Below are 42,268 nucleotides of genomic sequence, written 5' to 3' on the forward strand. Positions count from 1 at the left end.
GCCGCCGCGGGCGGCGCGGGCGGGACGGCAGCGGTGGATGCAGCCGCGGCGGCGGCCGGGCCCGCGGATGCTGTGGCTGCCGTCTACGACGAGAACGGCGCCCTGGTCTCTGGCGGCCCCGCCGGAGGCGCCGGGTCCGGTCTCGTGGGCACTGCCGTGGCGTCGCCGTTCACCCTGGCCGACACCGGTTGGGGCGTCCAACAGTCCATCATGCTCGTCGCTGGAATCCTCCTCATCGGGGCGGCCGTGCTGCCGCCGGTGCTCTGGCGGCGGCTGAAACCCCTCGCCGCGAAAGTAGGACTGAAATGACGCGCCGGTTTTTTAGCACCGATTCGATCTGGGCGCGGGCAGGTGCCAGCGGAATCGTCGTCGGGTTGGTCGTGGGGATCGGGGTGTCCGTGCTTGGCGCGTTCGCGCCGTCGCCGGCGTCCGCCGACACCTCGAGCGGGGTCACGGTCGCGTCCAAGGATTACGACCTCGACATTACGACTGCGCCGTTCCCGGATCTCAAGGTGACTGTCTCGCAGACCAGGAATCTGGTCTCCCAAGGGATCGTGGTCAGCTGGACCGGGGGAAAGGAGTCGACGAAGCCGATCTCGGGCTCGATCGGTGGAGAGAATTTCTTGCAGATCGCGCAGTGCTGGGGAGAAGACCCTGCCCATCCAGGCCACCCTGACCGAACGACCTGCCAGTACGGTGCCTCCCGCTCCGAGGGAACGACTCGAAACTCTTCCGGGGAGGATGCGGACGTTGCTTCGCAAGACGCCGAGTACACCGTGCCTCGAAGGGGTGTCTTCACCCCGGCATACACGTCGATTCCGTTCAAGGGAGTCGACGGAACTCTGATCACTGACATTGTGAAGAACGCGTCGGGCGCCACCACACGCACGCCTGAGATCGATGTGAACACCAACCAGTTCTTCACCCAGCTCACAACGAATGAGACCAAGTGGGCAGGGTCCGGACCTGCAGGAACGGGGTCCGTGCCGTTCGAGATCCAAACGGCCATGCAGTCGCCTGGCCTGGGTTGCGGTTCACCGAACACTCTGGTTACTCCGGTTGTCGGGCAGTCCTGCTGGCTGGTGGTCATTCCTCGTGGCACGGGCGACTCAGGATCATCGACAATCACCCAATCGGGACTGCTCTGGGACTCGTGGCAGCACCACGTAGCCATCAAGCTCGATTTTGAGCCCATCGGGATACGGTGTGCGATCGGGGCCGCGGAACGACAGCTGTCCGGCAGCGAATTGGTGAGCGGGGCCATCTCGTCCTGGCAGCCCAAGTTGTGCACCGGCCCGACAGGGTCGGCTTTCGTCCTGAGCACCGGGAATGAGGCGGAGGCCGTCACCGGTGCGTCTCGGACGGAACCGAGCCCGCTCGCATTCACTTCACGGCCGCTTGAGACCGACGAACAGGATCCGCTCCAGTACGCCCCGGTTGCCATCGCAGGCCTCGCAGTCTCATTCGCAATCGATCGCAAGGTTTCGCCGGTCGGCGTGGTCCCTGACGAGTTCAGGGCGAGTAATGGGTTACCTTTCGGCTCTCTCAACCTCACGCCGCGACTCATCGCGAAATTGCTCACCCAGTCGTACTTCGAGGCGCTTCCGCCTGGAGACAGATCTCATGTTGGATTCGTCAGCTTCGACAGCCCGGGAAAAAATGCTCGCACCCTCGTGCAGGATCCGGACTTCCTCGACGTCAACGATGAGGAGTGGGCCTACCAACTCATGGTGTCACCGTCATTGGGAGACCTGTTGCTGCCGTCGGGACGTTCCGATCTCGCAGTCCAATTATGGCGCTATGTCCTGTCGGACGCCGATGCGCGGGCCTTTCTGGATGGACAGGCAGACCCTTGGGGGATGGTCGTCAACCCGTGGTATTCAACAAATGCGTCGGTGAACCCGACCGGAACAGGCCTCGCCGTGCCGCGCGAGTCACTCCCCAAGGCTGATCCGATTGAGAAACCTGATACGACGGTGACCGATCCGGCGAACGGCACAGGTGCCGTCAATCTCGTCACCTGGCGGCCCTATACGGCGGATTTCGAAAGCGGCGCCTACCAGACGTTGCGAGGTGACGGCCTCCTGCTGGGAACCTGGGACAAATTCTCGACCCCTCCGAAATACGGCAAGACAGCGCGAGAACTCATCGGCAGTCGAGGAGTTCTGGCCCTCACCACGACTCCTGCGGCGAATCGCTACCAGGCCATAACCGCGTCGTTGCGTAATCCAGCCGGCAAGTTCGTGGCACCGAACGAAACAAGCCTTCTCGCCGCCGCCGCCGCCATGACGCCGGCTGGAACGCAGTCTCGGGTGCTCGAGTTCGATCCCGCCGGCCCGACCGCCGCTGCGGCTCCGACCGCATACGCCCTGACAATGCCCGTCTACGCCGCCATCAATCCACTCCAAACCGACTCGACGCAGCGCGCCGTCTATGCCAACCTGATCCGGTTTGCAGTCCAAGACGGGCAGACCCCCGGCACCGACGTCGGTCAGTTGCCGCCGGGATACGCGCCGCTGCCGCCGAGTTGGGTTGACCAAGCGCTGGCAGCGGCCGCTGCGATAGAAAGCGGGATCAGCCCTCGTGCGCAAACCATCCCAGCACCCTCCACGTCGAAACTGACTCCACCATCCGCCCCCGCCTCGAGGGTTCAGTCGTACGCAAAGCCGACATCGCCCGAACCGGGTTCGGCACCGACAGCGACTGGCACGCCAGCGGACCCTCTGGCCACCGGGATTTCTGCTGCCCCGCTCCTGGGCAGGCCGACTCCGGCAGATCCAGATGTGGGCCCGCTGGCGGCCGCCGTCCCCGCCGGACTGCTGTCAGGTCTCTTAGCGGCCGGGATGGTTCCCCTTTACTCGCGCGCCAGACGCAAGGCCTGACGCGCTACGGCTTGGCGAGGTTTCGGGGGCACTCCGGGACCGCGCCGGGAAAGTCGAGTCCACCTGGGCTCGCCTCTTGTGCAGTACACCGAAAGGCATCACATGATCTCGAAAAAGGCAATTGCGATCTGCGCAATCGTCGGTGTTTCCGTTTCCGGCATCGTCATGGCGGCGCCGGCGAACGCTGAACCTGTGTCCAACAGCTACGCAATCGTGGGTTCAGATACGCTCCAGGACGTCGTGAACGCGGCCGTCAACGGCACGACGGTCAGCGGTTCGAACGTCCGGTCGCTGGCCAATGGGACGGCAGTCGGCTCCTTCGACGCGACGGGCGGAGTGCTGATCCAGACCAAGCCTGCTGGCGCTCGTTTCGGGCGTCCCAACGGCTCGGGCGACGGGGTCAAGGCACTTAGCCGGTCGCTTGATGGTGCCGCTTACACGTCCGCGACACCCGGATCGCCTGCAGCGATCATCACCGGTCAGGTCGACATCGCGCGAAGCTCCTCTGGCCCGGGCAGCTCCGCGAACACGAACGGGCTGCTCGCCTACGTGCCGTTCGGTCGCGACGCGCTCACGTACGCCCACAGCGGCACAAACACGGGATTCGACAACCTCGACCTTGCCACGCTGACCGGCATCTTCAACTGCTCCATCACAGCCGTCAATGGCGTTTCGGTGACGGCTGTCATTCCTCAGGCTGGTTCCGGGACGCGTGAGTCTTGGCTGTCCAAGCTCTCCCTGACGAGCGCGTACTCGACTGCCAACCCCAGCTGTGTCAAGGTCGGTCAGGAACACGACACCATAGCCCTTGCCGATGGCTCACCCTTCCCGGACAACGCGATCACTGCGATGTCCGCCGCCCAGTGGGTCGCCCAGAACACCGGCGCCGGCATCAACCGGATCGGAACGGCAACCAACAGGGTCGGGATGCTCAACCCGGCCAAGGTCGGCACGCCCATCGCCGGCACGAACGCCGTGACCGGAGCCGGTGCCGCAATGACTCCAAACTCGGCCTTCTACAGCAACGCCACCTGGGGAAGGGACACCTATCTCGTCGTCGAGTACGCGCGCATTGAGGCGGGTAACCCGAAGTTCGACGCCACCCTGGCGAACCTGCTCGACCCGAGCAAGGCCAGCAGCCTTACCAACACCGGCACATTCGCCTCCACCACGGGAGCAGCGAAGAAGAAGTTCGGCTTCCTCGCCCCGAGCAGCACCACCCCCCTCCGCTCGAACCTGCGCTAATTCCGCTTCGTCGCATCTCAATCGGTCCTTCACGTCACCCTAAACGCGTCAAGAAAAGGATTAACTCATGAAGCTCAACACGAAGACCCGCACTCTCGCGGTCGGGGCGCTGTCCATCGCCCTGCTGGCTGGCACGGGAGTGGCCGCGGCCTCCGCCGTGGTCCAGACCAACGGATCGGCTGGGGCTGTCTACATGTACGACGCCGCAGACGGAAGCGCCTTGGACGCTCCCGGATACTCCTACGGGTGGGACGACCAGGTCGTCGGCTCGCCCGATGGGGTAGACCCGATGGTCGACTTTTCCTGCCCCGCGGGCACCACGAACGTCTACACCTTCGCCACCACACCGGGAACGGAGCTCGGGGGAACGAACGGCTGGAAGGCATTCTCGCCCAATTCCCTGACCGCAACGGGTGGGGTTCTTCTGCCGAACACCACTCCGTCCGGCCAGATCAACGGGACAGGTCCTGCGATCAAGGCTGCCGGAGGCACCTACTCGCTCGGGTTCGCCTGCACCATTAATAACGGTGTGACTACTGTGGCCGCGTATTACCGTACCGCGACCATCACCGCGGGGACGGGTGCGTACACGCTCAGTCGCAATGACACCACCGTCGTTGTCCCGCCCGTCGTACCTGGCCCGCAGAACGGCACCGTCGCTCTCGCTCCCACCACGACTGGCGCCGTCAACGGCGTGCTCGCGCTGACGGTCCCGGCCGGCGCCGCGGCGTCGTTCGGCACCCCGTCACTCGTGAACAACAAGTCGACCACGACCGGCACCCTCGGCAACATCACGGTCAACGATGGCCGGGTACTCACGCGCGAAGGCTGGAACCTCAGCGCGACCGTCGCGGACTTCAAGAACAGTACGGATGCGACGAACATCATCAGCAAGTCCCAGCTCGGCGTCGCCCCGAAGCTGGTCGTTGCCGGCACGTCCGCGACCGGCGTCACCGCCGCCGCGGTCCAGGTGGCCGGTGCGGCATCCGGGACGTACAACTTTGCCTCCGGCTCGGCAGCGAACACGGTCGGCGACAGCGTTCTCAACGCAGACCTGACCTTCGTCGCTCCTCAGGACAAGGCCGCCGGCACCTACACCTCGACGATGACCCTCACGGTCGTCTCGAAGTAGGAGCAGGCACCAGCTGAACAACGGGGGAGGAACGGCGTTCGCGCCGGTCCTCCCCTTCCTCTCACACTGTTTTCCGCCAACGCAGCATCCGCAGAAAGACCGCAGAAATGAGTACGCCGATCGTGACCCTCCGCACCATCGCCCCCCGACTCCTGTCCGTCACCGCCGGCGTGTTGGTCACCCTGGGATTGACCGTCAGCCTCGGCGTCTCAGGGGCCTCCGGCGCCTGGGCGGCCGACGCCGACGGCATCGCCGGCGCACCCTCCGCCGGCGGCGGCGTCGACCAGTCCCGGTCCCGGTTCAGCTACCAAGTCGAACCCGGCCAGACGCTCCAGGACGAATACCTGGTCGAGAACACCGGCACCACCGTGCAGGCCGTCACCGTCTACGCCACCGACGCCTTCAACGCCGACGACGGCAGCTTCGCGCTCCTCGAGGGAGCCGCGACCCCCGCGGACGCCGGAACCTGGATCGCTTTCGACAACGGCACCAACAGGATCCAGGTCACGCTCGACCCCGGCGCCCGGCAGGTGCTGCCGTTCACCGTGACGGTCCCGGCCGATGCCACGCCCGGGGACCACGCCGGCGGCGTCATCGTCTCGGCCCTCTCCCCGGCCGGACAGGTCACCGTCGACCGGCGCGTCGGCATCCGCCTGTATGTGCGCGTCAAGGGCCCGCTGCAGCCCGGCCTGACGATCAGCAGCATCGAATCGTCCTACCAGCCGAGTGTCAACCCGTTCTCGGGCGAGACCACCCTGAAAATGAGCCTGACCAACAACGGGAACGTGTCGCTCAGTGCCGACACCGTCTCGCAGGTGCGCGGCTTGTTCGGGATTCCGCTCTCCGGGCTGGTCGATCAGGAGATCTCCGAGATGCTGCCCGGCAGCTCCCGCACGGTCAGCATCGTGATTCCCGGCGTGGGCGCCTGGGTCTATCTGAACCCGCACGTGTCGCTGGCCGCGACCGTCGACGAGGACGCCCTCGCCGCGGGAGTGCTGCCGACCGGCGCGCGCAACAGCGACCTCTTCGTGGTGCCGTGGGCGTTTCTCCTTCTGGTGCTGGTCGGGGGAGGGACCTGGCTGATCGTGCGGTTCAGCCGCAAGCGCGACGCTACGAAGGCCGCCGCCTGGATCGAATACACGGAGGCCGAGGCGCGCCGCAAGGCGCGGGAAGAAGCCCCGGCCGAGTTTGCCTCTCGTTAGCTTTCCCGTCAGATCATCGAAACCTTGGACGTGCTAACTAAACCGGTGCTTACCTCCCCTGCCGTGCGCCGGCTTCCGATCGTGGCTCTCATCGCTCTCCTCGCGATGACGGGCATGGTCGGTGTCGCCCTGGGTGCCGCTGCCCCCAGTGCCGTCGCCCGAAGCGCGACTGCTCCCAGTGCCACGTCGGCGACGGATGATCCGCGCGGCGTCGATCTGTCCGTCACGGTGCTCGGACCGACCGGATCCTCGTCACCGGCGGCGCCGGCGGGGCCCGGCGCCACGCCCCGGGCGACGGCGCCGCAGCCGGCGAAACCAGCCTCGGTGCGCGGAGTCACCCAAACGACTGCAGCAGGGTCGGCCGCGGGGACCCACGCACTCGGAATCGACCCCACGGCGGTGGGCGGCGTCCTCTATGTCAGCGGCGTCACCGCGTTGCCGAAGCCGGACTTCGGCCCCGGCGGGGGCGACATCGTGCTGGCCTTCACCCTGAAGAATGTCACGACCACCCCGGTCACGTCGAGTCTCAAATTCTGGATCACGAACGCTGTCGGCATGCAGTTGGCCGCAGTCGACGCCGTCGAGGTCGCCGACCTTTCACCAGGGGAGACCCGCACGGTCACGGCCACCCTGCCCGACGTCGGCCAGTGGACTTTGTTCACCGGTCACGTCACCTTGACGCCACCGACCGAGGTTCTCGGAACGGCGCTGGGACCGGTGTCCCGGGAGTCCCTCGTCGTCATCCCGCCCTACTTCCTCCTGCTTGTGTTCACCGCCGCCGGCGCATTGACTCTGGGCTTGCGGAAGCTGCCCGTCGTGCGTCGTGCTCGTAACCCGGCAATCGGCGAGGGGATGGCGTCGTGACCATCGCAAAGCCGACGCGCCGGTTCAGGGCACCCGGTACGGTCCGCCCGCCCGGCCGTCCCGGCCGTGCGGAATCCAGTCGGCGGTCCGGACCGCCGCGGCCTCCGACGGAGCCCGGAGCACCCAAACCGCCGAAAATCCCCAGGCCGCCCCGACGGATGCCGATGCCCCCGCGACCGCCGGTCGACCTCAGCCCGCGTGATCAGGCCATCCGTTCGACCCTGACGATCCTGGCCGTGCTGATCCTCGGTCTGCTGGCCAACATCACGGTGCTCGGTCAGCTGCAACACGTCGTCAGCCAGCAACGGCTCACCAACACGTTCCGGTACGAACTCGCCGAGGGAACCGCTCCGGTCAGCGAGGGCACAGTCGACAAGGTCCTGCTCACGGCGGGAACACCCGTCGCACTGATCGACATTCCGTCCATCGATGTGCACGAGATCGTGGTCGAGGGCACCGACTCAGGCACCCTGCGGGCGGGGCCGGGCCACCGCCGCGACAGTGTTCTCCCGGGGCAGGCCGGGTACAGCGTCATCATGGGCCGGGCCGCAGCCTTCGGTGGACCGTTCAGCCGACTCCAGGAGTTGCGCCCCGGGCAGGAATTCACCGTCATTACCGGCCAGGGCGAACACACCTACTCCGTGCTCGGCGTTCGCTATGCCGGCGATCCGACGCCGCCCGCGCTCGGAGCCGGCAAGAGCCGCCTGGTGCTCGCGACCGCTCGCGGCCCGGCCTTCGTGCCCACCGGCGTCGCCAGAGTGGATGCGGAACTCGTCTCGGAGACGAAGCCCGCCGGTGCACGCCAGACCACCTATCTGACCCTGCCGCTTGCCGACAAGGAACTGGCCACGGACACATCGACCGTGTGGGCGCTCGTCTTCGCGCTGCAGTTCCTGCTCGTGATCGAGCTCGCCGCTGTCTGGGCATTCCGGCGGGTCGGCCCCCGCAAGACCTGGACCGTGTTCCTTCCCGTGGTCACGGTTGGTGGGGTCTTCGTGGCCGACCAGCTCGTGCGCCTGCTCCCGAATCTGCTCTAGCAACCCGAAACGAGTGGTTATGAACGAGAACGTGCACGACGACGAGTTGACGCAGGTGCTTCCGGCTGTGCCGCTCTTTACCGCAACGACGCCACCCCCTCGGTCGGGGCAGCGCGACCGGAAGCTGCGCCTGCCTGCCCGGTCGGTGTCGAACCGGCGCGGCCGTTTGGGCGCATCGGGCTCGCCGTGGGCACAACGCCCGGCTGGCCCGGATCTGGTCATCGACGCGCCCTCGCATCAACCGAGCGCGCGCGCACCTCTCGCCACGCTCGAGGGCCGCAACGTTTCGGCCTGGTTCGGCGAGCGTCAGGTTCTCGACCGGGTCAACCTCGTGATGCCCGCGGGCGTCATCACCTCGCTGATCGGGCCGTCGGGTTGCGGGAAGTCGACGTTCCTGCGCATCCTGAACCGGATGCACGAGCTTGTTCCCTCGGCGAGCCTCGCCGGCCAGGTATTGCTCGAGGGCGAAGACATCTACGACCCGGAACGCAAGCTCGTCGACGCTCGCAAACACATCGGGATGGTCTTCCAGAAGCCCAATCCCTTCCCCGCCATGTCGATCTACGACAACGTGATCGCGGGCCTCACTCTCACCGGCAAGCGTGCGTCGAACGACGAGAAGGACTACCTCGTCGAGAGCTGCCTGACCAAGGCAGGCCTGTGGAAGGAGGTCCGGGACCGTCTGCGCGCCCCGGGTGGCGGGCTGTCCGGCGGCCAGCAGCAGCGACTGTGCATCGCCCGATCCCTGGCGGTGACTCCACGCATCCTGCTGATGGACGAACCGTGCTCGGCCCTTGACCCCACATCGACGCGGGTGATCGAGGAGACCATGCTCGAACTCGCCCGAGAGGTGACCATCGTGATCGTGACCCACAACATGCAGCAGGCGCAGCGCGTCTCGCAGAACTGCGCCTTCTTCCTCGCAGCGCAGGGTGCGCCCGGCGGGATCGTGGAACACGGCCCGACTGACGCCATGTTCGGCAACCCGATCGACCCGCGCACGGCGGACTACGTCAACGGCCGGTTCGGGTAGCGGTCTGCGGTCCCGGCCATCTCTGCGCCGGCCGGGAAGGGGGGTGCGTCTTTCCCCTCCGGGTACCGGGGTCGAATTACACTGAAGCATGACTTCCGCTGGCTATGCAGAGATCGAGCGCACTTTCGACGTCAACCCCGCGACGGCACTGCCGCCCCTGCACGATTTGCCGGGCGTCACCCACGTGGAACCGCCGGTCGAGCACCACCTCGACGCCCTCTACTACGACACGGCCGACCTGGTCCTCGCCGGTCGGCGATTGACCCTGCGCCGCCGCACCGGGGGCGACGACGCCGGCTGGCACCTCAAGCTCCCGGTCGCCGTCGACGAGCGCCGGGAGATGCGGGAGCCACTCGGCGATGACCCGGAGCAGATCCCCGAGGGCATCCTCACCCTCGTGCGGGCCGTCCTCCGCGGTCGCACCCTCGTACCCGTCGTGCGGCTGCGCACCCGGCGCACCCTGCACCAGCTTGTCGGCGAGAATGACGTCGTGCTCGCCGAGGTCTGCGACGACGAGGTGCAGGCGGACCGATTCGCGCCGGAAGCGCTCAGCCAGACCTGGCGGGAATGGGAGGTCGAGCTCGTGCACGGCTCCCGAGACCTGCTCGACGCCGCCCAGGCGCGGCTCGCGTCGGTCGGCGTGGAGCCATCCGCGAACCCGTCCAAACTGGCTCGCGCCCTCGGCGACCAGCTGCCGGCCTTCGTCACCGTGCCGGCACCCCGGCCGACCCGCAAGAGCTCGGCCGGCACCGTGCTGATGGCCTACGTGCACGAACAGGTGCGGGCGATCGGCATCCAGGATGCGCGGGTACGGGAAAACGATGCCGACGGCGTGCACCGGATGCGCGTGGCCACGCGCCGCCTCCGCTCGGCCCTGTCCACCTACCGGGATCTCCTGGACAGGGCGGTCACCGATCCACTCCGCGATGAACTGCGCTGGCTGGCCGGCTCGCTCGGCGCCGCCCGGGACGCGGAGGTGATCCGGCAGCGCCTCGCGCACCGGCTCGCGCAGGAACCGGTCGAACTCGTGGTGGGCCCGCTGATGGAGCGCATCGACGGGCACTTCGCCGAGGTCATCCGGGCCGCCCGCAAGCAGGCGCTCGCCGCCCTCGACTCCAAACGGTACTTCCGCCTGCTCGACACGCTCGACGCCTTGCTGGCCATCCCACCGCTGCTCCCACGGGCGGACAAGCCCGCGAGCACCGTCATCCCCGAACTGATCCGCGCGGACTGGAAGCGCCTGCGCGCAGCCGTGTTCCTGGCCCAGGGCACCCCGTCGGGCACCGTGCGCGACGGGGCGCTGCACGAGGCGCGCAAGCGGGCCAAGCAACTGCGCTACGCGGCCGAGACGGCCATGCCGCTGCGGCGCACCCGCGCGGTGCGGCTCGTGGCCGCGGCCCGGCAGGTGCAGGACACCCTCGGCGACCATCAGGACAGCGTCGTCGCCCGGGACGAGCTGCTCCGGCTCGGCATGGCCGCGTACCTGCAGGGCGAGAACGCCTTCAGCTACGGCCGGCTGCACGCCGTGGAACGGAGTGGGGCCGCCGCCATGGAGACGCGCTTCTTTCGCACCTGGCGGGACTTTCCGAAGGCATCGATCTCGAAGTAACCCTCAGTCGAAACCGAGGCTCAGCTTGCGCAGCAGGGTCGCGAGGCCGGCCTGCTCACTCGGCGACAGCGTGGCGAGCAGCTCGGCCTCGGCGTCGACCAGCCGGGTGATGGCGGCGTCCACCCGGGTGAGGCCGGCCGGGTTCATCCCGACGAAGATGCCGCGGCCGTCGTTGGGGTCGGTGCGCCGGGTGACCAGCCCGCGCTCGACGAGCCGGTCGATCCGGTTGGTCATCGTGCCGCTGGAGACCAACGTCTGCTGCAGCAGGGCCTTCGGGCTCAATTCGTAGGGTGCCCCCGCGCGGCGCAGGGCCGAGAGCACGTCGAACTCCCAGGAGTCCAGCTCGGACCGGGAGAACGCGGTGCGCCGGGCACGGTCCAGGTGCTTGGACAGACGTGCCACGCGTGACAGGACCTGCAGCGGCGCGAAGTCGAGGTCGGGCCGCTCGCGCAGCCAGGCATCAACGATCCGGTCGACTTCGTCATGTGCGGGCATCCGTCCATTATCCCGCTCGGGCGCGCAAACCGGCGCGGGAACCGGCCCAGGTGCGCCGGGGCGCGCTATCGGCGCGATATCTGGCAGACTTGTCACCGTTGGTCGGCCCTCGGTCGGCGAATTCCGCCGTGGTGTAATGGCAGCACGACAGCCTTTGGAGCTGTTAGGTCTAGGTTCGAGTCCTGGCGGCGGAGCCCTGAATGGCGTCACCATCCGGCCTTCCCCGGGCGGCTCCACCGAAGCTAGAGGAAACCACGTGATTGATTCCCGACTCGCGATTGTTGTGCTGGCCGCCGGCCAGGGCACCCGCATGAAATCGAGCACTCCGAAGCTGCTGCATGAGCTGGCCGGATTGCCCATCCTCAGCCACGTGCTGGCAACATCCCGGGCCCTGGACGCGGCCCACGTCGTCACCGTGGTGCGCCACGAGCGCGACCAGTTGGCCGCCCTCGTCGGCAAGGATCTGCCCGAGAGCCTGATCGTCGACCAGGACGAGCTGCCCGGCACCGGCCGGGCCGTGGAGCAGGCCATCGCCGCGCTCCCCGACGACTTCGAGGGCGACGTGCTCGTGGTCAGCGGCGACGTGCCGCTGCTCAACGCGGCCACGCTGGCCAGTTTCGTCGCCGCGCACCGTGACCGTGACGTCTCCGCCACCGTGCTCTCCTCCTTCCCGGAAGACGCGACCGGCTATGGCCGCATCGTGCGCTCCGAGGAGGGTGCCTTCGACCGCATCGTCGAGCAGAAGGATGCGACGACGGAGGAACGCGCCATTACCGAGACGAACGCCGGGGTCTACGTCTTCCGTGTCGTCGAGCTGCGCGAGCAGCTGGCCAACGTCACCACCGAGAACGCCCAGGGCGAGAAGTACCTCACCGACGTGGTCGGGCTGCTGCGTCAGGCCGGGTCCGAAGTGCGGGCCGTGCCGGTCGCCGACGCCTGGCTGGTCGCCGGCATCAACGACCGCGCCCAGCTCAGCGAGACCGCGCGCCAGCTGAACGGCCTCATCGTCTACGGCTGGCAGCTGGCCGGCGTGACCGTGCAGGACCCGGCCACCACCTGGATCGACCTCAAGGCGAAGCTGGCATCGGATGTCACGATCCGGCCGGGCACGCAGATCCTCGGCTCGACCGTGATCGAGACCGGCGCCGTGATCGGCCCGGACACCACCCTCGTCGATTGTGAAGTCGGCGAGAACGCGGTGGTGAAGCGCACGGACGCGACCCTCGCGGTGATCGGCGCCGGCGCATCCGTCGGCCCGTTCTCCTACCTGCGACCGGGCACGAACCTGGGCGCCGACGGCAAGATCGGCACCTTCGTCGAGACCAAGAACGCGACCATCGGCGCGGGCAGCAAGGTGCCGCACCTCAGCTACGTCGGAGACGCGACGGTGGGCGTGGGGTCGAACATCGGGGCCGGCACGATCTTCGCGAACTACGACGGGGTGACCAAGAACCACACTGAGGTCGGGTCCCACGTGCGCACCGGGTCGCACAACGTGTTCGTCGCCCCGATTAGGATTGGGGACGGAGCGTACACGGGTGCCGGGACAATCGTCCGCAAGGACATACCGGCCGGGGCCCTGGGCCTCACCGTGGCTCCACAACGCAATATGGACGGCTGGGTACAGACCAACCGTGCAGGAACCGACGCGGCGGCGGCTGCGGCAAAGAGCGGAGACTAGGTGTCTGGAATCAAGACCAGCGGCGAGAAGCGACTTGTATTGGTTTCGGGGCGAGCACACCCACAACTGGCACTGGACATCGCCACGGAACTTGGTACCGAACTCGTCCACACCGACGCCCGCACCTTCGCGAACGGCGAGATCTACGCGCGCTTCGACGAGAGCGTGCGCGGCTCGGACACCTTCGTGATCCAGTCGCACACCAACCCGATCAACGAATGGGTGATGGAGTCGCTCATCATGGTCGACGCGCTCAAGCGTGCCTCCGCCAAGCGCATCACGGTCGTCGCTCCGTTCTACCCTTACGCCCGCCAGGACAAGAAGGGCCGCGGCCGCGAGCCGATCTCGGCCCGGCTGATCGCCGACCTGTTCAAGGTTGCCGGCGCCGACCGGATCATGGCCGTCGACCTGCACGCCGCCCAGATCCAGGGCTTCTTCGACGGCCCCGTCGACCACCTCTTCGCCATGCCCGTGCTGCTCGAGCACTTCCGCGAGAAGCTCGACCCGGCCACCCTGACGGTCGTCTCTCCCGACATGGGCCGCGTTCGCGTTGCCGACATCTGGAGTGACAAGCTCGGCGCCCCGCTGGCCATCATCCACAAGCGCCGCGACCCGAAGGTCGCCAACCAGGTGACCGTGCATGAGATCGTCGGCCAGGTCGAGGGTCGCGTCTGCCTGATCGTCGACGACATGATCGACACCGGCCGCACGATCGTCCTCGCGGCGGAGGCCCTGCGCGCCGCCGGCGCGATCGGCGTCGTCGTCGCCGCCACCCACGCCGTGTTCAGCCACCCGGCGCTGGAGCTGCTGCAGAACCCCGCGATCTCCGAGGTCGTCGTCACCGACACCCTGCCGATCCCCGAGGCGAAGCGCTTCCCCACGCTCACCGTGCTGCCGATCGCGCCGCTCCTGGCCCGCGCCATCCACGAGGTCTTCGACGAGGGTTCCGTCACCTCGATGTTCGAGGGCGCCGCGTAGCGTCTGCCGATTCGCTCAGCAAACCCTGGCCGGTCGTCGACGGATGTCGGTGACCGGCCATCGGTCTGTCCGGGCCCGGTCAGCGGCCTCGGCTCAGAGCAGGAGCTCCAGCACGATCGTGACCGGATCTCCGGCCCCCACCCCCTCGGCCAGACGGATCGCCTTTTTCACCGGAAGGATGAACGTGCCTACCTCGTTGCTGGGGAAGAGCGACGTCGACCAGCGTGAGAGGTTGAGTGCGGCCGTGACCTTCACCGAGCCGAAGCCGCGGCGTCGGCCGTCGATGAGTGAACGGATGTCCTCGGCCTGGTCGGCGGGCACCGAGACGAAGAACCACGCCCCGGTGCCCGAGTACTCCCACAGTTCTGCGGTGAAGGTGAACCTCGGTCCCATCGGCGCGCCCATCGAGAACCCTTCCGTGTGAGCCGGGTCTAGACCGGCATCTCGGTGCTGGGCGCCCGGGGCGCCGAGGGAATGATGCCGAGCGGGATGACGTAGATCTCGCGCTCGTTGATGTCGATCGCGTAGCACTGCCAGCCGAAGCCGCCCGGACCGCTCAGGTCGAAGCGGGCGTCGAAGTCGATGGCGCCCGGATAGTACCGGGCCGTGGCGACGCTGCACGCGTTGGCGGCCGTGGTCGACGCGATCTGCACGCTCGTGAGGATGCCCGGGACAATCAGGGCCACGAGCCCGAGCACGACGACGAGACGCATTATCAGCAGTGTGCGGGGACTGCGCAGGGGCCGGTCGGCATCCAGCGGCTCGTAGCCGGAGAGTTCGGGGTGGTCGTCGCTCGTCATCAGGCTCCCAGTATCGCAAATCTCGCGCCCGGAACGCACGCCTCTTGCTCACCCGCCCACGCGTCCCCACCCGCAGCCGCACCACCGTCCCGCCAACAGTTGCCGAATCGGACGATTGTTGCCCGCGCACGGGCAACAATCGTCCGATTCGGCAACAGTATTCCCGGCGGGAGCGACTCGGCCACCCCTCCCCAGGCTGCCACGATGGCCCAGGCCCCCCGAAGCGTCGGGGACCTGCTCCTGACTTTCCGCACACTGCCAACCTCGGCAGATGGCTGACGAGCGCATCGATAAGCAGACGGGTTTCTATCTCTCCGGCGGGGCCGAAGCCACCGAGTCGACCGACCGGCAGTTTCGGCGTGAGGCCCAGTTCGGGCGGAGCGCCCTGCGGTTGCGGCGCGGCGTCTTCACGACCACTGAGCATTGGGGTCTGCTCACACCCAGACAGAGGTACCTCGCGGAGATCCGCGCGGTCGTCGCCACTCGACTGAGCGACCCTGTGATCAGCCATCAATCGGCTGCGGCCGTGTGGGGGATTCCCCTGCCCGATGCCTGGCCAGGCACCGTGCACGTGTTGGCCTCACCGGACTCCCGGGCGCGAAGCAAGAACGGCGTCACGGTCCACCGCAGCCACGTCCCTGCCGGGGATGTCGTCGACATCGACGGGATGCTCGTGACCAGCCCCGCCCGCACCCTGCTCGACCTCGCGCGCACCATGAGTTTTGCCACTGCGGTCGTCGCGATCGACCATGCTCTCAATCCGCGGAGCGCATCCCCGGAGGTCTTCCTGACGGAGACGGTGCTGCGCGAGAAGCTCCAGGCGTCGATGTCGCCCCGGGGGTCGGCGAGGGCGCTGCGCGCCATCCGGTTCGGCCGTCCCAATGCGGACAATCCGGGTGAATCGCTCAGTCGCGTGGCGATCTTCGAGCTGGGATTCCCGGATCCCCTGCTGCAGACCTGCCACCGCAACCCTCGCGGCGGTTACTACTTCACCGACTTCGAGTGGCCGGCCTATCGCCTGATCGGGGAGTTCGACGGGCAGGGCAAGTATCTGAAGGACGAGTTTCTGCGGGGTCTCACGCCCGGTGAAGCGGTCACCCGGGAAAAGATTCGCGAGGATGACCTCCGTTCGGAGGGCAATGGCCTGGCCCGATGGGGCCCGGCCGATGTGCGCGATCGCCGGTCCCTGTTGCGCATCCTCACGACCGCGGGGCTCCCGATCCTGCGCTGATCGGCCGGCTGCCCGACACAAGTGTTGCCGGAGCGGACAACTGTTGCCGGTGTACGGGCAACACTCGTCCGCTCCGGCAACAGTTGCGCGCCGGAGCTGCGCGCCGCTAGTGCGAGGAGCCCTCGGTCGCGATCTCGCTGCGGTCGCCCGACCACAGCGTGTGGAAGGTGCCGGGCATGTCGACGCGCTTGTAGGTGTGCGCGCCGAAGAAGTCGCGCTGGCCCTGCACCAGTGCGGCGGGAAGCCGCTCACTCGCGAGCGAGTCGAAGTAGCTGAGCGCCGACGCGAAGCCGGGAACCGGGATGCCCGACAGTGCCGCCGTCGAGACCACGCGGCGCCACGCCGACTCGCCGTCGGCGACGGCCTGGGCGAAGTACGGGTCGACGAGCAGTGACGTGATCGACGGGTCGTTGGCGTAGGCGTCGACGATACGGTTCAGGAACTGGGCGCGGATGATGCAGCCGCCGCGCCAGATCGTGGCGATCGCGCCCTTGTCGACAGTCCAGCCGTACTTCTGGGCACCGGCGATGATCGCGTCGAAGCCCTGCGCGTAGGCGACGACCTTCGACGCGTAGAGCGCCTGGCGCACGTCGTCCTGGAAGGTGTGGCCGACGACGGCGATCTCCGGGCGGGCGGTGATGGCGGCGCGCACGGGGCCGCGCTGCTCCGGGTGGCTGGACACGGCGCGGGCGAAGACGGCCTCGGCGATGCCGCCGACGGGCACGCCCAGGTCGAGCGCGTTCTGCACGGTCCAAACGCCGGTGCCCTTGGAGCCGGCCTCGTCAAGCACGATGTCAATGAACGGCAGGCCGGTCTTGGCGTCGACCTGGCGCAGCACCTCGGCGGTGATCTCGATCAGGTAGCTCTCGAGGTCACCCTCGTTCCACTCGGTGAACACGTCGGCGATGGTAGCGGGGGAGTGCCCGGTCACTCTGCGAAGCAGGTCATAGGCCTCGGCGATGAGCTGCATGTCGGCGTACTCGATGCCGTTGTGGATCATTTTCACGAAGTGACCGGCGCCATCCGTGCCGATGTGGGTGACGCAGGGCACACCGTCGACGACGGCCGCGATCGATTCGAGGATCGGCCCGAGGGTCTTGTACGCCTCCACCGAGCCGCCGGGCATGATGCTGGGGCCCTTGAGGGCACCCTCTTCGCCGCCGGAAATGCCGGCGCCGACAAAGTTCACGCCCGTGGCGCGCACCTCCTTCTCGCGGCGGATGGTGTCCTGGAAGTCGGCGTTGCCGCCGTCGACGATGATGTCGCCGGGCTCGAACAGAGCGGTCAGTTGGCTGATCACGGCGTCCGTGCCCGTTCCGGCCTGCACCATGATGATCGCGGTGCGCGGCTTCTGCAGCGACGCCACGAATTCCTCTATGGTCTCCGAGGCGACGAAGCCGGCCTCGGGGTGCTCGGTGATGAGCAGGCGGGTGCGCTCGGGGGAGCGGTTGTACACCGCCACGGTGTTGCCCGCACGGCTGGCCAGGTTGCGGGCGAGGTTGGAGCCCATCACCGCCAGTCCCACTACGCCAATGTTTGCCTGTGCTGCGCCGGTTTCGGCCACGTTCGCTCCTTCAGCTATTGGTTCTCAAAACTCCTCCAAGGCTAGTCGCTCGGCCCATGGCCGTGACATGGAGTGACGCGGGCGCTGCCGGTCTCGAACGCCGGTGACGGATGCCCGAGCCCGCGTTCGCCGAGCGCCGTCGCCTCCGCTAGACTTACGAGTTGAACTTCGGCGAGGGCTGCCGCGTGCCGGGAAACCGAGCGTGCGGCATCCGTTATCGACGCGGCGGAATGCTTCACGGCCTTTCCTCACGCTGACACGCGTTCGAGTTGAATTGAACCAGTACCCACCTTCGCGGGCCGTCCGTCCGCGAACCAGATCTGGGCCGTAGCGGTCCGCAAGGAGATACACCATGGCTGACGCCACCAACAAAATTGTCGCCGACCTGCGCGTGAAGTTCGGCAAGGGCGCGGCCCGCAAGTTGCGCGTGCTGGGCAAGATCCCCGCCGTCATGTACGGCCACGGCACCACCCCGGTTCACGTTGCGCTCCCCGCGCACCAGATCGGCCTGCTGCTGCGTCGTGCGAACGCCGTCCTCGAGCTGGACATCGACGGCAAGACCCACCTGACCCTCGTCAAGGACGTCCAGAAGGACCCGTTCCTGCAGATCATCGAGCACCTCGACCTCATCGTCATCCGCAAGGGCGAAAAGGTCCAGGTCGAGGTTGCCGTGCACCTGACCGGTGAGTCGGCCTCCGGCACCATGGCTGACCTGGACTCCAAGACCCTCCTGCTCGAGGTCGAGGCCACCAGCATCCCGCAGAACGTCCAGGTCTCGATCGAAGGCCTCGAAGACGGCGACCAGATCCGCGCAAAGGACGTCGTGCTGCCCAAGGGCGCCACGCTCGTCTCCGACGAAGAAGCCGTCGTCGTGCTCGTGCACCTGCCGGCCGAGGAAGAGGAAGAGGAAACGGAAGAGGGCGAAGCCGTTGAGGGCGACGCCGAGGCTGCTCCCGCCGAGTAGTCATCCCCTTCTGGTTTCGCGTCAAGCGGAGGATTCCCCTGGACGACAATCTCTGGCTCGTAGTCGGGCTCGGTAACCCCGGGCCCGACTACGCCGGTAACCGACACAACGTCGGCCACATGGTGGCTGCCGTGCTCGCCGACCGTCTGTCGGCGAATTTCAAGAACCACAAGACGAATTCGTCGGTCGCGGAGGGGCGCAGCTTCCCCGGCGGTCCGAAACTGGTGCTGGCCAAGCCGAACACGTACATGAACGTGTCCGGCGGGCCGGTGGCCGCGCTGCTCCGCTTCTACTCGCTGGAGCCCGCGCGCCTGATCGTCATCCACGACGACCTCGATCTCCCGTTCGACACGATGAAGATCAAGGTCGGCGGCGGCCACGGCGGCCACAACGGCCTGCGCGACATCATCGCCGCCGCCGGCACGAACGAGTTCACCCGCATCCGCGTCGGCATCGGCCGCCCGCCCGGCCGCCAGCCCGCCGCGGATTTCGTGCTGCACGACTTCACGTCCACGCAGCGTTCGGCTCTGCCCAATCTGTTGACGGATGCCGCCGACGCGATCGAACTCATCGCCGCCGAGGGCGTCACCGCCGCACAGCAAAAGTTCCACGCCCCGTAACATCCCGCGACAGCGCCCGTGTCGGCCCGGAGTGACCCGCGCAACGGGCACTCCGGGCCGGAACCGGGCACCTGGACGCCCGGGTTGGCGCTCAGCCGGGTTGCATAGAATGCTCCGGTGACTCTCCAGGGCTTAATTGCCACACTTTCGCGCGCCTCCACCTTCGACAATGCCCTCGCCTTCGCGAACCGGGACGTCGACTTCTCCCTCACCGAGGGGCTCCGTGCCCCGCTGCTCGCAGCCCTGCTTGAACGGCGCGGCGAGCTGGGCAAGGCCCCGGCCCTGCTGCTGATCACCGCCACCGGGCGGGAGTCGGAGTCGCTGCACGAGAACCTCGCCTGCTTCGCCGCCGACGCCGAGATCATCGACTTCCCGGCCTGGGAGACACTGCCGCACGAACGGCTCAGTCCCAGCGCCGAAATCGTCGGCAAGCGCCTCTTCGCTCTGCGACGGATGCGCGAGTGGGAGGAGAGCGCCCCCGCCGCGCGCCGCCCGCTGATCGTCATCGCGTCCGTGCGCGCCGCGCTGCAGCCCGTGGCCGACAACCTCACCGACTACGAGCCGATCGACCTGGTCGCCGGCCAGCGCGGCCACGACCTCTCCGCCATCGCCCGCCAGCTCGTCAACGTGGCCTACGCCCGGGTGGACATGGTCACCCGGCGCGGCGAGTTCGCGGTGCGCGGTGGCATCCTCGACGTGTTCCCGTCGATCGCCCCGCACCCGTTCCGGGTCGAATTCTTCGGCGACGAGGTCGAGCAGATTCGTGCGTTCTCGGTCGCCGACCAGCGCTCCTTCCCTGACCCGGTCGATTCGGTGAGCCTGCCGCCGAGCCGCGAGCTGTTGCTCAGCCCCGCGGTGCGGCAGCGGGCGCGCGAGATGCAGCACGAGTTCCCGAGCCTGTCCGGCCTGCTCGCGAAGATCGCCGAGGGCATCCCGGTCGAGGGGATGGAGAGCCTCGCGCCCGCCCTCGTCGACCGGCTCGTGCCGATCACCCACTACCTGCCCGCCGAGGCGGCTGTCGCCGTCATCTCGCCCGAGCGCGTCGCGTCCCGCGCGATCAGCCTCGCCGAGACCAACCGGGAGTTCCTCGGCGCCGCGTGGAGCGCCGCGACCGCGGGCGCCGAGGCGCCGATCGACCTGGAGTCCGGCGATTTCCTCACCCTCGGGCGGCTGCGCGAGACCGTGCAGTTCAGTGCTCCCGGTGCCCCGGCGTCCGCGCACGTGTGGTGGACCCTGAGCTCCTTCCAGGCGGCGCCGACGGATGCCCCGGTGCTGCCGGAGCACCGCGAACTCGACGACCTGCTCACCGTGCGGGTCGAGGGCGACGCCGTGCCGAGCTTCCAGGGCAGCGTCGAAGGCGCCGTCGGTCACCTGGCTGAGCGGCTGAAGGCCGGCTGGACCGTCGGGATCGTCGCCCAGGGTGCCGGACTGGTCGAACGCGCCGCCGACGTCCTGGCCGAGCGGGAGCTGCCCGCCCGGATCGTGGCGGAATGGCCGAGCACACCCGAGGCCGGGATCGCCTACCTGCTTCAGGCATCCGTCGACCACGGTTTCGAACTGCCGGAGACGAAATTCTCCCTGGTCAGCGAGTCCGAGTTCTACGGCCGCACCGTCGGCTACGACGCCCGCCAGGTGAAGAAGCTGGCCAGCCGGCGCAAGAACGTCGTCGACCCGCTGCAATTGAAGGCCGGCGACCACGTCGTGCACCAGACGCACGGCATCGGCCGGTTCATCGAGCTCACCCAGCGCGAGGTCTCCAGCGGCGGGCGAAACCCGGTCAAGACCAAGCGCGAGTACCTCGTGTTGGAGTACGCGCCGTCCAAACGCGGGCACCCCGGCGACAAGCTCTACGTGCCCACCGACCAGCTCGACCTGGTCAGCCGCTACGTCGGCGGCGAGGCGCCGGCGCTGAGCAAGATGGGCGGCAGCGACTGGTCGGCCGCGAAGACGAAGGCGCGCCGGGCCGTGCGGGACATCGCCGTCGAGCTCGTCAAGCTCTACTCCGCACGGATGGCCAGCAAGGGCCACGCGTTCGGGCCGGACACCCCCTGGCAGCGTGAACTGGAGGAGGCGTTCCCGTTCGCGGAGACGCCCGACCAGCTCACCACCATCGACGAGGTCAAGGCCGACATGGAACGGCCCATCCCGATGGACCGGCTGCTCTCCGGCGACGTCGGCTTCGGCAAGACCGAGGTCGCCGTGCGCGCCGCGTTCAAGGCCATCCAAGACGGCAAGCAGGTCGTCATGCTCGTGCCGACCACCCTGCTCGTGCGCCAGCACATGGAGACGTTCCAGGAACGCTTCGCCGGGTTCCCGGTGCACCTGCGCGCCCTCAGCCGGTTCCAGACCGAGAAGGAATCCCGCGAGACCATCGCCGGGATGCTCGACGGCACCGTCGACCTCGTGATCGGCACGCACCGCCTGCTGTCCGACTCCATCGTCTTCAAAGACCTGGGCCTCGTCATCATCGACGAGGAACAGCGTTTCGGCGTGGAGCACAAGGACGCGCTGAAGAAGCTCAAGACCAACGTGGACATCCTCGCCATGAGCGCCACGCCCATCCCGCGCACCCTGGAGATGGCGGTCACCGGCATCCGGGAGATGTCGACCCTGGCCACCCCGCCGGAGGACCGGCACCCGATCCTCACCTTCGTCGGGCCGTACTCCGATCGCCAGGTGGCCGCGGCCATCCGGCGGGAGCTGCTGCGGGAGGGCCAGATCTTCGTCGTGCACAACCGGGTGTCCAGCATCAACCGGGTGGCCGCCGCGCTCGCCGAGCTCGTGCCCGAGGCCCGCATCGCCGTGGCGCACGGGCAACTTCCCGAGGCCCAGCTCGAGCAGGTCGTTGTGGACTTCTGGGAGCGCAAATTCGACGTGCTCGTCTCCACCACGATCATCGAGACGGGCCTCGACATCGCCAACGCGAACACGATCATCATCGACCGGGCCGACAAGTTCGGGCTCAGTCAGCTGCACCAGCTGCGCGGGCGGGTCGGCCGTGGCCGCGAACGGGCCTACGCCTACTTCCTCTACGACGAGAACAAGCCGTTGACCGAGATCGCGCACGATCGCCTCGCCACGATCGCGGCGAACAACGAGCTCGGCGCCGGTATGCAGGTCGCGCTGAAGGACCTCGAGATCCGCGGCGCCGGCAACCTGCTCGGCGGTGAGCAGGCCGGCCACATCGCCGGGGTCGGCTTCGACCTCTACCTGCGCATGATCGGCGAGGCCGTCAGCACGTTCCGCGGCGACGTCGCCGAGGGGCAGACCGAGTTACGGCTGGAGCTGCCCGTCGACGCGCACATCCCCGAGGACTACGTCGACAGCGAGCGGCTGCGGCTCGAGGCCTACCAGAAGCTCTCCGCGGCCAGCTCGCCGACGGCCGCGAAGGACCAGATCGACCTGGTGCTCGAGGAGCTCACCGACCGCTACGGTGAACCGCCACAGCCGGTGCAGAATCTGGTCCTGGTGTCGCGCCTGCGCTGGTTGGCCCAGCAGGCAAGCCTGAGCGAGGTCGTGGCGATGGGTTCGAACCTGAGGGTGTCGCCGGCGAACCTCGCCGACTCGATGCAAGTGCGCCTGCAGCGCATGTACCCGGGCTCGCGCTACTTCACCCAGAACGGTTCGCTGACGGTCCCCATGCCGCGCGTCAACGGGGAACCACTCGGCGACGCGGCGCTGATCGCCTGGGCCGGCACCCTGCTCGACGCGCTCTTCCCGCGCCCCGTCGCCGCGGTCGCCTGATGCCTGTGTCCCGTCCGTCGCGGCAGGGCCCGGCCGGGGCATCCGTCCGCACGTAATTGAGGAGAATTTCCCGAAACGCCGGCTATCTCGGCCGGATCAGCGGCGTGTTGCGAAAATGTCCGCAGGTGAGGTCGCGACCGCCATCGATCCCGGAGGCAACCTCCGCGGATGCCCGTGGCAGGCCCAGCCCGGCGGAGCAGACCTGAGGATCCCCGTCGATTCGGGGCGATTAGAGTTGACGCGTGACCTCTTCAGACCTTCCCACCGGAACTGCCTCCGCCTCCGGCCTCGACGAGCTCGTGCGTGTGGTGGCCCTGCTGCGAGCCCCGGGCGGATGCCCGTGGGATGCCGAGCAGACCCACGAGTCGCTGGTGCAGTACCTGACCGAGGAGACGCACGAACTGATCGAGGCGATCGAGTCGGGTAGCCGCGACGAGATGCTCGAGGAGCTCGGCGACGTGCTCTACCAGGTGATCTTCCACGCCGACCTGGCCGCGCACACCGACGGCGAGGGCTTCGACATCCACGATGTCGCCGCGCACATGACCGCGAAAATGGTCGGGCGGCATCCGCATGTCTTCGGCGACGTGAACCTGGAAACGGCCGACGACGTGGCCCGCGCCTGGGACGACTTCAAGGCCGCGGAGAAGCCCTCCCGCACGAGCGTGCTCGACGGGATCCCGCAGGGAATGCCGGCGCTCGCGCTCGCCGACAAGGTGCTCGGCCGGGCCCAGAAGATCGGGCTGCTCGGCGCCGAGGCCGCGTTCCCGCTGCCGATCGAGAGCGAGGACCAGCTCGGCCCGCTGCTGCTGGCCATCGTGTCCGCGGCCAAGAGCCGGGGGCTCGACTCCGAACGCGCCCTGCGCACCGCCCTCCGCGGGCTGCAGGACGAGATCCGCGAAGCCGAGACGACGGATGCCGACACCACGGTTGCCGTCGACCTCGCCGACGCCGGCATCATCGGCCTTCCCCGCTGACCGTCCCCGCTCACCTTTTCGGTCGCGGCATGGCGGTGCTGCCCACCGGTCGGTGGCGGTCCCGTGTCGCGCGGCCGGGCCACCCGGAATCGACGTGCCGACCCGAACTGACACAATTGGGGCTATGGCAACACCTGTGACCCCTCCCCGCGGCATGCGCGACTTCCTCCCCGCCGACAAGGCGTCCCGGGAGCATGCGCTGGCCGTGATCCGGCGGAGTTTCGCCGCCCACGGCTTCGACGAGATCGAGACCCCGGTCATGGAGGACGCGGCCCGGCTGCACTCCGGGCTCGGCGGCGACAACGAGAAACTCGCCTTCGCCGTGATGAAACGCGGGCTGAAACCGACGGATGCCGCGACCGCCGCCGAATCCGGCGACCTCCTCGCGCTGGCCGACCTCGGCCTGCGATTCGACCTGACCGTGCCGCTGGCCCGGTTCTACGCCACCCACCGGGCGGAACTGCCGACGGTGTTCCGGTCGATCCAGATCGCACCGGTGTGGCGGGCGGAACGCCCGCAGAAGGGCCGCTACCGCCAATTCGTGCAGTGCGACATCGACATCATCGGTGAGTCCGGACTGCTCGCCGAGATCGAGTTGATCACCGCGACCGCCGCCGCGCTCGACGCCCTCGGCCTGACCGGGTGCTCCATCCGCATCAACGACCGGCGCATCCTGACCGCCCTGCTCGCGCACTGGAATGTCGCGCCCGGGCTGAACGAACGCGCGCTGATCGTGATCGACAAACTCGACAAGGTCGGGGTCGACGGTGTCGTCACCGAGCTGGCCGGCCTGGGGATCCCCACCGAGGGCGTTGCCGAGACCCTGCGCAAGATCGCCGATGCCGGCTGGACGGCCGCCGAATCCACGCCGCCGGCCTGGCTCGACACGGATGCCTACGCCGACCTGCTCGCCCTGCGCGCCGCGATGCCCGACGTGCGGCTCGTGTTCGACCCCACGCTCGTGCGCGGGATGGGCTACTACACCGGCACCATCTTCGAGATCTCACACCCCGATCTCGGCTACTCCCTCGGCGGCGGCGGCCGGTACGACGGCATGATCGGCCGTTTCCTCGGCGCCGATGTGCCGGCCTGCGGATTCTCGATCGGGTTCGAACGCATCGTCGACCTGCTCGGAGTGGATGCAGCATCCGCCGAGAACGCCGTCGTGCTGGTGTACGAGCGGGGAACAGACCCCGCCCGGCTCGTGGCTCTCAAGAGAACACTGGTCGACCAGGGTCTCCGGGTGCGCCTCGAACAGCGCACCAAGAACGTCAAGGCGCTACTGGAACGCGCGGCCGGAGCCGGTTACGGGCGCTATGCATTCGTCGGTGCGGATGCCTCCAGCGCGGCCGACCTCGATTTCCGTTCTCTCGGCGGCTGAGGCCAGTCGCTAGACTGTTATGGGATTGGAACACGGCGCTGTCTTCCTCGATTCCTCCAAACCAACACCCCACCAATTAAGAAACACAAGGAAACAGGAGATAGCTGTGGCTCTCATTGAGGCAGTAGTAGCACGCGAGATTCTTGACTCCAGAGGCAACCCGACCGTCGAGGTCGAGGTATTGCTTGATGACGGTTCGGTCAGCCGTGCCGCCGTCCCGTCCGGCGCATCCACCGGTGCGTTCGAGGCTTATGAGCTGCACGACGGCGACAAGTCACGTTATTTGGGCAAGGGAGTCCGCAAGGCCGTTGACGCCGTCATCGACGAACTCGGACCGGCAGTCGAGGACCTCGACGCCGCAGACCAGCGCATCATCGACGCCGTCCTGAACGAGACCGACGGAACCGACAACAAGCACCGCGTCGGCGCCAACGCCATCCTCGGCGTCAGCCTGGCCGTTGCCAAGGCCGCCGCCACCTCGGCCGGCCTGCCCCTGTTCCGCTACCTCGGTGGCCCGAACGCGCACACGCTCCCGGTCCCGATGATGAACATCATCAACGGTGGATCGCACGCCGACAACGACGTGGACATCCAGGAATTCATGGTCGTCCCGCTCGGCGCTGAGTCCTTCGCCGAGGGCCTCCGCTGGGGCACCGAGACCTACCACGCCCTGAAGGCGCTGCTCAAGTCCAAGGGTCTCTCCACCGGCCTCGGCGACGAGGGTGGCTTCGCCCCCAACCTGCCGAGCAACCGCGCGGCTCTCGACCTCATCGTCGAAGCCATCCAGAACGCCGGCTACACACCCGGCAAGGACATCGGGCTTGCGCTCGACTGCGCCGCCTCCGAGTTCTACAAGGACGGCGTCTACCACTTCGAGGGCAAGGAACTCACCGCCTCGGAGCTGTCCGCCTACTACGTCGAGCTCGTTGCGGCCTACCCGCTCGTCTCGATCGAAGACCCGCTCGAGGAGGACGACTGGGATGGCTACGTCCACCTCACCGCCGAGCTCGGCGACAAGGTCCAGATCGTCGGCGACGACCTGTTCGTGACCAACCCGGTGCGTCTCGCCAAGGGCCTGGCCCTCGGCACCGCGAACTCCATCCTGGTCAAGGTCAACCAGATCGGCACCCTGACCGAGACGCTCGACGCAGTCTCCCTCGCGCAGCGTGCCGGTTACACCGCCGTCATCTCGCACCGCTCCGGTGAGACCGAAGACACCTTCATCGCCGACCTCGCGGTCGCGACGGATGCCGGCCAGATCAAGACCGGAGCGCCCGCCCGCAGCGAGCGCGTCGCGAAGTACAACCAGCTGCTCCGCATCGAGGAAGAGCTGGGCGAGGCCGCTGTGTACGCGGGCCGCGCCGCTTTCCCGCGCTTCACGGCGTAGTTCGACTGGAGCTCTCGGAGCGCGGGTTCATCCCCGTCGCTCCGGGAGCTCCATTTTTTTGTCCGATTGCGGTTAGGGTTCCAGTGCGGGACAACCGCGACCAGCGATTCACGAAGGGAGTTGCCGTGGCCAGGAAACGCGCCGAACGGCAGCCCGTTGCGCTCCCCGCAACCGAGACCGCGGCCGCCCGCTGGCTACGCGGCCTGCGCCTGTCCGGGTTCTCGCTGGTGATGATGGGCCTCCTGATCATGGCCGTCATCGTCCTGGCTCCCGGCATCCGCACCTACGCCGACCAGCGCCAGCAGATCGAATCGCTCACAGCGGAGGTCGAAGCCCAGCAGGGTGCCGTGGAGGAGCTCAAGAACGAGCGGGAACGCTGGAATGACCGCACCTACGTCACCACGCAGGCGAGGGACCGACTGTCCTATGTGCTCCCCGGCGACGTCAGCTTCCTCGTGATCAACGATCTGGCCCTGCCCGTCGCCGGCGGCACGGCCCCGCCGGTCGCCACGCCCACCATCCAAACCACCAACGTCGATTGGCTCTCCTCCATGTTCGCCTCCGTAATGACGGCCGGTCTGGCTCCCGAGGCCGTGAAATGACCCGGCCTCCCTTCGCTTCGGTCACCGAGGACGACATCACGATCGTGTCGGCCCAACTGGGACGCCCGGCTCGCAACGTCGTGGGCATCGCCGCGCGCTGCGTCTGCGGCGCCCCGACCGTGGTGGCGACGGCGCCGCGCCTCGCCGACGGCACCCCGTTCCCCACCCTCTACTACCTGACGCACCCCGCGGCCACCGCGGCGCTGTCGTTCCTCGAGGCCACCCAGGTGATGAACGAGTACAACCAGCTACTGGCCGACGACGAGCAGGTGCGGGCTCGCTACCGGCGTGCGCACGAGGGCTTCCTCACTGACCGGGAGACCCTGGGTACGGTCCCGGAAATCGCCGGCATCTCCTCCGGCGGCATGCCCGAACGCGTGAAATGCCTGCACGCCCTGGCCGCCCACGCCCTGGCTGCAGGTCCCGGCGTGAACCCGATCGGTGACCTGGCGCTGGCCCGGGCGGCGTGGACGCCCGCCGTCTGCGAATGCCTCGACTACACCACGGCCGACGAGTGACCCGTTCCGCCTGGCGTCGGATCGGCGCGGGCGTCGCCCTGGGCCTGACCGTGGCGCTCGGCGGGGCTTGCGTCGCAGCGCCCGCGCCCGCTTTCGCGGAGAACACGCAGGTCCGTGACCTGCAGTACTGGCTCAACGACTACGGATTCACCCAGGCCTGGAACACGACCCGTGGCGCCGGCGTCACGGTGGCCGTCATCGACACGGGCGTCGCGGCCGGCGTCGCCGACCTCACGGGTGCGGTCGTGGGCGGAACGGATGTCTCCGGACTCGGCTCCACCGACGGGCAGACGCCCGTTGGAGAAGGCAGCGAGCACGGGACCCTGGTCGCGTCCCTGCTGGCGGGCCGAGGCACGGGTGAGGGGTCGGGTGTGCTGGGAGTGGCCCCCGAGGCGTCGATCCTGGCCGTCTCGGTGGCCTTCGGCACCAGCGACGCCACCGTCAGCAATGACGACCAGATCGCCGAGGGCATCCGCTGGGCCGTAGACAACGGCGCCGACGTCATCAACATGTCCCTGACCCGCAACACGCTGGACTGGCCGCCGAGCTGGGACGACGCCTTTCTGTACGCCTTCGAGAACGATGTCGTCGTGGTGGCCGCCGCCGGAAACCGCGGCAGCGGCACCACCGAGGTCGGAGCCCCGGCCACCATCCCCGGGGTGCTCACCGTCGCCGGCGTCGACCGCAACAAGGGTGCCAGCTTCGACGCGTCCTCCCAGGGCATCACGATTTCGGTGGCCGCGCCCAGCGAGCAGCTCGTGGGCGTGGTTCCCGACGGCGGCTACGTGCAGTGGAACGGCACCAGCGCGGCCGCGCCGATCGTGTCGGGCCTGGTGGCCCTGGTGCGCGCCGCCTATCCCCGGCTCGACGCGGCGGAGGTGATGAACCGGGTCATCGAAACGGCCGACCCCAATGGCCGTGCCGTCCCCAGCCCCATCTACGGTAACGGCCTGATCGACGCCGCCGCCGCGGTGAGCGCATCCGTTGCGTCCTCGACGAGCCCGGAACCGGCCGCCCTGCTGGAGGAGTGGATCCGGGTGCACCGGCGCGCGGACACCGAGGTCGAGGCTGCTCCGCAGACCGCCACGCAGGTGCCGATCGCACCGCGGGAGGACCCGGCGCTGCCTGCCCCCAGCGTCGTTGCGGCGTGGCTGCCCAGCCCGCTCACGCTGACTTATATCACCGTACCGCTCCTGGTCTTGGTCGGGTTTGGTACTCTAGTAACGCTGCTCGGCATCGGAGCCTCTCGGCAGATCAAGCGAATCCGGTCAAAACGGTAAGTTTCGCGCAGCTAAATCATGTAGGAGGACTTTCATAGTGCCCAAAATTCTTATCGTCGGTGGCGGCTACGCCGGTTTCTATACTGCGTGGAAACTGGAGAAATGGCTGCGCGCCGGCGAGGCCGAGGTCACCATGGTTGACCCGCTGCCGTACATGACCTACCAGCCGTTCCTGCCGGAGGTTGCCGCCGGATCCATCGAGGGCCGCCACGCCGCTGTCGCGCACCGTCGTCACCTCAAGAAGACCACCGTCGTCACGGCAAAGGTCACGCACGTCGACCACGCCACGAAGACCGCGACCATCACCCCGCCCGTCGGCGAGCCCTACGACTTCGTCTATGACGTCGTCGTCGTGACGGCCGGCGCCGTGTCCCGTACGTTCCCGATCCCGGGCGTCGCGGACCAGGCCATCGGTCTCAAGACCATCGAGGAAGCCATCGCCATCCGCGACCGCATGCTCACGAACTTCGACAAGGCGGCACTGCTGCCGGCCGGTCCCGAGCGGGACCGCCTGCTCACCTTCGTCGTCATCGGCGGCGGCTTCGCCGGCATCGAGGTCTTCGCCGAGCTGCGTTCCTTCGCGTCATCGCTACTCAAGTCCTACCCGCAGATCGGGTTCGACGACACCCACTTCCACCTGATCGAGGCGATGGGGCGCATCATGCCCGAGGTCTCGCTGCCGACCAGCCTCTGGGTCATCAAGCACCTCGACGAACGCGGCGCTCAGATCCACCTCAACACGCAGCTGACCAGCGCGGTCGGCGGCAAGGTCGAGCTGTCCACCGGTGAGAGTTTCGAGACCGACCTGATCGTCTGGACCGCCGGAGTCATGGCGAACCCGGCCATCGTGCGCCACACCGACCTGCCGATCGAGGACCGCGGGCGGATCCAGGTGCGCCCCGACCTGCGCGTCGGAACCGACGACGAGATCATCGCCGACGCCTGGGGTGCCGGCGATATCACCGCCGTCCCCGACCTCAGCGGTGGGGGAGTGGGCGGCTTCTGCGTTCCCAACGCCCAGCACGCTGTGCGCCAGGGCAAGCTCCTCGCGAAGAACATCGTCGCGGTGCTGCGCGGCGAGGCTCCCAAGGACTACCTGCACAAGAACAAGGGCGCGGTTGCCGGCCTCGGCATCGGTTCCGGTGTCTTCCAGTCCGGCAAGGTCGCCTTCACGGGTCTGCCGGCCTGGTTCGCCCACCGCGGCTACCACGGCCTCGCCATGCCCAGCTGGGAGCGCAAGCTGCGCGTCATCTTGGGCTGGATGAACAACTTCTTCCTCGGTCGAGACATCGTCTCGCTCGCCGCGGTGGAGAACCCTCGGGCCACGTTCGTGGAGTTCGCCTCCCGCCCCAAGCCCGCCGCGGATGCTGCCGCGCCGGCCAAGGCGCCGGCGACCGCCGCCGCATCGGCCAAGGCCAAGGCCTCGGCCTCCGCCGCCCCTGGCACGGTTCCCGCCGTCAAGGCCGCCGTGCGGGCGCCCCGCGCTCCGCGCAAGAGCGCGGCCGACAGGGCTGTCGAGGCCGAGAAGATCGCCACGGCAGAGACGACCGAGAAGGCCACGGCGTCAGCAGCCGCCAAATAGCAGCGGCTGCGGGCGTCAACGGGAGAAACCGGTGACGCCCGCAGCACCTACGCTTGAGGCGTTCGGATTCACCGAGCGCGCCCCCGTAGCCCAATGGCAGAGGCAGACGACTTAAAATCGTCACAGTCTGGGTTCGACCCCCAGCGGGGGCACTGCACGGAACGACACAGCGAACCGGCCCGGCCCTGCTGCACGCTTTATCCGGGTGAGGCGGCCTTTCCGCCGTGGTTCCGTCGCGCTACCATCTGCGAGTGACACGGCCGTCGCCTCCCCGTGATGTGCCTTTTCCCGACGAAGGAGCAGCATCATGGACTTTCTGCAAGCCACGTGGGACATCATCTGGTTCTTCTTCTGGACATTCGCGTTCATCGCCTACCTGATGGTGCTCTTCTCGATCATCGGGGACATCTTCCGTGACCACACCCTCAGCGGATGGGGCAAGGCCGCCTGGATGCTGTTCCTCGTCTTCGTGCCGTTCCTGACCGCGCTGATCTACCTGATCGCCCGGGGTAAGGGAATGGCCGAGCGGCAGATGCGCGCGGCTCAGCAGAACCAGTCCGCCACGGAACAGTACGTGCGCTCGGTCGCCGGCACGGGCGGGGCTGCGGACGAGATCACCAAGGCGAAAGCGCTGCTCGACACCGGCACCATCACCGCCGAGGAGTACGCGGCGCTCAAAGCCAAGGCGCTGCGGTGACCTGAGCCGCGCCGCGGGCGGAACCAGTTCGACGGAGATTGTGGTCTGAGAGCCGGATAGGGGCCGGGTTGAGGCCATTTTCGGCAGAATCTCCGTCGAATTGGTGAGGGGTCGCTACTCCAGGTGGTCCAGGTACCTCAGGATGATGCCCTCGCGCAGCGCCCACGGCGACACTTCCAGCTCGGTCACGCGGAACGCGGCCATCGCGGCGCTGAGCACGATGCCGCCGGCCACGATCTGGAAGGTGCGGTCGGCGGTGATGCCGGGCAGCGCCGGGCGGGCCTCGGCCGGGATGCGGGCCAGCCGCGGCACCCAGTCGTCCAACTGGGAACGCGTCAGCTGCATCCGTTCGCCCGAGCCGAAACCCTCCGAGGTGGAACCGGCCAGCTTGGCCAGTGAGCGGATGGTTTTGGACGAACCGACGACGTGGTGCGCCGCGGGGAGACCCTCGAATGCGACCAGGGCGTCCTGGAGCACGGCGGCCGCATGGTCGCGGAGCGCGGCGACCTGCTTGGGCAGGGGCGGGTCGTCGTGCAGGAAGCCGATCGTGGACCGGCCGGCGCCCAGCGGCAACGACAGCGCCACCGCGGGCACCTCGTTCCCGCCCGCGGCGATCTCCAGGGAGCCGCCCCCGATGTCGAACAGCAGGATGTCCCGGGCCGACCAGCCGTACCAGCGCCGAACGGCCAGGAACGTCAGTCGGGCCTCGTCCTCACCGGACAGGACCTGCAGTGCGACGCCGGTCTCCCGCTCGACCCGGGCGAGCAGTTCGGGTCCGTTCACGGCCTCGCGGAGGGCGGAGGTGGCGAACGGCAAGAGGTCGTCGACCTGGTGGCGCCGTGCCACCTCGGCCGCATTCCGCACCGACTCGAGCACCGCGGTGCACCCCTCGTCGGTGATCGCGCCCTCGGGCGTGAGGTAGCGCATCAGGCGCAGCACAGCCTTGTCCGAGGCCATCGGCACCGGCTGGGCGCCCGCGTGCGCGTCGACAACCAGCAGGTGGACGGTGTTCGAACCGACATCAAGGACTCCGAGGCGCACGCTCTCGACGATAGCGTGCGGGGAGGCCGCCGCACCGCTACGCGGCCACGGCGTGCCGGGTCGTCGTCAGGGTGCCGTCGACCAGGGTGTGCACGGAGTCCGTCAGCGGCAGCAGCCGCCGAACATGGGTGACCAGCACCGTGGCGGTGTCGTGCTCGACGGTGAGCCGCAGGATCAGCTCCAGGATGCGGGAACCGCGCTCCTGGTCGAGTGCGCTCGTTGGCTCAGCGACGACCAGGACGGTCGGGTCGTTCATCAGCGCGCGGGCGATATTGACCCGCTGACGCTGACCGCCCGAGAGCGAACCCGGGCGATGCTCAGAGTCTGGCGGGGGTGACGAACCGCTGCCAGGCCCAGGCGCTCACGCTGACGACGGTGAAGAGGGCGCCCGCCACCCACCAGAGGTTGAGGCTGCCGCCGGCGTGCCAGAGATCCACCGCCGGGGACAGCACCCCGAACATGATTGTGAAGGCGAGCACCGTCAGGCACGCCCAGATCGGCGGTGACCAGGCGAGGATGCTCCGTCCACTGGTGCGTCCGATCGGGACCAGCACCAGTGCCGCCGAACCGATCGCGGCCAGCACCACGCTGGTGGCGATCTCGGCGGCGAGGGAACTGAGGAAGCCGTCCGCTGCCGGAAGAATTCCCAGCGTCAGCCAGCCGAGAACGGCCAGACCGATCAGGCTGCCGGCCCGAACGGCGGCGAGCGGGCCGCGCCGCGGCGCCAGCGCCTCGGGGGCCACGGTGACGCTGCCGAGAAGCCCGAAGACCAGGGCCGGATGAATGTCGAGGGCCCGGGAGGCCAGGGCGGTCAGGGCGACCAGCAGCAGGTAGCGAGGCAGGAATGTGACGGATGCCTTCACCCGCCACACGCGGGAGCTCCACCACAGCGGTACGAGGGCTCCGACCGCGTTGACGACGAGGAGCGCCAGCGTGACGGCCAGCAGCAGTCGGAGGTAGGCCGGCTGGCTGGTGACCGGGCCCGACAGCATGACGAGGGTGGCCGCGGCCAGCACGGCGGCACCGGCCACCAGCCACCGGTTCAGCGGGAGCTCGGGAACGGTCTCGAATTCCTCGCGGGCGCGGTTGCGGCCCGCGATCGGCATGCCCGGCCAGAGGGGGCGTCCGTCGCGGGCCCGGGACACGGTCCCGGCGAGGAGACGGGCCGGAACGCACAACAACAGGAGGGCGCCGAGCGCCAGCAGCGCCGCCTGGAACCAGGACAGGTCGGGCGTCGACCACGGCGGCAGCACGGCGGTCGCGAACCGGGTGGGGTCGCTCCAGCCGCCCGGCAGGGGGATGGCGAGGTCTACGGTCGGGCTGTCAGCCTGCGGTGTCGGCGACGCGGGTGCAGCGGCACCGGGTGAGGAGTGCTCCGGGACCGCGGCCGAGGAAGGCGGTGGGGCGGCCGGAGCGGCGGGCGCGGCAGTGGGAGGCACGGCCGTTCCCGGGGCGGCGGAGCCGGACGGGGCAGGGTCGCCGTAGAACACGTCCACGCCGGGGCTGCCCGGGCCGAGGTTGCCCGCCGGGTCGAGCTGCACGGCGATCACCCGGTAGGAACCGGCGGCGACCCCGCCGGCCGAGCAAATCCACGACCCGGACACGACAACGGTGCTGCAGAGCTCATATGGGCCGGCGAAGACTCGCACCGTCGCACCCTCCTCACCGGACCCCGCGTAGTCGGCACCGGTGAGCGGGAGCCGGGCGCCGGGCGCCGGCGTGCTCAGCGTCGGTGCCGCCGGCCGGTCGCGATCGAAGTCGAGAACGACCGGGGCGCTCCGGTTGGACCACGAGGGACTGCTATAGCTCGTCTGTTGGCTGGCCGTGACCTCGGCCTCCCCGCCGGCGAGCCCGTCGGCGAACGTGCACGACCAGGCGCCCGAGGCGTCGGCGGTGGCCGTGCAGCGGGGTCCGCCGGTCATTGTGACGATGACGGAGGCCCCCGGATAGCCGGTGCCGCGCACCGTGCCGTTGGTCAGGGTCCCGCCGGTCGGGCCGCCCGTCACCCGAGGGGCGGCCAGCACGGCGATGGTGTGCTCGGCGGCGAGGTCGGAGGCGCCGGTGACGACGACCCGGAGCGGAACGGATGGCCCGCTCGGCAGGGAGACCGCGGCGCAACTCCACTCGCCGGCGTCAACCACGTCGAAGCAGAGCGGGTCCTGGCCGGCGACGGGGGAGAGCAACTGGATCTCCTGGCCGGTTTCACCCGTTCCGGAGACGGTGGTGGTTCCGCTGCCCACAAAGGTCCCCGGCGGTGGGCTGACGATGGTCGGCGCGCTCGTCGGGGCCGCCCTGGGCTCCCGCTCGACGGTGGGGGCCGGTGTGGGAGTCGGTGTGGGACTCGGCTCCGCGAACGCCGGGGCCGCGGTGCCGAGCAGCAGCAAGCCGACCAGGGAGACGAACAGGGGCAGAGTGCGAGGCGTCGTTCGTCGGCGACGGCACCCGGGCGTTGTGCCCGAACCGGCCTCACCTGTCCCGAACATGAATCCCCCTGTGACCATTTCACGGGCCAGCGCCGGGAAAGTCAACGTGCGACACGCGGAATGAGGGCGATGTCACCCATTCGTGATCGGCGGAGCCATGGGGCATACTGTCGCTGGGCCATCCGAGCCGTTACTTTCCCCGGGAAGGCGACGGGCGGCCGTGGCCAGGTCACCGCACCGGGCGTCCTCGGTCCCGGCTAATGAAGGCGGCGCGCTGATGCTCGACCTCTCCCACCGTCCCTCGAGCCGTCCCTGGCAGAATCCCGGGCTGTTCTGGGCCGAACTGACGGCCGCGACGGCCCACCTGGACTCCCCGGTCGCCGCCCTGCACCTGGGGGCGCTGCGCCACAACGCGTACGACCTGCTGGATCGCGCCGCCGGCACCCCGCTCCGGGTCGCGTCGAAGTCGATCCGGGTGCGCGGCGTGGTCGAGGCAATCCTGGCCCTGCCCGGCTATCGGGGTGTGTTGGCCTACACCCTGGCCGAGGCGCTCTGGCTGGCGGAGACGGTGACGGATGTGCTCGTCGGCTACCCCACGGCCGACCGGTCCGCGATCCGGCGGCTGGGCCGTTCGCCGGAACTGGCCGCCACGGTCACCCTGATGGTCGACTCGATCGCCCACCTCGACTTCATCGACGCCGTGCTCCCGCCCGGCAGCCGGGTCCCGATCCGGGTCTGTCTAGAACTGGACGCAGCCTGGAACACCCCCGTGCTCGGACACCTGGGTGTCTGGCGTTCACCCGTGCACACTCCGGGCGAGGCCCGTCGGCTCGGGGCCGCCATCGCAGCCCGTCCCGGCTTCTCCCTCGTCGGCGTGATGAGCTACGAGGCGCAGGTGGCGGGCATCGGCGACAAACCGGCCGGGAAACCGCTCCGGGGTCTGGTCACCCGCTGGGTGCGGCGCCGGTCCGTCGGGGAACTGGCGGAGCGGCGCAGTGCGGCCGTCGCCGCGGTCCGGGAGGTCGCGCCCCTCGAGTTCGTGAACGGAGGCGGAACGGGCTCGGTCGAGAGCACGCGCGCTGACGCATCCATCACCGACATCGCCGTCGGCAGCGGCTTCTTCGGCGGCCACCTCTTCGACAACTACGCGAGTTTCCGTCCCGCGCCGGCGGCCGCGGTCGCCCTCTCCGTGGTGCGGAAGCCCAGCCCCGATACGGCCGTGCTGCTCGGTGGCGGCTGGATCGCGTCCGGGGTGCCCGGGGCCGACCGGATGCCGCGCCTGGTCTGGCCGGAGGGCCTCAGCCTGGTTCCGCGGGAGATGGCCGGCGAGGTGCAGACGCCGCTGACCGGGGCCGCAGCGGCCCGGCTCCGTGTGGGGGACCGCGTCTGGGCGCGGCACACCAAATCGGGGGAGCTGAGCGAGCACGTGAACGAATTCGCACTGGTCGAGAATGGGAGGGTGGTCGACATCCTGCCGACCTACCGGGGCGAGGGGAAGGCCTTTCTGTGACTGCGAGCGGAGCGGTATGGCGCAATTGGGCCCGGAACGAGGCCGTGACGCCGGTCCGGGTGGAACGGCCGTCGAGTGTCGCAGCAGTGCAGCGCGCCGTCGTGGCGGCCGGCAAGGTGGGCCTCCGGGTCAAGGCCGTGGGCTCCGGGCACAGCTTCTCCGGCATCGCGCTGGCACCGGGGGTGCAGCTCGACCTGCTGGACCTCGCCGGGCTGATCGGTGTGGACACCGTGGCCGGGCAGGTCACGCTGGCCGCGGGAACCCGCCTGTTCGAACTGCCCCGCCTGCTGCGGCCCTACGGTCTGGCCCTGCCGAATTTGGGCGACGTGGACCGGCAGACGATCTCCGGCGCCACGTCCACCGGGACCCACGGCACCGGCGGCCGGTTCGGCGGCCTGGCGACCCAGGTCGTGGCGCTGACCCTGGTGACCGGCGACGGCACCCTGCTACGCGTAAGCGCCACGGAGAACGCGGAGCTGCTGCCGGCGGCCCGCCTCGGGCTGGGCGCGCTCGGAATCATGGTGGATGTGACCCTGCAGTGCGTGCCTGCCTTCCTGCTGCACGCGGTGGAGGCCGCCGAGCCGCTGGAGGAGGTGCTCGAGGGCTACCTCGACCGGACCGAGCGCAGCGACCACTTCGAGTTCTTCTGGTTCCCGCACACCGAGACCGCCCTGACCAAGACCAACACCCGGCAGCCCCTGGAGTCCGGCCGGTCGCCGCTCGGACGGGTCTCCCGGTGGGTCGACGACGAACTGCTCGCGAACGGCGTCTACCGCGGGATCTGCGGCCTGGGTGCCGCGCTGCCGGCGACGGTGCCGGGATTCAACCGGCTGGCATCCCGGCGGAGCGGGAAACGCGAATTCACGGATGTCTCGCACCGCGTGTTCGTGACCAACCGCACGGTGCGTTTTCGAGAAATGGAATATGCCCTGCCGCGGGCCGTGGTGCCGGACGCGCTGCGCGAGGTGCGCGCGCTGATAGAGGCGCGTGGCTGGCGCATCTCGTTCCCGATCGAGGTGCGCTCGGCCGCGGCCGACGACGTCTGGCTGTCGACCGCCACGGGCCGGGACACCGGCTACATCGCCGTGCACCGGTACTACCGGGAGGACCCCGCCGCCTACTTCCAGGCGGTCGAGGCCATCATGCGCGCTCACGGCGGGCGTCCGCACTGGGGCAAGATGCACGACCGGGATGCGGCGTCCCTGCGCTCCGACTACCCGCACTTCGACGACTTCCTCTCGGTGCGTGACAGGCTTGACCCCGAGCGACGCTTCAACAACAGCTATCTGGAAAGAGTCCTGGGTCGATGAGCAACAGCAACACCCCCACCGCACGCGCCTGGGAACACCGGGCGGGGGAGCTGGGTGACCGGCTGCCCGACGGCTTCACCCTCGGTGTGGCCACCTCCGCGTTCCAGATCGAGGGCGGCGCTCGGGAGGGCGGTCGCGGCGAATCGAGCTGGGACCCGTTCACGGCCACCGCCGGGCGCATCAGGGACGGCTCCAACGCATCCGTGTCGACTGACCACTTCAACCGCCTCGACCAGGACATCACCCTGCTCCGCGAACTGGGCGCGGACGTCTACCGGTTCTCCCTGGCCTGGTCCCGGTTGCAGCCCGACGGCCGCGGCCCGCTCAGCCGGGCCGGCCTGGCCTTCTACGACCGGCTGCTCGACGGGCTCCTGGTCGCCGGGATCAGCCCGATGGCGACCCTGTTCCACTGGGACACGCCGCTCCGGTTGCGCGGCGGCTGGCTGAACCGGGACACCGCGCTGCGCTTCGGCGACTACGCGCACCAGGTCGGCGCGGTGTTCGGTGACCGGATCGACTCCTGGCTGACCCTGAACGATCCCGCGACGGTGACCCTGAACGGTTACGCCCTCGGCACCGACGCCCCGGGGGAGACCCGGCTCTTCGGCGCCCTGCCGGCGGCGCACCACCAGCTGCTGGGGCACGGCCTTGCCGTGCAGGGGTTGCGCGCCGCCGATGTGCGCGGCCGGATCGGGATCTCGACCGTGCACTCGCCCGTGCAGGCCGCCAGCGACCGTGAAGCCGACTCGCGCGCCGCCGAGCTCTTCGACGTGCTGCACAACCGCCTGTACGCCGACGCGGTGCTGCTCGGCCGCTACCCGGAACCGCCCGAGCCCTACCAGGTGCCCCTGCGGATGCTGCTGGAAACCGAGCCGGACGACCTGCGCACCATCCACCAGCCGCTGGACTTCTACGGGCTGGACTACTCCCAGCCGAGCCGGATCAAGGCCGGCCCCGCGGCCCCGAGAACCCCGAGCGGACCGCCCTTCGGGGAGCCGCCGGAGAAGGTGATCGCGTTCCCCTTCCACGTCACCCCGTTCCGCGAGTTCCCGGTGACCAATGCCGGCACCGCCATCGCCCCCGAATACCTCGGAGTGGCCCTCGGCGAACTGCGGGACCGCTACGCGGACAACTTGCCGCCGGTCTGCATCACGGCCGGGGGAGCAAGCTTCCCCGATGTGGCCGACAAGTGGGGTGCCGTGCACGACCCGGCCCGGATCGACTACCTGGCCGAACACATCACGGCCGCGCTCGCCGCGGTGGCCCCCGGCGGAATCGCCGACGGAGTCATCCTGCAGGGGTATACGATCTGGTCCCTGCTGGACAGCTTCGAATGGACGGCCGGCTACACCCAGCGGTTCGGCCTCGTGCACGTCGACTTCCAGGACGGCACGCGCACGCGCACCCCCAAAACCTCCTATCGCTGGCTGCAGAAGGTGCTCTCGGCTCGTTGAGGGTCGGGAACGACGGCGCGGCTCACCGTTTCTTGGAGTGTGTCGGGAAGCGCATGTGAGCGCCAGGGCACGCGGTTATGATAGTTCTGCGTCGTAGAAACGCCGCCGCGGCCTGCCTGCTCGCCCCGCCTCATCACAAGGAGAAGCTGCCATGGAATGGCTCATCCCGGTCCTCATCGTTGTTGCACTCGTCGTCATCATTGGTATCTACCTCTGGGCGACGTACAACTCCCTCGTCACCCTCAAGGTGCGCGTGGACGAGGCATGGAGTGATATCACCGTCCAGATGAAGCGCCGGGCCGACCTGATCCCCAACCTGATCGAGACGGTCAAGGGCTATGCGGCACACGAGCGGGCCGTCTTCGAGAACGTCACCAAGGCACGGGCCGAGTCGCTCAACGCTCAGGGTCCGGCCGAGTCCGCCGCCGCCGAGAACCACATGCAGACCGCCCTGCGCAGCATCTTCGCCGTGGCGGAGGCCTACCCGCAGTTGCAGGCGAGCCAGAACTACCTGCAGCTGCAGGGCGAACTCGTCGACACTGAGGACAAGATCCAGGCGTCACGCCGGTTCTACAACGGCGGCGTGCGGGAACTGAACACGAAGATCCAGGTCTTCCCCAACAACCTCATCGCCCGCAACCTCGGGTTCACCCAGCGAGACTTCTTCGAGGTGTCCGACTCCGCTGCCATCGCGGAGCCGCCACGCGTCCAGTTCTAACGGCAGGCGGCCATGTACAGCGCTATTGCGCGCAACAAGCGCAACACCGTCTTCATCATCATCCTGTTCATCGTCATCATCGCGGGCCTCGGTTGGCTCGCCAACGCCGTCTACAGCACGCCCGGGAACTACAGCATCCTGATCCTCACGGTCGTCGTCGCCACGGGGTACGCCGTGGTGCAGTACTTCGTGGCTGGGCGCCAGGCGATCGCGATGAGCGGCGGCATCCGCATCAACAGCCAGTCGGAGAACCCGAGGCTCTGGAACATCGTCGAGAATCTCTCGATCACCACCGGCACCCCCATGCCCGCTATCTATGTGATCAACGACCCGGCGCCGAACGCCTTCGCCACCGGGCGCGACCCGGAGCACGCGATCGTGGCGGCCACCACCGGTCTGCTGGAGATCATGACCGATTCCGAGCTCGAGGGCGTCATGGCGCACGAGCTCGGCCACGTGCGCAACTATGACATCCGCCTGTCGATGGTCGTGTTCGGCCTCGTCGTGGCCGTCGGGTTCATTTCCGACATCTTCCTGCGGATGGCGTTCTTCGGCCGGAACAGCAAGAACAACGGCAGCCCCGTGATCATGGTGGTCGGCCTCGTCGCCATGCTCGTGGCACCCCTGATCGCCACGGTCGTGCAGCTGGCGGTGTCGAGGCAGCGCGAGTACCTGGCGGATGCCACGGCAGCCCTGACCACGCGGCATCCGGATGCCCTGGCCAGCGCCCTCGGCAAACTCGAGGCCTACGGTCGCCCGATGAAGAAGCAGAACACGTCGATGGCCCACCTCTGGATCGCCGACCCGCTCAAGCCCGGCGTGATGGACAAGCTCTTCGCCACGCACCCGCCGATCGCCGAGCGCGTCGAACGCCTGCACACGATGGGCCGCCAGTTCTAGAGCCCCGTTCCGGTCGAGAGCGCCCCTTCCGCCGGTCGCTCTCGACCGGAACGGGCACTGCCTAGTTTGCCCGCGCTGCCTAGCGGCGCAGTTCGGCGGCCAGCGCGCCGGCGAGATTGCCGCGCGGTTCCACCTCGATCTCCGGCAGGCCCTGCCAGGCGGCGGCCTCCCGGAGAACGGATGCGAGACGCTCCGCCGTGTCCGTCGGCGCACCGGGCTCCGCCCACGCGGCGCGCACCCGCAGAACGCGCGCCTGCCGGTCGTTCTTGAGGTCGACCCGGCCCACGATCGTGTCGCCGAGCAGCACGGGCAGGCAGTAGTAGCCGAACACCCGCTTCGGCTCGGGAGTGTAGATCTCGATCCGGTAATGGAAGCCGAACACCCGCAGTGCGCGGGCGCGTTCCCAGACGACCGGGTCGAAGGGGGACAGCAGGGTTGCGGCATCCATCCGGCGCGGCAGCCGGGCGTCGCGGTGCAGCCAGGCCGCCCCGGGGGCGCCGCCTGCTCCCCACCCCGGCACCTCGACCGGGAGGAGCTCGCCGGCATCCTCGAGGTCGCGGATGGCCGCCCGGGTCGCCGGGCCGCGCAGCCGGAAGTAGTCGGCGAAGTCCGTCACCGTGCCGATGCCGTGCGCCCGGGCCGAGCGACTCACCAGTTCCCGGTGCGCGTCGTCCCGGCTGACGGTCCGCTCGAGGAGCCCCGGCGGGAACACCTGCTCCGGAAGCCCGTAGACCCGCTCGAACCGCTCCCTGCCCATGATGGCCACGTCACCCCAGCGGAACAGGGTCTCCAGCCCGGTCTTCACGTCCGACCAGCCCCACCACGGGCCGCTGCGCCGGTTCGCGTCGTGCTCGATCGCGCTCGCGCGGAGGGGACCGTTGGCGGCGAGCTCAGCCAGCAGCCAGTCGAGCATCGGCCGGTTGCCCTGCGCCCACGCCTCGGTCGCCGACCTATCCCGGAAATCCCGCATCCGCCAGCCGAACAGCGGCCAGGCGTCGCGGGGCAGGAAGGACGCCTCGTGCGCCCAGTACTCCGTGAACCGCGACTCGCGGCCCGACGTCAGCCGGTCCAACTGCGCCTTGTCGTAGACGCCGAGGCGGCTGAATGCCGGCAGGTAGTGGCTGCGCTCGAAGACGTTCACCGAGTCGATCTGCAGCAGTGCGAGCCGGTTCACCAGGGTATCCAGCTGACGGATGCCCGGCGTCACGGCCGACGCGCGGCCGAAGCCCTGCGCGCCGAGCGCGATCCGGCGGGCGAGGGCCGGGGAGATCGTCTGCACCATTTCCTACGACCCTAGCTGTACCCGGCCAGGACGTTGGTGACACTTCGCGGCTTGTGAAAAGGGAGAACCTCCGGACTTAGTGGAGGTATCTAACGTCTTCACAAGTCACGGAGGTCCTCATGAGC

35 protein-coding genes, 2 tRNA genes and 2 pseudogenes are annotated in these 42,268 nt (G+C 68.7%); 30 read left to right on the plus strand and 9 right to left on the minus strand.

Annotated features, from left to right (window positions below; translation table 11 throughout):
* From E3O67_RS16995 to E3O67_RS12150, 9 genes and pseudogenes are all read left to right on the plus strand, one after another.
* A pseudogene (locus E3O67_RS16995) lies at nucleotides 1-309 on the plus strand (hypothetical protein); the annotation flags it as partial.
* On the plus strand, nucleotides 306-2,882 hold the full coding sequence (locus E3O67_RS12115; RefSeq protein ID WP_134431478.1) for a hypothetical protein: 2,577 nt from the start codon (nucleotides 306-308) through the stop codon (nucleotides 2,880-2,882). The pseudogene E3O67_RS16995 and the gene E3O67_RS12115, both read left to right, overlap by 4 nt.
* A 102-nt stretch (nucleotides 2,883-2,984) precedes the next feature.
* The gene (locus E3O67_RS12120) at nucleotides 2,985-4,127 is read left to right on the plus strand and encodes a hypothetical protein (RefSeq protein WP_134431481.1); all 1,143 of its coding nucleotides are present in this window, start codon (nucleotides 2,985-2,987) and stop codon (nucleotides 4,125-4,127) included.
* A 67-nt stretch (nucleotides 4,128-4,194) separates the two neighbouring features.
* The gene (locus E3O67_RS12125; protein ID WP_134431484.1) at nucleotides 4,195-5,259 is read left to right on the plus strand and encodes a hypothetical protein; all 1,065 of its coding nucleotides are present in this window, start codon (nucleotides 4,195-4,197) and stop codon (nucleotides 5,257-5,259) included.
* A 107-nt stretch (nucleotides 5,260-5,366) separates the two neighbouring features.
* Entirely contained in the window at nucleotides 5,367-6,461 is a 1,095-nt protein-coding gene (locus E3O67_RS12130) for a WxL protein peptidoglycan domain-containing protein (protein ID WP_135102812.1), read from the plus strand.
* A gap of 45 nt (nucleotides 6,462-6,506) precedes the next feature.
* A complete protein-coding gene (locus E3O67_RS12135; protein ID WP_134431490.1) occupies nucleotides 6,507-7,325 on the plus strand; it encodes a hypothetical protein in 819 nt (272 codons plus the stop codon).
* A 164-nt stretch (nucleotides 7,326-7,489) separates the two neighbouring features.
* On the plus strand, nucleotides 7,490-8,362 hold the full coding sequence (locus tag E3O67_RS12140) for a sortase (protein ID WP_134431493.1): 873 nt from the start codon (nucleotides 7,490-7,492) through the stop codon (nucleotides 8,360-8,362).
* Between the two features lie 220 nt (nucleotides 8,363-8,582).
* The gene (locus E3O67_RS12145; protein WP_198418980.1) at nucleotides 8,583-9,395 is read left to right on the plus strand and encodes a phosphate ABC transporter ATP-binding protein; all 813 of its coding nucleotides are present in this window, start codon (nucleotides 8,583-8,585) and stop codon (nucleotides 9,393-9,395) included.
* An 88-nt stretch (nucleotides 9,396-9,483) separates the two neighbouring features.
* A complete protein-coding gene (locus E3O67_RS12150; RefSeq protein WP_135102813.1) occupies nucleotides 9,484-11,004 on the plus strand; it encodes a CYTH and CHAD domain-containing protein in 1,521 nt (506 codons plus the stop codon).
* A 3-nt stretch (nucleotides 11,005-11,007) separates the two neighbouring features.
* Here the strand turns inward: E3O67_RS12150 and E3O67_RS12155 are convergent, their stop codons facing one another.
* Entirely contained in the window at nucleotides 11,008-11,499 is a 492-nt protein-coding gene (locus tag E3O67_RS12155) for a MarR family winged helix-turn-helix transcriptional regulator (protein ID WP_134393827.1), read from the minus strand.
* Nucleotides 11,500-11,621: 122 nt separating this feature from the next.
* Here E3O67_RS12155 and E3O67_RS12160 point away from each other — a divergent pair.
* From E3O67_RS12160 to E3O67_RS12170, 3 genes are all read left to right on the plus strand, one after another.
* Nucleotides 11,622-11,693 (plus strand) — tRNA-Gln (locus E3O67_RS12160).
* Nucleotides 11,694-11,755: 62 nt separating this feature from the next.
* A complete protein-coding gene (gene glmU, locus E3O67_RS12165; RefSeq protein WP_134431499.1) occupies nucleotides 11,756-13,180 on the plus strand; it encodes a bifunctional UDP-N-acetylglucosamine diphosphorylase/glucosamine-1-phosphate N-acetyltransferase GlmU in 1,425 nt (474 codons plus the stop codon).
* A complete protein-coding gene (locus E3O67_RS12170; RefSeq protein WP_134431502.1) occupies nucleotides 13,181-14,158 on the plus strand; it encodes a ribose-phosphate diphosphokinase in 978 nt (325 codons plus the stop codon). It abuts the gene before it with no gap.
* A gap of 93 nt (nucleotides 14,159-14,251) precedes the next feature.
* Here E3O67_RS12170 and E3O67_RS12175 read toward each other — a convergent pair whose 3' ends face one another.
* Nucleotides 14,252-14,563 (minus strand): DUF1905 domain-containing protein, encoded by a 312-nt coding sequence (locus E3O67_RS12175; protein WP_241982158.1) that lies wholly within the window; start codon nucleotides 14,561-14,563, stop codon nucleotides 14,252-14,254.
* Nucleotides 14,564-14,589: 26 nt separating this feature from the next.
* Nucleotides 14,590-14,958, minus strand: coding sequence for a hypothetical protein (locus tag E3O67_RS12180; protein WP_134431507.1), 369 nt, complete (start codon nucleotides 14,956-14,958; stop codon nucleotides 14,590-14,592).
* Nucleotides 14,959-15,229: 271 nt separating this feature from the next.
* Between E3O67_RS12180 and E3O67_RS12185 the strand changes: the two genes are divergently transcribed.
* Nucleotides 15,230-16,189: a hypothetical protein gene (locus E3O67_RS12185; RefSeq protein ID WP_134431510.1), complete on the plus strand. Its 960-nt coding sequence runs from the start codon at nucleotides 15,230-15,232 to the stop codon at nucleotides 16,187-16,189.
* 106 nt (nucleotides 16,190-16,295) lie between these two features.
* Here the strand turns inward: E3O67_RS12185 and gndA are convergent, their stop codons facing one another.
* Together gndA and E3O67_RS12195 are read right to left on the minus strand one after the other, a co-directional pair.
* Nucleotides 16,296-17,699, minus strand: a complete 1,404-nt coding sequence (gndA, locus tag E3O67_RS12190) for an NADP-dependent phosphogluconate dehydrogenase (RefSeq protein ID WP_241979320.1) — start codon at nucleotides 17,697-17,699, stop codon at nucleotides 16,296-16,298.
* Nucleotides 17,700-17,794: 95 nt separating this feature from the next.
* Nucleotides 17,795-17,992: a hypothetical protein gene (locus E3O67_RS12195; protein WP_134431516.1), complete on the minus strand. Its 198-nt coding sequence runs from the start codon at nucleotides 17,990-17,992 to the stop codon at nucleotides 17,795-17,797.
* A gap of 113 nt (nucleotides 17,993-18,105) precedes the next feature.
* Here E3O67_RS12195 and E3O67_RS12200 point away from each other — a divergent pair, with 113 nt between their 5' ends.
* The 12 genes from E3O67_RS12200 (at nucleotide 18,106) to E3O67_RS12255 (ending at nucleotide 31,505) form a co-directional block, all read left to right on the plus strand.
* Nucleotides 18,106-18,717, plus strand: coding sequence for a 50S ribosomal protein L25/general stress protein Ctc (locus tag E3O67_RS12200; RefSeq protein ID WP_134393822.1), 612 nt, complete (start codon nucleotides 18,106-18,108; stop codon nucleotides 18,715-18,717).
* Between the two features lie 38 nt (nucleotides 18,718-18,755).
* Nucleotides 18,756-19,337, plus strand: coding sequence for an aminoacyl-tRNA hydrolase (pth, locus tag E3O67_RS12205; protein ID WP_135102814.1), 582 nt, complete (start codon nucleotides 18,756-18,758; stop codon nucleotides 19,335-19,337).
* Between the two features lie 117 nt (nucleotides 19,338-19,454).
* Nucleotides 19,455-23,081, plus strand: coding sequence for a transcription-repair coupling factor (gene mfd, locus E3O67_RS12210; protein WP_135102815.1), 3,627 nt, complete (start codon nucleotides 19,455-19,457; stop codon nucleotides 23,079-23,081).
* Nucleotides 23,082-23,323: 242 nt separating this feature from the next.
* Nucleotides 23,324-24,058: a MazG family protein gene (locus E3O67_RS12215; protein ID WP_241979315.1), complete on the plus strand. Its 735-nt coding sequence runs from the start codon at nucleotides 23,324-23,326 to the stop codon at nucleotides 24,056-24,058.
* 124 nt (nucleotides 24,059-24,182) lie between these two features.
* Nucleotides 24,183-25,439, plus strand: a complete 1,257-nt coding sequence (gene hisS, locus E3O67_RS12220) for a histidine--tRNA ligase (protein WP_134431525.1) — start codon at nucleotides 24,183-24,185, stop codon at nucleotides 25,437-25,439.
* 106 nt (nucleotides 25,440-25,545) lie between these two features.
* Complete coding sequence (eno, locus tag E3O67_RS12225; RefSeq protein WP_134431528.1) at nucleotides 25,546-26,826, plus strand: phosphopyruvate hydratase; 1,281 nt, start codon at nucleotides 25,546-25,548, stop codon at nucleotides 26,824-26,826.
* 125 nt (nucleotides 26,827-26,951) lie between these two features.
* The gene (locus E3O67_RS12230; RefSeq protein WP_135102816.1) at nucleotides 26,952-27,428 is read left to right on the plus strand and encodes a septum formation initiator family protein; all 477 of its coding nucleotides are present in this window, start codon (nucleotides 26,952-26,954) and stop codon (nucleotides 27,426-27,428) included.
* On the plus strand, nucleotides 27,425-27,946 hold the full coding sequence (locus E3O67_RS12235) for a DUF501 domain-containing protein (protein WP_135102817.1): 522 nt from the start codon (nucleotides 27,425-27,427) through the stop codon (nucleotides 27,944-27,946). Before E3O67_RS12230 ends, E3O67_RS12235 begins: the two co-directional genes overlap by 4 nt.
* A complete protein-coding gene (locus E3O67_RS12240) occupies nucleotides 27,943-29,226 on the plus strand; it encodes a S8 family serine peptidase (RefSeq protein ID WP_338145400.1) in 1,284 nt (427 codons plus the stop codon). The genes E3O67_RS12235 and E3O67_RS12240 overlap by 4 nt, the downstream gene beginning before the upstream one ends.
* A gap of 37 nt (nucleotides 29,227-29,263) precedes the next feature.
* The gene (locus tag E3O67_RS12245) at nucleotides 29,264-30,808 is read left to right on the plus strand and encodes an NAD(P)/FAD-dependent oxidoreductase (protein ID WP_135102818.1); all 1,545 of its coding nucleotides are present in this window, start codon (nucleotides 29,264-29,266) and stop codon (nucleotides 30,806-30,808) included.
* Nucleotides 30,809-30,887: 79 nt separating this feature from the next.
* Nucleotides 30,888-30,960 (plus strand) — tRNA-Leu (locus E3O67_RS12250).
* A gap of 155 nt (nucleotides 30,961-31,115) precedes the next feature.
* On the plus strand, nucleotides 31,116-31,505 hold the full coding sequence (locus E3O67_RS12255; protein WP_134431542.1) for an SHOCT domain-containing protein: 390 nt from the start codon (nucleotides 31,116-31,118) through the stop codon (nucleotides 31,503-31,505).
* Between the two features lie 114 nt (nucleotides 31,506-31,619).
* Here the strand turns inward: E3O67_RS12255 and E3O67_RS12260 are convergent, their stop codons facing one another.
* The 3 genes and pseudogenes from E3O67_RS12260 to E3O67_RS12270 form a co-directional block, all read right to left on the minus strand.
* Nucleotides 31,620-32,546, minus strand: a complete 927-nt coding sequence (locus E3O67_RS12260; RefSeq protein WP_134431545.1) for a Ppx/GppA phosphatase family protein — start codon at nucleotides 32,544-32,546, stop codon at nucleotides 31,620-31,622.
* Between the two features lie 37 nt (nucleotides 32,547-32,583).
* Nucleotides 32,584-32,850, minus strand: a pseudogene (locus E3O67_RS17675) (ATP-binding cassette domain-containing protein); the annotation flags it as partial.
* A 13-nt stretch (nucleotides 32,851-32,863) separates the two neighbouring features.
* Nucleotides 32,864-35,029 (minus strand): hypothetical protein, encoded by a 2,166-nt coding sequence (locus tag E3O67_RS12270; protein WP_135102820.1) that lies wholly within the window; start codon nucleotides 35,027-35,029, stop codon nucleotides 32,864-32,866.
* 217 nt (nucleotides 35,030-35,246) lie between these two features.
* On the opposite strand from E3O67_RS12270, the gene E3O67_RS12275 reads away from it, so the two are divergent.
* From E3O67_RS12275 to E3O67_RS12295, 5 genes are all read left to right on the plus strand, one after another.
* A complete protein-coding gene (locus tag E3O67_RS12275; protein ID WP_135102821.1) occupies nucleotides 35,247-36,479 on the plus strand; it encodes an amino acid deaminase/aldolase in 1,233 nt (410 codons plus the stop codon).
* Nucleotides 36,476-37,789: a D-arabinono-1,4-lactone oxidase gene (locus tag E3O67_RS12280; protein ID WP_134431556.1), complete on the plus strand. Its 1,314-nt coding sequence runs from the start codon at nucleotides 36,476-36,478 to the stop codon at nucleotides 37,787-37,789. Before E3O67_RS12275 ends, E3O67_RS12280 begins: the two co-directional genes overlap by 4 nt.
* Nucleotides 37,786-39,243: a glycoside hydrolase family 1 protein gene (locus E3O67_RS12285; protein WP_134431559.1), complete on the plus strand. Its 1,458-nt coding sequence runs from the start codon at nucleotides 37,786-37,788 to the stop codon at nucleotides 39,241-39,243. The genes E3O67_RS12280 and E3O67_RS12285 overlap by 4 nt, the downstream gene beginning before the upstream one ends.
* A gap of 151 nt (nucleotides 39,244-39,394) precedes the next feature.
* Nucleotides 39,395-39,961 carry a LemA family protein gene (locus E3O67_RS12290; protein ID WP_134431562.1) on the plus strand — a complete coding sequence of 189 codons (567 nt, stop codon included), beginning with the start codon at nucleotides 39,395-39,397 and terminating at the stop codon, nucleotides 39,959-39,961.
* 12 nt (nucleotides 39,962-39,973) lie between these two features.
* Entirely contained in the window at nucleotides 39,974-40,861 is an 888-nt protein-coding gene (locus tag E3O67_RS12295; RefSeq protein ID WP_134431565.1) for a M48 family metallopeptidase, read from the plus strand.
* Nucleotides 40,862-40,940: 79 nt separating this feature from the next.
* Here E3O67_RS12295 and E3O67_RS12300 read toward each other — a convergent pair whose 3' ends face one another.
* Nucleotides 40,941-42,143, minus strand: coding sequence for a winged helix-turn-helix domain-containing protein (locus E3O67_RS12300; RefSeq protein ID WP_134431567.1), 1,203 nt, complete (start codon nucleotides 42,141-42,143; stop codon nucleotides 40,941-40,943).
* Between the last annotated feature and the right edge of the window lie 125 nt (nucleotides 42,144-42,268).

The organism is Cryobacterium sp. TMT3-29-2, from assembly GCF_004564305.1.
Taxonomy (GTDB): Bacteria; Actinomycetota; Actinomycetes; order Actinomycetales; family Microbacteriaceae; genus Cryobacterium; species Cryobacterium sinapicolor.

Excerpts from the sequence above, each read along its gene's own strand:
- E3O67_RS12115 (WP_134431478.1), top strand. The coding sequence starts at position 306 with ATGACGCGCCGGTTTTTTAGCACCGATTCGATCTGGGCGCGGGCAGGT.
- E3O67_RS12120 (WP_134431481.1), top strand. The coding sequence starts at position 2,985 with ATGATCTCGAAAAAGGCAATTGCGATCTGCGCAATCGTCGGTGTTTCC.
- E3O67_RS12125 (WP_134431484.1), top strand. The coding sequence starts at position 4,195 with ATGAAGCTCAACACGAAGACCCGCACTCTCGCGGTCGGGGCGCTGTCC.
- E3O67_RS12130 (WP_135102812.1), top strand. The coding sequence starts at position 5,367 with ATGAGTACGCCGATCGTGACCCTCCGCACCATCGCCCCCCGACTCCTG.
- E3O67_RS12140 (WP_134431493.1), top strand. The coding sequence starts at position 7,490 with ATGCCCCCGCGACCGCCGGTCGACCTCAGCCCGCGTGATCAGGCCATC.
- E3O67_RS12150 (WP_135102813.1), top strand. The coding sequence starts at position 9,484 with ATGACTTCCGCTGGCTATGCAGAGATCGAGCGCACTTTCGACGTCAAC.
- E3O67_RS12155 (WP_134393827.1), bottom strand. The coding sequence starts at position 11,499 with ATGCCCGCACATGACGAAGTCGACCGGATCGTTGATGCCTGGCTGCGC.
- E3O67_RS12175 (WP_241982158.1), bottom strand. The coding sequence starts at position 14,563 with ATGGGCGCGCCGATGGGACCGAGGTTCACCTTCACCGCAGAACTGTGG.
- E3O67_RS12180 (WP_134431507.1), bottom strand. The coding sequence starts at position 14,958 with ATGACGAGCGACGACCACCCCGAACTCTCCGGCTACGAGCCGCTGGAT.
- E3O67_RS12185 (WP_134431510.1), top strand. The coding sequence starts at position 15,230 with ATGGCTGACGAGCGCATCGATAAGCAGACGGGTTTCTATCTCTCCGGC.
- gndA (WP_241979320.1), bottom strand. The coding sequence starts at position 17,699 with ATGGGCTCCAACCTCGCCCGCAACCTGGCCAGCCGTGCGGGCAACACC.
- E3O67_RS12200 (WP_134393822.1), top strand. The coding sequence starts at position 18,106 with ATGGCTGACGCCACCAACAAAATTGTCGCCGACCTGCGCGTGAAGTTC.
- hisS (WP_134431525.1), top strand. The coding sequence starts at position 24,183 with ATGGCAACACCTGTGACCCCTCCCCGCGGCATGCGCGACTTCCTCCCC.
- E3O67_RS12235 (WP_135102817.1), top strand. The coding sequence starts at position 27,425 with ATGACCCGGCCTCCCTTCGCTTCGGTCACCGAGGACGACATCACGATC.
- E3O67_RS12255 (WP_134431542.1), top strand. The coding sequence starts at position 31,116 with ATGGACTTTCTGCAAGCCACGTGGGACATCATCTGGTTCTTCTTCTGG.
- E3O67_RS12270 (WP_135102820.1), bottom strand. The coding sequence starts at position 35,029 with ATGTTCGGGACAGGTGAGGCCGGTTCGGGCACAACGCCCGGGTGCCGT.
- E3O67_RS12275 (WP_135102821.1), top strand. The coding sequence starts at position 35,247 with ATGCTCGACCTCTCCCACCGTCCCTCGAGCCGTCCCTGGCAGAATCCC.
- E3O67_RS12285 (WP_134431559.1), top strand. The coding sequence starts at position 37,786 with ATGAGCAACAGCAACACCCCCACCGCACGCGCCTGGGAACACCGGGCG.
- E3O67_RS12290 (WP_134431562.1), top strand. The coding sequence starts at position 39,395 with ATGGAATGGCTCATCCCGGTCCTCATCGTTGTTGCACTCGTCGTCATC.
- E3O67_RS12295 (WP_134431565.1), top strand. The coding sequence starts at position 39,974 with ATGTACAGCGCTATTGCGCGCAACAAGCGCAACACCGTCTTCATCATC.
- E3O67_RS12300 (WP_134431567.1), bottom strand. The coding sequence starts at position 42,143 with ATGGTGCAGACGATCTCCCCGGCCCTCGCCCGCCGGATCGCGCTCGGC.